The following is a 41,697-nucleotide window of genomic DNA, read 5'->3' on the forward strand; positions in this document are numbered from 1 at the left end:
TACCGTTGACCCATATTGACCAGTGCTCTTTCATGTCTCCTTTCAGGAGATGCAATTTATATGCAATTTATAGCCGGGCTGATCCAATTCTCGCGGCAAACAGGCAGCGTTGAGCGCAGCCAAGATGCGGCGGAGTTTGGCCGCGTGGGCTACTTGCACACCTCGCGGGGAATCCTCGCGAAACAAGGCTTCAAGCCCTTTGTGCCGAAAGCTGATTATCATGCAGCGAGTGTAGCATGATGCGCAACGCGCTACAAGAACTGCTAGTCCTACCGAGCCGTGCTTGAAAACGATCACTCTCTCAACACCGAGTTCAAGCGAGCGAATCGCGTTCCGCGGCGAGCCGATCATGTGCCAGATGGACGACCTGCGCCAATAGCCAAACCGTATCCCGGCCCGAACCATTTGCCCACTCGGTGCTGGCGCTCGGGTTAGTCGAACGGCACACCAGCGGTGTTGACAGTTCATGGGTCTTTCCCGGTGGAGGGGACGCGCGGCCGATGCACTCGGTCACCGCGCTGCGCGCCACCGAGGCCATCATGCGCGTCTGCGGCGTGGTTGACAGGCGGCAGGCGCGCACCAGTCCCCAAACGCTGTGAAACAGTTATATTGCGACGCTGTTTGAGGCCGGACAGACCACGCTGGCGGTCAGCGAGGTCCTCGGCGTGGAGTTAATCACCGCCGAGCGTCTCAAGAAGGCATGGCAGAAGTGGGCGCGAGAAAAATCGGCCATCCGGATTTGACGTTGGGCAACCATACGACAGCTAACGAACATTGTGCATGGCAATCTTGAGCTTGAACAACTCCCACAGAGCCGGGTCCATACGCCTATCTCCAGCTTCCCATTGCTGCCAATTTCGAGCTGTTCGATAGACCTTGAAGGCTGCTTCTGATTGACTCAATCCAGCAGCCACGCGAATCGCCTTAATGTCGGCAGGCATTGGGTGGGGGAAGTTGATGCGAACCGCCTTTGATCCGCTTGCCATCACATTTTGCGTTTAAACGCTTGCCACCATGAGTAAATCATGCAACCACAACCGAATATGAATATCAAGGTCCACGGCATCACGCCAAACGCCAAATGAGCTGCAACCCAGGGTGCCGAGTTGTCTGTTGCGGGAACGTTGACAAACAAGATATAGCCCGATACAGCAGCGGCGATAGCACCGATGAAGCACGACACAAATTGAAAACGCAACATCCAGAGGATAGTCTTCACTGTTGACCTCTGCAGCAGTTGTCGAAAGTGGCTCAATGTTACGAACAATGTTCATTCGCGTCAAGCTACAAAACACACTCAAATCCGGATACTCGAAAAATCATTTTTATTGTCATATTGTCAGCTAGATCTATAGCCGCCCTATTTTGCAGGTTCTTGTTCGCGCGGGTAGACACGACAATTGCGGCCCCACACTGTAGTCAGCACTGCAGCGAACCGAGCGGGCTGAAGCCGAAGTGGACGTTACACGGCGGATCGGCAACGGAGAAAAAGCCGCTCATTCCCTCTGGCACCGTGCGCACCAAGGGGGCGGCTTAGCGCACGCTTATAAAGTTACCCCATATTGCAGCCACGTAAGATAAGGGCCTTGAAAATCTTTTCTGTAAGATACTTTACATACATGCGCCGCCCCAGTGAGCGGCCGGGAGGTTCACCATGCAACTTTACGAGATAGGATGGGCTGTGGCGAAACGGCGGACAGAACTCGATCTCACTCAGGCGCAACTAGCGAGGCTGGCCGGCTTGTCGCGGTTCACCGTCAATCAGCTTGAGACAGGCAAGTTAAAGGATCTCGGCATCAACAAGCTGATTGCACTACTCAGCGTGCTCGGGATCGAATTGACGGTCAAGCGACGGTCGGAGCAGAAAGGCCTTCGCAAGACCGCCGTAAGTGCAAACGTCAGCTACAAAGGGCATCTGACTGAGCATCTGCTGGCGAACGCGCTGGCAACGGGACAGATCCCACAAGGCTGTGAATCGCAACTCTCAGTCATCCTTGATGAGGTGCCTGTGCCAGTTGTGGTCAAGGCGGTCGAAGAAGCCGCCAAGCACGCTGGTACGCAACCGCGGAAAATCTGGAAGAACCTCGCCACCTGGTCGAAAGACCTTCACCTTTATCGAAAAGTATGGGCATGAGGACGCCTTCGCCCCTGCCCGAGGGCCCGTGGCAAGGCCTCTTTCGCCATACGCTAACGCTGATCGACGAGATTCGAACACATGGCACGGCAAATCCGTTTTGGACGTTCGGCGGGGGCACGGTCCTCATGCTGCGATATGGTCACCGTATGAGCAAGGACGTGGATATCTTCGTCCCCAATCCGCAGTACCTCGGATACGTCAATCCTCGCATCAACGAGGCCGCATCCGACATCACGACCGATTACGAGGAACACGCCCAGTTTGTGAAGCTTATTTTGGCCGAGGGCGAAATCGACTTTGTCGTGTCACAGAACCTGACTGACCCTAGCTACGACGAGTGGGTACTGATGGACCAGCCTGTCAAGGTTGAGACCGCCGCAGAGATTGTCGCAAAAAAATGTGGCACCGCGGAGATCGTCCGACGGCACGGGACCTGTTCGATTTGAGCCTAATGATCGAACGGGAGCCGAACAGCTTGATGGACGCCGGCGAATACCTCATCCGGCATCGCGACACCTTTCTACGACTCTTGGGGGAGCATCGCGAGTTTCTGGCGTCGCGGTTCAACGATACTCAGACGCTCAGCTACACTCCATCGTTTGACTACTGTGCTGGTCTCGTAAGCGACTTCATACAGGAGATCCCCGGGAACATCGACGGTCACAAATTGCGCTCTCGACCTCGCCCTAGGCCGCGCTAGTTCTAGCCGGCACCACATTCACCTTTCGCGGGGGCCGTCGGAGTCAATCTGACCTAACCGGGTACTAATTTTTGGCGTCGGTCGTCACTTTGTCGATACAGGCTTGTGGTAGTGGGGAAAGCATGGCCCAGATTGTCGCGCAGCAGCTTCTGGTGCCGGTGTGTCAGGAAACTCTAAGCTCTAGGCCTGATGGAACGTGACGCGCCGCAGGCGCGTGCGTGACGTGCTGCGCCAGCAGCACGTCACCCTGCCCATTGCGGCGGGACGCGATCGAGGCTTTGCCTACGCTAGCGGGCACCGATTACTGTACTGCGCGCAAGACCGTTGCGCGCCCGCCCCGGCGCAATGCTGCACCTTCACGCGGCCAGCGCGTGGGCCTTTGCCTCGTCGGCTTCGACTTCCGGTGCATCGGTTTCGCCCTCCGCATCCGGTAAGCCTTGCGGCTCGGAACATGGCAGGCAACCAAATGATGCCCTCGGCTAGCCGTTCGGCTTCGCTAGCCATGTTGCTCTTCTTGAGCTTGGATAGTCGAGTGACGTGCGCCGGGGCGAACTGGTCCACGGCTTCTAAAATCGCGGTGTGGCGCGCAGCATCACCACGTTCACCGTGGCCGCGACGTACATAGCCAGCAGTCGCACCAGTTCGTCTTGCGGCTTTGCCAGTAGCACGGCGAACAATGCGGCGCTGTCCTGCGGCAACGCTTCGCTCGCGACCTGCTGCAACTCGCGCAGCGCCACGGCGGCAGGCGACTGCGGCCAGTCCGGGGCCATGCTTGAACAACGTAAGCGTTTGTACTAAACCGCTGACGCGATAGTGAGAGCTAGCCGGAGGTTGGGTCTGCCGCTTTCAGCGGCGCGGCGGTTTCGATGGCGATGACTTCGGTTTGGGCGAGGGCGTTCATGGTGACTACTCCTTGCGTTGAGGGATGCAACGGCGAAAGAAGCGGCAAGGGTTGTTGCCTGCCCCTGCCGCGTGGGAGTCAGGCTTTCAACTGGCGCAGGCCCTCGGCCAGCAGCCACAAGGCACGATTCAGGCGGATGTCGTTGTCGATGCTCGGCACCGGGCGCGTAGTCTGGCGGCGACCATTCGCGGCGCGAGTGGACAAGCCGCCTTTGATAAGGTTTTCTTGCGTGCGGTTGAACACGCTCCACAAGTCGTGGCGATTGTCATCCGTGCGGCGCGGCATCAGGATTTGCGACTCCGTGATGGGCGCGGGCTTGTCCTCGTCATACTTCAATGCCAGTGCGGCACGGGCGAACACCTCGGCTTCGCCGTTGTCCAGCGTGATGGACCGCATGGCATTGCGGGATGACTGCGCTCGCTCGAAGCCGTGCAAGACTTTGTAAGCGCTTTCGATGACCTGCGCGGCCACGTCGCCCTTATGGGGCACGCGCACGTCGGCTACCGTATCGCCGCAAACGAGACCGTTCTGGCACGCGAAGCGGAACATCCCGGCGAGCATCTGATAGCTGCTCGTTCCATCATGGGAGTTCAACAAAATGATCTCGTTAGCTTCGCGGCTACTGATTTGACTGGCATGGCGTAGCCGAATCATGTGCTTGGTGTAGGCGCGGCGGCCGTCTTGCCGCACGCGAGTCTGGCACACCATGAAAGGCTCGAAGCCTTCGCCGCGCAGTTCTTGCAGCACTGTGGCGGTGGGGATATAGCTGTACCGCGGCGAGCGGCTTTCGTGCGAGGCATCCGCGAAGATGGACGGGGCCACGGCGCGAATCTGGTCATCCGACAAAGCACGTTCCGAGCGCAGTACCGGCGAACGGTAAGCGAAGCGGGATACAAATTGCATAGTATGTTTTCCTAACCAATAAATGTTTGTTGTTCACCCCGCACACCGGATTCCTAGATTCGGAGCCCGCCTTTAGGTTGTTTTGTGCGGTCGGCACGAAGAACCCAGTTGGCCTCGTTGCCACCGTCTTTCCTGAGTTCATCGCCCGCGGCGCTCAGGAGCGCGCGGCCGGGTGTCGTCAAGGGAACAAGCGCAGGGTGGGTGCGGCCCGCAGGCGTAGCCGAGGACACGGCCCTGCGCGCCTTGACAACACCCGGCCGCGCGTTACAGTCGCGGACAAGGTGATGAAGTCAAGGCAGACGGCTGGACAGGCAACGGCCGTGTCTTTGTGCCGAGCGCATGCAAGCGAAGCGCGCAGGCCCGAAGCTGAACGCTGGGCCGTAGGGGTGAGCGATGAGCGCCCGTAGGGTCGAGGCTCGCGTAGCGAGGCTCGATGCACAGCACGACAGCGCGTCTGGACAGTACTGGACGGGGTACATGACCGAATGCATCGCCGTACCCTCCCGGCATGGAGGAGACCGCCAATGCGTCTGTAGTTTGAGGCGCTGACGCGGACGATGCAGCTGCTCTATGCCGCTAGCGATGCTGCATTCGAGAAGCGGCGCGTCGGCGAGCGATTGTCGCAGTGCCTAAACGTGTACTTTGTTGAGCGCTGCCATTGGCCGGCACCTGGCATAATATGTCAGTCAAACTTACAAGGACGATTGCTATGCCCACACGCAACGTTGTATTGACCGATCGTCAGGCTGCCTTAGTGGATCGCCTTGTTAAGTCGGGCTATTACCAAAATGCCAGTGAAGTGCTGCGTGAAGGACTTCGATTGATTGAGCGTGAACAAGCCCAAACTCAAGCTAAGATTGAGGCACTGCGCGAAGCGGCCCGAATTGGCATCGCCGATGTGGAGATGGAAAGAATTCGTACGTTCGCGTCAGCCGAGGCCTTGCGTGGCCACTTCGCAAGCCTGGCAGAAGACGCGTTCGCCTCAGGGCCCGAATCCCGAGACACTCAGTGAAAGCAGGTGCAACGATTTGGGCCGTCCGCGTCACGAATACCGCCCGGGATGATTTTCGATGCATCATCGGCTGGAGCGCCCTGCAGTTCGGTAAGCGGCAGGCACGCATTGATGCTGACACACTATCGGCGGCCGTACAGGAGTTGATGGCAGGTCCAACGCTTTGCGGCGTTCAAGCCCGAGATGACATCGCCGCCGGCATCTTGACGCTTCACGTAGCCCGCAACGGCCGCACAGGCCGTCATTTCGTCATGTTTCAGGTTGCGCAACAGCATCGCCACGTCATCGACGTATTGCGTATCCTGCATGAGGCGATGGACTTGCCACGCCATATGTCATCGTTCATGCGCGACGCGTAGCGATCTTTTATGCCGGCAGTGAAAAGGGGCGCTGTACCTTTCGTAAAGGGTGAGCCAAGATCATTGCCAGCACAAGCTGGCTCTTACGGTGCAAAAGCGATGCGCCCCGAGTAGATGATGCAGCGCGAAAAATAAGCATTTGAAAACCTACTGAAGGTCGCCCTGTCAGCAGCACGTTGAAAATGGCTCTTCCGCACTTTGTGTGAAGTTTGTGCCGCGGGTCAGCATCGATTCAACACGCGAGTACAAAGCAGCTAAGAGCCGGCGCGGCCATACATTTGTCGCTTGAGAAACTTGAGCCGATTGACATAGCCTTCGACGATAACGTTACTGTAGAGGGGACAGCAGTGCTGCGTCATAGTCGTGGCCGAGACCTGCCGCTAATCGCCACATTTCAGGCATGCCGCTGGCCTGCCGGTTCACACAAAGTGTGGAAGAGCCATTTTCAACGTGCTGCTGACAGAGCGCTTGAGCACCGCCGCCATTACCGGCAATCTTCACAATATCGGCTCGAATGTAGCCGCGCTCGTTAAGCGTCGGCCCGAGGTCAAGCACCGTATGCAGTGCCTATGCCCCACCGTTATTGCCCGCAATTTTAACGATATCGACTCGGCTGAAACCGCGCTCGCGAAGCGTCGGCTCAACGTCAAGCACTGAATACAGCGCCTGCGCTCCACCGTTGCACGCGATTTTCACGATGTCGGCTTGGCTGAAACCGCGCTTGCTTAGCATCGGCCCACAGTCGAGCACAGCTTGCAACGCGTGGACTGCGCAGTCATAGCTTGCGATTGCTAGGATCGCCAGCCCGGCTCAGTATTTGAGCGAGTTCATTCTGCTTATTTGAGATAAACTCCAAAGTGGTAGCACCACCATATTGTTTCTCAATCTTTTAGCGTTCGAGCGGGCTGAGATTAAGCCAGTTAGCCAATTGTTTATCTTCTTGATGCACAAGCGTCTTCGACATGGGTCACCACGGTGCTGAGTCATCCGCACACCGGCCCTCCCGCACGAGCGAGCGCGCACTGGTTTGCGTGACATTGTCCGCGGCAAAAGATTGAGTACGGCTGGTAAGCCGAGCCCGATCACTTGGCCACCTATCCATTTCAAGCACTCCGTGCCATTGACAGACATGTACTTTGAATGACAGGTGAAATGCGTTACGCTCGACAGCGAACGCTTCGCCTACTGGGCGAAGCAGAGCGAACGACCCGACCATGAGCGTGATGGCGCTCAACATGGCGAAGAGGGGCGCGTTATCTGAGCCACAACCGCCGAGTGTTTAGGCGTTGGATGGCGTGTGGGCCGTATTCGACAATCAGTTCGCCATTCTGTTCGGCGAGCGATTCACCGCCGCCATCAGCTGAGATTTTTAACCGACCTCAGCACACGAAATTTCCGACACCTCCCCATCTTGAAGAAGAGAGTACCCGCGAACATTTTGAACCTGCCCGACTACACCGTTCTGACAGTCGAGCACGACTACCACCTCTGCGTCGAGGTGAGGCAATCGCCTACACACTGCCCAAACTGCAACTCGAACCGATTTGTCGGCTTCGGACGCTGCGAATAGCTTGTCAAGGACCTGCCGATGCATGGCAAGCGCGTCGGTATGTACGTCAACACACGACGCATGCAGCGCCGAGCTTACGTTAAGTGTGCGATTCACACACATCAATGCTGGTAACCGCTGCCTCTATTGCCGCTCCAGCAAGAGTGCGACCATCTTTCGTATTCGACCGGCTCCTCCTCGGCGCGCGGCCACATGTACGATCTCCTCGTTGGAGCGTCCTGCCTGCATGAGCACCGGCCCATATTTGAGCACCGCTTTCAACGCCTGAGCGCCGCCATTGCTCGCAATCTCCACGATATCGATTAGACTCAAGTCGCGTTGCCGCAGCGTCGGCCCATGCTCAAGCACCGTCTTCAGCGCCTGAGCTCCACCAGTATTGCTCGCCATTTCGACGATATCGATCAGATTGAAGCCGCGCTGTCGCAGTGTTGGCCCATGCTCGAGCACTGCCTTCAGCGCCTGGGCGCCGCCGCCTTTGCCTGCCATTTCGACGATATCGGTTAGATTGAAGCCGCGCTGTTGCAGTGTTGGCCCATGCTCGATCACTGCTTTCAGCGCCTGGGCGCCGCCGCCATTGCCCGCGATTTTGACAATATTGGTCAGATTGAAGCCGCGCTCGTCCAGTGTTGGCCCATGCTTGAGCACCGCTTGTAGTGCTTGCGCCCCACCGCTATTGCCCGCGATTTTGACGATACTCGCTCGATTGAAGCCGCGCTGTCGCAGTCTCGGCCCATGCTCGATCACTGCCTTCAGCGCCTGGGTACTGCCATCGTTGCCCGCAATGTTGACAATGTCCGCCTGACGGAAGTCACTCTCGCGAAGCGTTGGCTCAAGCTCAAGCACCGCCTGCAGTGCCTGTGCCCCGCCGATATTACCTGCGATTTTGACAATATCGGATTGGCTGAAGCCGCGCTCACGAAACGCTGGCTCAAGCTCAAGCACCGCCTGCAGTGCCTGCGCCCCGCCGATATTGCCCGCCATTTCGACAATATCGGGTTGGCTGAAACCGCGCTCGCGAAGCGCTGGCTCAAGCTCAAGCACCGCCTGCAGTGCCTGCGCCCCGCCGATATTGCTCGCCATTTTCACGATATCGGGCTGGCCGAAGCCTCGCTCGCGAAACGCTGGCTCAAGCTCAAGCACCGCCTGTAGTGCCTGCGCGCCACCACTATTGCCTGCAATCTTGACAATATCGGTCGGATTGAAGCCGCGCTTGTGAAGCGTCGGCTCAAGTTCAAGCACCGTATGCAGTGCCTGCGCCCCGCCGATATTGCCTGCGATTTTGACAATCTCGGGTTGGCTGAAACCGCGCTCGCGAAGCGCTGGCTCAACGTCAAGCACCGAATATAACGCCTGCGCCCCACCGGCATTGCCCGCCATTTTCACGATGGTGGCTTGGTTGAAGCCGCGCTCGCGAAGCGCTGGTTCAAGCTCAAGCACCGCCTGCAGTGCCTGCGCTCCCCCCTTATTGCCTGCAATCTTGACAATATCGGTCGGATTGAAGCCGCGCTTACGAAGCGTCGGCTCAAGTTCAAACGCCGTATGCAGTGCCTGCGCGCCACCGCCCGCGATTTTTACGATATCAACCCGACTGAAACCACGTTTGTCAAGCGTCGGCTCAACGTCAAGCACCGAATACAGCGCCTGCGCCCCACCGCCATTGGCCGCTATTTTCACGATGGTGGCTTGGTTGAAGCCGCGCTCGCGAAGCGTCGGCTCAAGTTCAAACACTGCCTGCAGTGCCTGCGCCCCACCATTATTGCCTACAATCTTGACGATGTCAGCCTGACGGACGCCCCGCTCGCGAAACGCCAGCTCAAGGTCAAGCACCGTATGCAGTGCCTGCGCCCCGCCGATATTGCCCGCCATTTCGACAATCTCGGGTTGGCTGAAACCGCGCTCGCGAAACACTAGCTCAAGGTCAAGCACCGCCTGCAGTGCCTGCGCCCCACCACTATTGCCGGCCATTTTGACAATATTGGCTTGGCTGAAGCCGCGCTCGTGAAGCGCTGGCTCAAGCTCAAGCACCGCCTGCAGTGCCTGCGCTCCGCCAATATTGCTCGCCATTTTCACGATATCGGCCTGGCTGAAGCCGCGCTCGCGAAACGCCAACTCAAGGTCAAGCACTGCCTGCAGTGCCTGCGCCCCCCCACTATTGCCCGCCATTTTCACGATATCGGGCTGGCTGAAACCGCGCTCGCAAAGCGCTGGCTCAAGGTTAAGCACCGCCTGCAGTGCCTGCGCCCCGCCAATATTGCTCGCCATTTTCACGATATCGGCCTGGCTGAAGCCGCGCTCGCGAAGCATTAGCTCAAGGTCAAGCACCGCCTGCAGTGCCTGCGCCCCACCGTTATTGCCTGCAATTTTGATAATATCGGTCGGGTGGAAGCCACGCTTGCGAAGCGTCGGCTCAAGTCCAAGCACCGCCTGCAGTGCCTGCGCCCCACCGCCCGCGATTTTAGCGATATCAACCCGGCTGAAACCACGTTTGCCAAGCGCCGGCTCAACGTCAAGCACCGCCTGCAGCGCCTGCGCTCCACCGCCATTGCCCGCGATTTTAACGATGTCGGCTTGGTTGAAGCCGCGTTCGCGAAGCGTCGGCTCAAGCTCAAGCACCGCCTGCAACGCCTGCGCCCCGCCGTTATTGCCCGCAATCGTGACGATATCGCCCCGGCTGAAACCACGTTCGCCAAGCGTCGGGCCAATTTCAAGCACTGTATGCAGTGCCTGCGCGCCACCGCCCGCAATTTTAACGACATCAACCTGGCTGAAACCACGTTTGCCTAGCGTCGGCTCAACGTCAAGCACCGAATACAGCGCCTGTGCCCCACCGCCATTGCCCGCGATTCTGACGATATCCGCTCGGCTGAAGCCGCGCTTGCCAAGCATCGGCCCACAGTCGAGCACCGCTTGCAACGCCTGGGCTGCGCAGTCATAGCTTGCAATTTTTAAAATATCAGCCCGACTCAGTACTTGAGCGAGCTCATCGTGCTGATTTGAGATAAACGCCAGGGTGGCACCACCACCATAATGTTTCTCAATCTTTATGCGTTCGAGTGGGCTGAGGTTAAGCCCGTTAGCCGATTGCTTGTCTTCTTGATGCATAGACGTCGCCGGCATGGGTCAAACCGATGCCGAACTATCGGCACACCGGCCCTCTCGCACGAGCGAGCGCGCACTGGTTTGCGTGACCTCGTCCGCATCAAGATCGACAAAAGATTGGGTATGGCTGGTAAGCTGAGCCCAAACACCTGGCCACCTATCCATTTCAAGCACTCCGTGCCATTGACAGACACGTACTTTGAATGGCAGGGCAAACGCGTTGCGCTCGACAGCGAACGCTTCACCTACTGAGCGAAGCAAAGCGGACTACCCGACAATGAGCGTGAGCGCTCAACATGGCGAAGAGGGGCAAGTTATTTGAGCCGCAACCAACCAATGGCTGGCTCGAAGTCTTGACGACGTGGGCACGCTTAGCCGCTTCGAGCGTCTCGCTTTGTCAAATCGGAAGGACCGACCTGAGAAACGAAAAGTGGTTGACCTTGGTGCCTTCCTACTGCCTCGCTGAGGTTCGCCGATCTAGGAAATGGTAGGATGCCTACTGCCGCATCGGGTCGCTAATGCGGCCCGCCCGCCTCGGTAGGTTATCAGGTGACGACCGGTAACCATGCTGTGATCGCGGCGCTGTGACCGCATATCGGATTGTCGCGTGCCTTCAATGTTGGCTGAGCGCTGCACCTATTGCCGCCCCGACAATTGTGCAGCCATCTTTCGTATCTGGCCGGCCGCGCCTGTGCGCGCAGCCATATTCACAATATCCTCGTTCGAACGTCCTGCTTGCGTGAGCGCTGGTCCATGTTCGAACACCGCTTTGAGCGCCTGGGCACCGCCATTGTTATCGGCAATCTTTACAATATCGGTCCGGCTGTAGCCACGCTCGCAAAGCGTTGGCCCGTGCATGACAATCGCCTTGAGCGCCTGGGCACCGCCGCCATTACCGGCAATCTTTGCAATATCGGTCCGGCAGTAGCCACGCTCGCAAAGCGTTGACCCGTGCATGGCAACCGCCTCCAGCGCCTGAGCACCACCGCCATTGCTGGCAATCTTCACGATGTCGGCTCCACTGTAGCCACTCTCGCAAAGCGTTGGCCCGTGCATAACAACCGCCTTGAGCGCTCGAGCACCGCCGCCGTTGCCGGCAATCTTCACGATGTCAGCCCCACTGTAGTCGCGCTCGTTAAGCGTCGGCCCGTGCTCAAGCACCGCCTTCAGCGCCTGTGCCCCGCCGATATTGTCCGCGATTCTCACGATGTCAGCTTGACTGAAGCCGCACTCGTTAAGCGTCGGCCCGTGTACGACGACTGCCTTCAGCGCCTGGGCCCCACCGCCATTCCCTGTAATTTTTATAATATCGGCCCGAGCAAAACCACGCTGACGGAATACCTGTTCATAGTCGAGCACCGCCTGCAGCGCATGGGCTGCGCAGTCATGGCAGGCGATTTTCAGGATGTCAGCCCGACTCAGTACCTGAGTAAGCGCATCGTATTTATTTGAGATAAACTCCAGGGCGTCAGCACCACCAGAATGTTTCTCAATCTTTAAACATTCGAACGGGCTGAGATTAAGCCGGGCACCAAACGGTTTATCTTTCTGATACACAGACGTCACCGGCATAATCCCACTGACGTTGGGTCATTCGTACACTGACTCTCGCGCATAAGTGAATCCGCACCGGTTTGCGCAGTATTGCCCGCCTCAAGTTCGTTCAAATAGCAAATGGGGCTATCCCAAACCACTGGTGACATAGCGTATTGCGTGTGATCAAAAATCAGTACCTTGAACGATATTCGCTGCACGTTGTACGCGAGTGCGAACGCACCGCCGAGCCGGCGAAGCACGGCATACTAGATAAAGAGTGAGGCGGCCCAAACATGGTTGGTATGCGTACCGATTGGTGCTCCGATGCAGCCCGTGCGGGCTTTCAGTCGTCTAGGCAATGTCCTTGTGAGTGTTGAGGCGTTGAACGGCGTGTGGGTCGTATTCAACAATTTCGTTTGTCTTGCCGCACATGGATGCGCGCGGGCCGCTTAGCGTTTAGCGCTTGCAGCACGGCCAGATTAGCGCCGTCCTTTCCAGATACAAGATTACGTCTAGCGAGCAGCACAAGGCTTTGATACCGTGGCCACAGCCAGCGGGCAAGCCGTTTTTTCACTCACACAGTCGTGCATACCGCACCTTGGCGGCTCGCGATTCTAGCCTATTTTTTTAATGCGATAAAGCCATTGAAAACGACTTTGTGCATGCCTGATCAGCAATGGTTCTGAAAACCGTTCACCCATGCGTTATATAGTCGGCGCACTCCTATTCGCATCCGCCCGGGCGGCATTGCGACCTTAGGCTTTCTTTCATTCTCAATACGACCAGTATGGATTTCAATACCACGCCACCGCCGAACCCGCACAATGCCGCCATCTATGCGTCCGTCGAGTCGCACAAGAGCGGTCCTAGCAACTCGCCCCCAAGCGGTTTCTTCAGTGCCGGGAACCCTAATACGGCTCAGCGGCAGGCGCCAGCCAATTCTTCTGGCATAGCGCCTATGGAGCGCGTTCACAAGTTTCTAAAAAAAACGTTGCGTGAGAAGGACGGCCCAAGGGAGATTCGGATAGAACCGTTGCGTCAGCTTTTGGATGAGCTCAATAGAGACGTTGTGGATTCAAACATCCTATTAGCAGCACTAGACAGGCTGGCCATGTCCGGAATTAATGAATTTCCTCGCGCTGAGCAGACAGAAGCATTTACGCACATCTTTGCTGAGGTGCTGAAAATCCCGAATAGTAAGGCGCTGCAGGACAAAATGATTCATCATTTTGAATCTGACTATAATGTGGTAAGTACCACGGGGCTGGGCTCCTATCATGTTGTACCTGCTGAGTCGATGATCGCAGTGTTCGATGCAATCCTCAGCCGCACAATCGCTAGTCCATTGGAGGAGCGGCGCAAGATACTGCCGCTCCTGGCACTGCAACTGGACTCTTCTCATTGGACCGGGGAACAGAGTTGGGCAGCCGTTCACGGCAGACCCTATAATCCAAGGCCCGAGTTGACGGCGCGATTTGATCGGCTGCTGAGCGAAATGGCGCGGTTGGATGATATCGGACGGGCAAAATTGAGCGCAGAACTAGCCAACCAGTTATTTCTGCTTCATTGTTTGGATCGCACCCTTGTGTTGAACCGACATCAACGTTTGCTCAATTACGTCGAAGCGCTTCCCGAGAAGCTTCAATCCATACCCCGCAAGGCGCTGGGTCGTGCGATTCGATGGCTGCCTGAGCACACACGCCTTGCTACCTACGAATCCATGCTCGAAGCAGCCAAGCGGTTGTCAATAGGCAAAGGCGAGGCATTGGCCGGGTTACCCGAAGCACTGGCCGGTTTGACCGCTGCCGAGCAAAATCGAAGGCTGCAACAGTGGAAGTACGAAATCCTGCCCATGTTGGATTTATCGGATCAAGAGCCAATCGTTGCAGGATTGATCGCTGCCTTTGGCAACTTGGCTGAGGGGAACAATCCCGAATTTGCGCTGGCGCTGGCGCTTGATACCTTTGAGAGGACGTCCGGCGGCCAGAGTATGGATAAAGAACGGTTTAGCAAAATAATTTTAGAGATTCGCTGCAACTCGAAGCATACGTACTCTCCCGAGACGCTGGGACGTATCCTCGATCTGGGTAGCGGTATTCCACCGTCCACACGAGAAATACTTCTTCTCGACCTTGAAGAGTGGCTAGATTGGAAGTTTTTTAACAAGGCGTTGGGCACGCAGGAACAGCTCTTTTTGCCGATACAGGCGCGCATCCGCGACGAACGAGCCAAATTGGCACCTGAGCCGCTACTTAACCTTGACCCTGACCCATTACCGGTAACATGGTGGGAAGATCCCGACCGACGGAAGGTAGCTGGTCATGCAGACGGCGAGCGTCGTCGGCGACCCATCGTCGATTGGATCAAGGTACGGCTAGGCCGGCGATGAGATAACGCTCATCTAGCGATGGCGTATGGGAAAAACTGACGTAGTCTGACCATGCGACTCGCCAATTATTGATTTATATCACTATGCCAAATCGCGCTTCAGACTGTCAATTTTCTGTTCCGCGAATTGAGTTTTCGACTGGCCAAATTAGTGCCACCCTTTTCCAGACAACAAGATCACGTCTAGCGAGTAGCACAAGGCTTCGATGCCGGGGCAAGAACCAGCGGGCAAGCCGTTTCTGATCCAACACAGTCGCGCCTACCGGACCTTGGCAGCCCGTAATTCTATCCTATTGTGTTGATGCGACAAAGCCATTGAAAACGACTTTGTGCATGCCTGATCAGCAATGGCTCGGAAAACCGTTCATCCATGCGTTATATAGTCGGCGCACTCCTATTCGCATCCGCCCGGGTGGCATTGCGACCTTAGGCTTTTCTTTCATCCTCGATACGTCTAGCATGGATTTCAATACCACGCCACCGCCAAACGCTCACAATGCCGCCATCTATGCGTCCATCGACTCGCACAAGAGCGGTCCTAGCAACTCGCCCCCAAGCGGTTTTTTCAGCGTCGGGGATCCCCATACGGCTCAGCAGCAGGCGCCAGCCAATTCTTCTGGCATCGCGCCTATGGAGCGCGTTCACGTGTTTCTAAAAAAGACGTTGCGTGAGAAGAACGTCGAAAGTGAGGTCCGCATAGGAGCGTTGCGTGAGCTGTTGGATGGGCTCAATAGCGACGTTGCGGATCCGAACATCCTATTGGCAGTACTAGACAGGCTGGCCATGACTGGAATCAATGAATTTCCTCGCGCTGAGCAGCTAGAAGCATTTACGCACATCTTTGCTGAGGTGGTAAAAATCCCGAATAGCAAGGCGCTACAGGATAAGATGATTGATCATTTTGAACCTGCGTATCATGTGGTGAGCACCGCGGGGTTGGGCTCCTATCATGTTGTTCCCGCCGAGTCGATGATTGCAGTGTTCGATGCAATCTTTAGCCGCACGATCGCTGGTCCATTGGAGGAGCGACGCAAGATACTACCCCTCCTCGCACTGCAACTGGACTCTTCTCATTGGACCGGGGAGCAAAGTTGGGCGGCCGTTCACGGCAGACCCTACAAACCAAGGCCCGAGCTGATGACGCGATTCGATCGGCTGCTGAACGAAATGGCGCGGCTGGATGACCTCGGACAGGCGAAATTGAGCGCGAAACTCGCTAACCAGTTGTTCGTGCTTCATTGCCTGGATCGCACTCTTGTGCTGGAGCGGCATCGGCGCTTACTCAGTTACGTCGAAGCGCTTCCCGAGAATCTTCAAGCGACACCCCGCAAGGCGCTGGGTCGTGCGATTCGATGGCTGCCAGAGCACACACGCCTTGCTACCTACGAATCCATGCTCGAAGCAGCCAAGCGGTTGTCAATAGGCAAAGGCGACGCGCTGTCAGGGTTGCCCGAAGCGCTGGCCGGCTTGACCGCCGCTGAGCAAAATCGAAGGTTGCAACAGTGGAAGTACGAAATCCTGCCGATGTTGGATCTATCGGATCAGGAGCCGATCGTTGCAGGACTGATCGCTGCATTTGGTAACTTAGCCGAGGGGAACAATCCCGAATTTGCGCTGGCGCTGGCGCTTGATACCTTCGATAGGACGTCCGGCGGCCAGAACATGGATAAAGACCGTTTCGACGACATCATTCGAGGGATTCGCGGCAACTTAACCCACACGTACTCCCCCGAGACATTGGAACGTGTCCTCGATTTGAGTAGCGGTATTCCACCGTCCACACGAAGAAGGCTTCTCCTTGACCTTGAACGGTGGCTGGATGTGAAATTGTTAAAAGAGAAATTAAGCAAGCAAGAACAGCTGCTGTTACCGATACAGGCTCGCGCACGGGACGAACGAGCCAAATTGGCACCTAAACCGCGAATTAACCTCGACCCTGACCCATTACCGGTGACATGGTGGGAAGATCCTGACCGACGGAAGGCGGCTGCTCACACAGATGGCGAGCGTCGTCGGCGACCCATCGTCGATTGGATCAAGGCACGGCTGGTTCGGCGATAACATAACGACAGCCGATCACCTTTGAGAGGGCGAACGTACGCGAGGTTGACGCAGTCCTGTCAAGCCTCTATCTCTGCTTTCACGTCTAGCGAGCAGCACAAAACTTTGATACCGTGGCCACAGCCAGCGGACAAGCCGTCTTTGACCCAACACAGTCCCGCCTACCGGACCTTCGGCTTGCTATTCTATCCTATTGTGTTGATGCGACAAAGCCATTGAAAGCGACTTTGTGCATGCCTGATCAGCAATGATTCGAAAAACCGTTCACCCGTGCGTTATATAGTCGGCGCACTCCTATTCGCATCCGCCGAGGGGCAGTGCGAATTTAGGCTTTCTTCCACTCTTGATACGCTCAGCATGGATTTCAATACCACGCCACCGCCAAACGCTCACAATGCCGCCATCTATGCGTCCATCGACTCGCACAAGAGCGATCCTAGCGACTCGCCCCCAAGCGGTTTTCTCATCGCTGGGGATCCCCCTACGGCTCAGCAGCAGGCGCCAGTCAATTCTTCTAGCATCGCGCCTATGGAGCGCGTTCGCGCGTTTCTAAAAAAAACGTTGCGTGAGAAGGACGGCCCAAGGGAGACTCGGATAGAACCGTTGCGTCAGCTTTTGGATGAGCTCAATAGAGACGTTGCGGATTCAAACATCCTATTGGCAGCACTAGACAGGCTGGCCATGTCCGGAATTAATGAATTTCCTCGCGCTGAGCAGACAGAAGCATTTACGCACATCTTTGCTGAGGTGCTAAAAATCCCGAACAGTAAGGCGCTGCAGGACAAGATGATTCATCATTTTGAATCTGACTATCATGTGGTAAGTACCGCGGGGCTAGGCTCCTATCATGTTGTACCGGCTGAGTCGATGATTGCAGTGTTCGATGCAATTCTCAACCGCACGATCGATAGCCCATTGGAAGAGCGGCGCAAAATACTACCCCTACTCGCACTGCAGCTAGACTCTTCTCATTGGACTGGGGAGCAAAGTTGGGCGGCCGTTCACGGCAGACCCTACAAACCAAGGCCCGAGCTGATGACGCGATTCGATCGTCTGCTGAGCGAAATGACGCGACTGGACGACCTCGGACAGGCGAAATTGAGCACGAGACTCGCCAACCAATTGTTTTTGCTTCATTGCCTGGATCGAAACTTGGTGCTAGAGCGGCATCGGCGCTTGCTCAATTTTGTCGAAGCGCTTCCTGAGCATCTTCAATCGGCACCCCGCAAGGCGCTGGGTCGTGCGATTCGATGGCTGCCAGAGCACACACGCCTTGCTACCTACGAATCCATGCTCGAAGCAGCCAAGCGGTTGTCAATAGGCAAAGGCGACGCGCTGTCAGGGTTGCCCGAAGCGCTGGCCGGCTTGACCGCCGCTGAGCAAAATCGAAGGCTGCAACAGTGGAAGTACGAAATCCTGCCGATGTTGGATCTATCGGATCAGGAGCCGATCGTTGCAGGACTTTTGGAAGCCTTCGGCAAATTGGCCGAGGGGAACAATCCCGAATTTGCGCTGGCGCTGGCGCTTGATACCTTCGACCGAACGTCCGGTGGCCAAAGCATGGATAAAGACCGGTTCAACGACATCATTTTAGGGATTCGCTGCAACCGAAAGCACATGTACTCTCCGGAGACGCTGGAACGTATCCTCAATCTGAGTAGCGGTATTCCACCGTCCCCACGCGAAAGGCTTCTTGTTGACCTCGAAGCGTGGCTAGACTTCAAATTTTTTCATAAGGAGTTGGGCAAGCCGGAACAGTTATTTTTGCCGATACAGGCTCGCATCCGCGACGAACGCGCCAAATTAGCGCCCCAGCCACGACTTAACTTCGACCCTGACCCATTACCGGTGACATGGTGGGAAGATCCTGACCGACGGAAGGCGGCTGGTCACACAGATGGCGAGCGTCGTCGGCGACCCATCGTCGATTGGATCAAGGCACGGCTAGGCCGGCGATGAGATAACGCCCATTTGGCGAGGCGTATGGAAAAGACTGATGCAGCCTGACCATGCGACTCGCCGATTAATGATCCATGACATTACTAAGAAATTTTATACTTTATCTATCTCATCAAGTCTGCTTTTTGTCGATTTTAAATTAGACTGAATATCCTCCCCAATAGAATCAAAATGTTTTATTATTTTATCATACTGACTTTTAGATAATTTCGTTTTTCCCGATGTTGCCTTATGGTGGGGCAGCAAATTGTTTTCTTGCAGAATTCCCTGAATCTTGCCTCTCGTTAATTTAATGCTTTCCTTAATGTTGTCATGCAGTCTCTCCGCCTCATATTGTTGCTCTGCTCTCATACCTCGACTATGATTGTTCAATTTTCTGAGGGTGGCATTGACTGATCCATGAGCGACGTTCTCTACATCATCTAACCGCCTTAGAAAATCATTGGCTTTCTCTATAAGAGCGTCGCGCTTCTGGTCAGACACATTGCTAGGTTTCTGCCAAAAATTACTTACTATTTTCTTGTCGCCAAAATGGTTTTTCCGCTGTGCATCGGCACCATTTATTGACATCTGGCTGACACGAAAACCAGAATAATTCTCTTTTTTAGGATCACGCAGGTGCCGCAAACTTTGAAGTACGGGGTTTCGCAAACTCTGCGAGATAGCTTTGCTATTGATTTGCTTTGACAAATCTCTAACCGAGGATAATGCCGCTATAACCCTACTGTGGCCAAGTATCTTCATTTTTGACGAAATTTCAATTCGGTCATTCAAATTATAGTGACTACGACCAAGTAGCTTTGTCAAATCAGAAAGGCCGACCTGAAAAACGAAGCACGGTCGCCTTGGCGCCTTCTTACTGCCTCGCTGAGGTTCGCCGATCTAGGAAATGGTAAGATGCCTACTGTCGCATCGGGTCGCTAACGCTGCCCGCCCGCCTCGGTAGGTCATCAGGTGACGACCGGTAACCATGCCGTGATCGCGGCGCTGTGACCGCATATCGGATTGTCGCGTGCCTTCAATGTTGGCTGACCGCTGCACCTATTGCCGCCCCGACAACTGTGCAGCCAACTTTCGTATCTGGCCGGCCGCGCCTGTGCGCGCAGCCATATCCACAATATCCTCGTTCGAACGTCCTGCTTGCGTGAGCGCTGGTCCATGTTCGAACACCGCTTTGAGCGCCTGGGCACCGCCATTGTTATCGGCAATCTTTACAATATCGGTCCGGCTGTAGCCACGCTCGCAAAGCGTTGACCCGTGCATGACAACCGCCTCAAGCGCTTGAGCACCGCCGCCATTACCGGCAATCTTCGCGATGTCAGTCTCACTGAAGCTGCGCTCGCTAAGCGTCGGCCCATGCTCAAGCACGCCTTCAGCGCCTGTGCCCCGCCGCCATTCCCTGTAATTTTTATAATATCGACCCGAGCAAAACCACGCTGACGGAATACCTGTTCATAGTCGAGCCATAGTCCCACTGACGTTGGGTCATTCGTACACCGACTCTCGCGCATAAGTGGACCCGCACCGGTTTGCGCAGTATTGCCCGCCTCAAGTTCGTTCAAATAGCAAATGGGGCTATCCCAAACCACTGGTGACATAGCGTATTGCGTGTGATCGAAAATCAGTACCTTGAACGACATTCGCTGCGCGTTGTACGCGAGTGCGAACGCGCCGCCGATCCGGCGAAGCACGGCATACTAGATAAAGAGTGAGGCGGCCCCAAGCATGGTTGGTATGCGTGCCAATTGATGTTCCGATGCAGCCTGTGCGGGCTGACTGATGCAACGCTGCTTATGTTTGGCCACGGTAAAGCCTTCAACTAAGATGGGATGTCAACAAAAGTTGCGACTCGTTGTCACCAGTGAACCCAGTAAATGCGACAGATCCACCAGGCGCTGGGCGACTAAATGGGTCACCTCGCCTTGCCGTTGCCAGACGCCATAGACGGCAAGCAGCGACGCACCCAGCGCCTCCTTGCGCTGGCGCTCTAGTAGTGACGGCCAAATAATCACGTTCGTGTGGCCGCTCTCGTCTTCAAGCGTCACAAACAGCACGCCTTTTGCCGTGCCGGGGCGCTGGCGCACCGTCACCAGGCCGCACGCGCGCGCCAGTTGCCCGTCGCGATAGCGTTGCAAGACTACGGCCGGCAGCAAGCGACGCTGAAGTAATTGTGCGCGCAGCAGCGCCAGCGGATGCCGCTCGAGCGTCAGGCCCAGCGCGCGATAGTCGTGCGCAATGGCTTGCCCCGGCGTGAGCGGCGCAAACGCCGGTGTCACATCGTCATCGCTAGCTGCACGCAGCAGATCCTTGTCAGGCACCGCGGCGAGCGCGTGCCACAACGCCGCGCGGCGATTGCCCGCAAGGCTCGCCAGTGCGTTGGCGCTGGCTAAAGCCTGCAGATCGCGCCGCGTAAGCTGCGCGCGCCGCGCCAGATCCGTCACATCTGCAAAGGGCCGCACCGCACGGGCCAGTTCGATGCGCGCGGCCGCGTCCTCTGCCAAGCCGCGGATCAGCGACAGGCCCAGCCGCACCGGCGCCTCAAGACTGTGTCCTTGCAGCGTGCTGTCCCAGTCGCTTATGGTCACATCCACTGGCAGCACCTTAACGCCATGCCGGCGCGCATCCTGCACCAGTTGTGACGGCGTATAAAAGCCCATCGGTTGGCTGTTCAGCAGCGCGCATAGAAACGCGGCCGGCGCATGACATTTGAGCCACGCGCTCACGTACACAAGCAGCGCGAAGCTGGCCGCATGACTTTCCGGAAAGCCATACTCACCAAAACCTTGGATCTGCGCGAAGATTGATTCGGCGAACGCCCGATCGTAGCCGCGCGTGACCATGCCGTGCACGATGCGCTCGTAATACTGCTCAAGGCCGCCTTGGCTGCGCCAAGCGGCCATGGCACGGCGCAATTGATCTGCTTCCCCCGCAGTAAAGCCGGCGGCCAGCATCGCCACTTGCATCACTTGCTCTTGAAAAATCGGCACCCCGAGCGTGCGCGCTAGCGCCGTTCGCATCGCTTCACTCGGGTACGTGACGGGCTCCACGCCTTCGCGCCGACGCAGATACGGGTGCACCATGCCGCCTTGCACCGGACCGGGGCGCACGATCGCCACTTCGATAACCAAGTCGTAAAAGCAGCGCGGGCGCAGGCGGGGCAACATGCTCATCTGCGCACGCGATTCGATCTGGAATACGCCGACAGTATCGGCACGGCTGATCATCTCGTAGGTGGCCGCATCCTCGGCGGGGATATCGTGCAGCTCAAACGGCTCGCCGCGCTGGTGAGCAACGAGTGCCAGCGCGCGCCGGATCACCGACAGCATGCCCAGCGCCAGAATGTCGATTTTCAGCAGCCCCAGCGCGTCGATGTCGTTCTTATCCCATTGAATCACCGAACGATCAGGCATCGCCGCGGACTCAATTGGCACGAGCCGGCTGAGTTTGCCGCGGCTGATTACAAAGCCACCGCTGTGCTGCGACAAGTGCCGGGGAAATCCAAGCAACGTGGCCGCAAGCGTCGCCCATTGCTCAATGATCGGTGCGCACGTGTCCAGCCCCGCGTCTTCAAAGCGCTTGAGCAGCTGTGCGCTCGTGTCGAACCACTGGTGCGATTTCGCGACGCGATCGACAATCAGCGGATCGATGCCCAGCGCCTTGCCCGCGTCTCGTAGCGCGCTGCGCGGCCGATAGGTGGTCACCGCCGCCGTGAGCGCCGCGCGCTCGCGTCCATACTTGCGATACAGGTACTGGATGACTTCTTCGCGACGTTGGTGCTCAAAGTCGATGTCGATGTCCGGGGGCTCGTTGCGCTCACGACTCACGAAGCGCTCAAAGAGCAGATTTGAGCGCGCCGGATCCACTTCTGTGATACCGAGGCAGTAGCACACGGCGGAATTGGCCGCCGAGCCCCGGCCTTGACAAAGAATGCCTTGGCTGCGCGCAAAGTGCACGATGTCGTACACCGTTAAAAAGTACGGCTCGTAGCGCAACGTCGCAATCAGCGCCAGTTCGTGCTCAAGCTGCTGCTGCACCGTCATCGGTATTCCGTTTGGGAAGCGCCGGTGCGCGCCTAAATAGGCCTGCTCACGCAAATACGTCGTTGCCGAATGGCCGTTGGGAACAAGCTCTTCCGGGTATTCATAGCGCAGTTCATCCAACGAAAAGGTGCATTGGCGGGCCAGATGAACGGTGGCCTCCAGCGTGTCGCGCGGGTACACATTGGCCAGCCGCAGTCGTGCACGCAAGTGCTGCTGCGCATTGGGCGCCAAATGGTAGCCACATGCCGACACGCTCTGACCCAGCCGAATCGCGGTGACCACATCTTGCAGCGGCTTACGCGAGCGCACGTGCATGCGCACCGCCCCAGTGGCCACCACCCGCACACCATGTCGGGCCGCCACGCGTTGCACGACTCCGCGGTGCAGATCGTCCATCGCCTGCGCGTGCAACGTGAGCGCGACGGCTATGCGTGAGCCAAAGTGTGGCGCGGCCCACGTCAGCTGCGCTTCGTGCGCCGGATAGTCCGGATGGAGAATCACCAGACAATGCGACAACGCGCACCCATGCCGATCAACTGCGTCAGCGTGGGCGAGGTCATCGCAGGACAACCGATACGTGCCTTTGTCGCCGCGCATGCGGCCGAGCGTGATGAACTCGCACAGATTGCCATAGCCGTCGCGATTCATAGCCAGCGCGCTCAGGGCCATGGCAGGGGCAGCCTGGCCTTGGGCTAAGCGAAACTGCGCGCCTACGATCAGCGGCAGCCCCACCTTTTTCGCTTCCAAATGCGCGCGCACGACACCGGCCACCGAGCACTCGTCGGTGATGGCAAGCGCCGTGTAACCGAGTTGCGCGGCGCGGGCGACCAACTCCTCGGGATGCGATGCACCGTACAGGAACGAAAAATTCGACGCACATTGCAACTCCGCATACTCGGGCAGCGAAGCGTTTGCTGGCTTCTCCATCGGATTAGCCAAACAAGCCGTGCAAGAACCAGCGTAGCGTGCTGTGCTCGCGCGCGCCGATCCATTCACAATAGACCCAGTAGTACACCGACTCGGCAGACTGCGCGACGTAATAGTCGCGCACGACCCCTTGCTGATCATGCCAGCCCGCTTCAATGCGCTCGGCCGGTGACACCAGACGCAGCGGCGTGCCGTAAAATGGCCGGTGGTCTCGCACCATCAACTCAAGGGGCTCCTTTAGTAGCCACACGGGACGCGGCAACGCGGGCGGCTCGCCTGCCGCCTGGCGCAATGCATCCAGGGGCACCCAGCGGGCGGCCACCTCCGGGCGATGATCGGCAAGCGGCTGCGCATAAAGCACGTTCTCGCGGCCCAAACGCGCGGTCAGCAACTCAAGCAATCTCGCATGGTCGGTCGGTGTGCCGCCCGGCTCGGGAAAGAGCGTGTCACTGTGCGGCTGCGCAGCGCGCACCTCTTGGGTGAGCAGCCGCAACGCGATGACCGGCGCGACGAGCGGGGTACGCGCGAACCGCTCTTTGAGCAACCGCACCAGGTGCGCGTCGTGCCAAGTCGGCTCGGCCAGCGCGATGTCCAGCACGCTGGGCGTGAGCGGCGCTCGGCCACGCTCGTGCTCCAGCCTCACTGTCAGGCGCACCACCACCAGCTGTTGCGCGATCAGCCACCCGGTCATCTGCACAAGCAGTCGGCGCGCAGCAAACAGCAGCGCGTCAGTCTGTTCAATGCGCTCCGGCAGCTCAATACGCGCATCAAATTGGGGCGGCACCTGCAGCCACGCATACCCTTCGGGTGCCAAGCCGCGCGCGCGGTCAAGCGCTTCGAGCAGTGCCGTGCCGCACCGCTTGTTCAGGCCCGCACGCGGTAGACGGCACACGTCGGCAATCGTGCGGCAGCCTAAGCCGTCGAACCAATCAGCGTAGCGTCGCGCGGACGGCAGTACGTTCAACGGCCGGCGTCCGAGCACACGTTCCAACGATTCTAATGACAGCGCATAGCCGCCTCCGGAGCGCGCCAACAGCCACGCTGCATAGCCGGTGGGCGCCACCGCCCACTGAGCCGACACGCACAGCGCGTCAATGAGCGCGCGCGCATCGCGGCGCAGTGCCCGGATACCCCGAAAAAGCCGCAGGCTTGCGCTCACGTCCAGCAGCACGCACGCCTCGTCGGTCACCACGACATGAGGGGTAAAGCGCAGCATCGCCATCCCGACGCTGTGCTGTAGCGCCGCTTCGCGTAGGCGATCACGCTCGTGCACGCGCACGTGCGGTGCAAGCGCCAGCACGCCGCCGCGGCGCATGCCGGCGCGAATGCCCAGCATGCGTGCCCTTTCATCGCAATGCGCGACGCGGTCTTGCTCCAGCACCACGCACCCACGCGCGTCAGGCGGATACCCACGCGGGTGAAACACTTCGAGTAGCAGGTAAGGCAGATGCACGCCGATCCACACGGCCATGGCAACTTAATAAGATGGGAGAAGGAATGAGCGGGATATCGAGGGGCGTGTCATGCGTCGGACCACGACGCTTCAGTAGCGTCACCTGCACGCCTGCACTGGCGGGCGCGAGCGCCACACGCAGTGGCGCGGGCGAAGCACTGCGCGACGCGCACAGCGGCCGCAGCAAGAAAAAGAGCGCCGCGCCGCGCTGGGCGGCCAGGTGCAGCCGGCGCAGCACGTCGGCGGATACGCTAGTAAGCCAAAGCAGCACCGCGCCGCATGAGCCGGTGCGCAGCGCCTGTTCGGCCGCCCAGCACGCATCGGCCGTCTTCGGCGCACGCAGCACACACCAGTGGATACTGTCCAGGCCCCAATAGCGCAGCGCTAATGGTTGCACGGTGTGCGGCGGATTGATTAATACGATGGCACGCGGTTGCAGTGTGCGCAGCGCCGGCGCGAGCAAGCGTAACTCGCCAATACCGGGTTGCGAAATAAGCAGCTCAATTAGCGCACCTTGCGGCCAGCCGCCACCGGGCAACTCGGCATTGAGCGTGGTGTAGCCGGTATCGATGCGGCGCTCGCTCGCGCGCGCAAGTTCAGCGCCCCGCCACAGCGTCGGGTGCAGTGACTGGGGCGAAAAGGGCAAAGCTTGACCCATGGAAAACGAAATACTGTATGGATATACAGGTATACTATATCGATAGAAGACGCTTTTTATCTGGCACGAATTAATAAACCGACCGATATCGCACAACCTATGGCGTGAGGTGTTACGGGAAAGCGTCATGGGGGCGCAACGCATCAAAGGCGCTATAGTGTCGTGGTGGTTCGCCACGCATGTGAGCCGTGGACGCAGACCGCGCGGTGCCAACGCTGTCTACTTGCTAAACTAAAAAACAATGGTCGTGGTTTGCCAACGAGGACGAAGCTGACGAATGACTCAAGAACCGAGCATAACGCTCAATGGAACACACCTGACCACCGGGCAAGCGATGACGGTGCGCGTTGCGCTGCAAGCGTTCGGCGCGCTGCTGTCAGAGCCGTACCCACTGGGGCGAGACGAGCGCAACCTGGCACTGACCGAGCTATATCGAGATCGGCTTCGCGAAATTGTGCAGCTGCTGCAGACGTAAGCCACTGAAAAGCGGCTGTTGAGTCACCGATGAGCCAAAACGCGCAGTCAGTCGGTCGATGATGCTGGCTCTCGCCGGGCGGATTAGGCTTAGACGAGCGTCACGTTGAAGATCTGTAGCGCACTTGCGGCACCCGCAGTGAAAGGGGCGCGAACAACTACCCCGACACGCTCGGCTACGGCCCGCAGTTCGAAGCCATCGTGAAGGCATGGCGTCCCGAGCTTGTGAAAGAGTGGACATAGTCTGAGACTATCGACCAGAAGACCCAACCCGACTTGTGAAAGTCGGCGCGATTACGCCGCGACTTCTTATACCTTCAGAGTTGTTGAACAAGACGTTGAGCAAACAGGAACAGTTGTGATTACCAACACAGGCTCACGTCCGCGACGAACGCGCCAAACTGGCGCCTGAACCACGACTTAACCTTGACCCTGCCCTGCCACCGTTGATATGGTCGGAAGGATCCAACTGACCCAAAGCCGTTGATCGCGCCGGGTGGCAGTCGCTGTCACCGGTCAGTTGTCGATTGGATAAGGGCGCGAATGGGGCGGCAATAACATCACAACAGCCAATCATCTTTGAGAAGGCGAAGGTATGCGAGTTTGAAGCAACCCTGCCAAGCCGACTTCTCTACTCACGGTCCGCGGCATCGCAGAGAAGCATAACTTTGTAAGCTCTTTCATCTGGGATCTAGAGCGGAACGATTCTCTTTATCTTTTTTATTTTACTAATGATATCGCAACGCGATCTATTGGAAAGGGCTTGCTACGTGCACAGGTGTGTCCACGGGTACCCGCTTTCATGCGGCCTTTATGTAAAGATTGTGTAATAAATTTCTCTATCTTTACCAACGACCTATGCGAAATGGACAAGCTTCGCGCGCTCCAAGCTACGTGTGTACGGTGCGGTCCGGGATGGTGGAATGTAACTCAACCTGCACCATCACTTATTCGCTCCGCACGTTGTTTCGGCTGCGTGCTGCTTACCATTGCCAGCTTCACACGAGCTTCTTCAGCAGTGTGCGTTACCAACAGACGATGTAATAGCTGCTGCATATGGGCATAGCACTATCCGCCAAGAACATGGCGTTTACAGCCCATCGCTGTGCTCAGTTTCCCACTTTTAGCTAACCTGCCGTGCGGCTTCGCTTCGTACCGCGCCGTTTCTTGTTATCGATTGCCGAGCTTACCGATGGACTTTGATCTGAATGCCGCTTTGAACGACTACCAAGTCTACATGCGTGCGTTGGAGTCGTGCCCGCAAGCTGCTGCGTCGGCCCCCCCGCCGACATTGAGACCAGCAAGCGGTGGACTGGCGAGCCCGTCGGCCAGCCGGCCCACGACCTATCATGACCTGCCGTCCGAACTGATTCAGCAGATCGGTGACTACGTGCCCGTTCAAGACGTGGAGAATTTTTCAGCAGTCGATCGTCGTACGTATCATGCGATGCACAGTCGGCGCGTAGTCCACCGCTACTGGCAACGAGCCAACCAAGTCGTCAGTCTCGCGTCAGTCAACCAGCTGCTCAATGAGATGGAGGGCACGCTCGCCGATCCGGCGCAGCACGTCGAGCCGATTGAGGCGTTGCGCCAGCGGTTGGAAGCGTTGCCGTATCGCGAGCGCGGCGAAGCCTTCAAGCGCATGTACGCGGCGGCGCAGCGCATTCCGAAGGATGGCGTACAGATACAAAAAGCGCTGTTGTTGCACTCATTGCGCGATTTTCATTGGAGCCATCGGGATGAATTATTCGACTTCGCTTACGCGATGGCGCAGCGGCGTGCGCCCGAGGAGGACAATGTCTGGACGGAACTCGCTGACAGTTTGGAGTCGTTGTTGTTTGGCTCAGCTGAGTTTGTCGAGCGTTATCAGGCGCTCGTGGCTCGGCTTGGGTCCTTGAGGGTGTCCGAGCAAGCGGAGCTGATCCCGGTATTGTGTCTGCGAATGATTCACTTTGGGGGAGGCGACGACCGCCTCCCTGGGCTGTATGCGGTGTTACGCGAACACGCGTTGCAGCTGCCGCCCTCTCATCAAGGCGCATCGGTTGGCATGTTAGCAAGTTTCATATTGTTTTTGCCGCAAGCGGAGCAGCTCGCACAGTACACGCAGCTGCGTGATGTGGCGCTGTCGCTACCTGACGAGCAGTTGAGCGTTGCGCTAAGCTATCTTCCAGAGGGGTTGACGCATTTACCGCGCGAGCACCACGCACACGAACTCCAGTTACTGGAGCCGGCATTGCTGCGCGTATTGCCGGCGCAGCGCGCACAGGTCGCACTCGGCCTACTAATGTGCACCGACAATCTGGACGATGCACTGGTAAAGTGGATCTGGCAGCAGAGCTTGAGCCTACTGAATGGCGCGGGCGAAGCCGCCTTATGCGACGTGCTTAGCAGACTTCGGTTCGAGGGTTCGCTAAATAACTTAGACGATCGTCAATGGAATATAGCGAGGAGTGAAATCACCCGCTTTATGGAAACCAACCAGTTCTCTGAGCCGGCCCGGGCGCGAATCCAGGACAGTGTACCTTGGTTCAGAAGTGCGCCACATTAATCTGCGGCTGAACCCGCATGTGGATAGCGTCGAGCAGAATGGCCGGCGCATTGACTCAGGTTTTTTGCTATCGGGCGGAGCCTGTTGCCTCATGTAATGTGTTACCCGTCAGAATGCTAGCGGGGCGACTGATGGCGGGCAGGCTCAGCATGAGAACACGACGAGAATTGATAGAGGCGGTCGGCGAGCGGTACCGCCGTTCTGATCGGAGCGCGTGTTGAGTTCGGCGTCGGTGCCGCAGGCAACCAAACGCAGACTACGTGCTCAGTTTCGAGCGCTCGATCCACTGGAGCTTTTGAGTCGAATGCGCGAAGCGCAGCAGCACATCGCACAATGTAGGGAATCCGGCACGATGCCGACGCAGGCAACCACACCGGCTCGTGCTCCCCTTGCGGATTTCCTGGCGAGCCTTGGGACAGCGTGGCAGGAAGGCGAGGTAAGACCAACGCATCATCGAAAGGCGCGCGTGCCTCACACTTGGCGCAGCCGGGAAGATCCATTCGAGCATACGTGGCCGACGATACAGCAATGGCTGGAAACCGAGCCCGGCATCACGGCCAAGAAGCTACATGAGCGTCTCGTCACCATGGCACCGGCAATGTATTCCAGCACACAGCTACGTACCCTGCAGCGCCGTGTGAAGGCATGGCGATTAGACCGCGCCAGAGAACTGGTAGCCAGAATACTTGGCGATGCCGACGCGATGAAGGCTGGCGCTGCGTAGCAGCGCCAGCCTTCATCGAAAAATAATTGGAGAGTGACAATTACCCGGGAGTAACATCATCCCATGAGGCAATAGGCCGGCCAAGATGTTTGTCGCTGTCGACCGCATGCTTCGTTTATCCGGGGGATCTTTCGTGAGTCGGACAGGGCGATGCCAATTCACCGCCTACATTCGAGTGGTGAGCCACCACCCTAAATAGGAGTTACGATGGACCATCGGATACCCCTCTCTTCCATTAATGTAGGCGCTAGCACATCGTCCGCGCCACCCAGCATTTCGCAGCGCTCAACGGCTCCCTTGCAGGGAACCCCTCGATCTACTTCCTCGGCGCTCTCGGGGCTGTGTTGCCTAAGCCGAAGCTCAAGCACTGAAACCAATGGGTCTGTCTCAGCGGAAGAGACTCAAGGACAATCGATCGGTCAGTCAGTGCTCTCTGGGGTGCACAGTTGTATAACAAGTTGCTTGCCGAGTTTGGGACCGAATCTTTCCAACTTGACACCAGAACAGCGTAGCGAGTACTACTGCAATCTGGCAGCGGATTATGCCAGGCGTTCCGCAGAACGCGATTCGAATGGTGATCCACTGCATAAAAAAGAAAATGAAGCCTTGACGAGTAAAGGCAACGTATGCTGGGATGCGGTCAAGGACTGTGCGTTTAAAGCAGGGGTCATCCCTAAAAATCGGTATAAATCGGTGGATGCTAAGACAGATTTGGTCACATTGTCCGATACACGGATAAACAATGCCAATGAATTGAGAAACGTGCCACCCGGACACACTCTCGGCTTCTTCGCAGCTAAACAAACCAAAGAAGCCAAACCCCGCCACATAGAAGTAGAAAGCGAGCCTTTCCACGTGATGCTTACCACGGGTGACAATAAAGCCGCCGGACATAAAAATAAGTGCATTGAAATCGGCAATCCTAGCGGCTGGGAAGAGCTTGATTTGAGCCAATTGAAATGGCATGAAGGGTACTTTATCGCCAGCCCTAATGCGAAGGGTAAAGAGTTTGACCCGAACCAGCTAAAGCCATTTCATGGCATCTTTAAAATTAAGGACACTGACATCGTGTACCGGCCTTTTATCGTCACCCATAGGCCCATTAGCGAAGCCGGCAAGCAACCGAGCACCGAAGCCTCCACCTCGGCGCAAGTGTGATGATCGAGCGTGCGGATTTCGGTGATGGTGATCAGCCGTTTCGGCGAACGTGATCAGTTTGGAAGGTGGTGTTGCGCGGTCAATGAATTATAACGAAGGTGATCATGATCAGGATGCGGAGGATTGCTTGGCACTGGTCTTTCGCATCGATTCACCCTTCAATGGCAGCTTGTGGGCCTGATGGACGAGCCGATCGAGGATCGCGTCGGCAAGCGTCGGGTCCTGCAACCATGCGTGCCAGTGTTCCAGTGGTAGTTGGCTGGTAATGATCGTGGAGCGGGTGCCAACGCGATCGTCGAGTACTTCAAGTAGATCATTTCGGGCGGTCTGATCTAGATCCTGCAGCCCCCAGTCGTCGAGCAGCAAGACGTCCATCTTGGCGAGCTGCGCGAGCTGCCGCGTGAAGCTGCCGTCGCCATGGGCGATCTTCAATTCCTCGAACAGGCGGGCAACACGGACGTACGACACAGAGAATCCTTGTCGGCAGGCCTGTTGCCCGAACGCACAAGCGATCCACGTTTTCCCAGCGCCGGTTGGCCCCGTCAGGATGAGGTTCTGCGCATTGCGGATCCAGTCGCAGCTGGCGAGTGCAGCAACGACGCTCTTGTCGATACCGCGGCTCTGCCGGTACTCGATGTCCTCGATGCAGGCTTGGGAATTCTTGAGTTTGGCAGACTTCAGCAGCCGTTCGAGCCGCCGTGTATCGCGCCAGGCGAGTTCGTTCGACGACTATGCCGAAGCGCTCTTCGAACGACAGGCTGGCGCTGGCGGTCAACGCCGCCTGTTCCTCAAACGCGCGAGCCATGCCGTCGAGCTTCAGGGATTTGAGCTGGGTTAAGGTTTGCTGCATCAACATCGCGACCTCCTTCGGTCAGTGGTAATAGTCGGGTCCGCGCACGTTCTCGTGATCGGGCGCATGCCATTCGGTGAGAGAAATCGGGAGCATCGGCTGTCGGTCCAGATCGGATTCAAGGATCGACAGCATGGATCGACGGGTTGGCGAACCGATCACGAGTGCCCGCTGGCAGGCGGCTTCCAGCCGGTCCTTGCCGTACTTGCGCGAGAGCGACAGCAGTCCGAGGCACGCGCGGTACCCCATCTCGGGGTGCGGCCGGTTGGTCAGCAAGTGTTTGGCGATCGCCTCGGCACCGGGACCGATGCAGGCGCCCCAGTTCAGCAATCTCTTGGGCGTCCATTCCATGTGGGCGCGGTGCGCCGCCGGCATGTGTTCGGGCAACGTCGTATGCTTGTTCCGGAGTCTACTGCGGACGTGAGCGGCAACGCGTTTGCCACGGTGCAAGATCTCGACACCGTGGCGGGTGACGCGGGCGTAGACCTCTTGACGCACGAGGCTGTGCGCAACGCTGTAATAGTGGTGATCGACTTCGACGTGGTAGTCGATGTTGACGCGGCACTTCACGAAGTTCGCGATCTCGTATCGACGGGTCGGCAACGGGCGCAGCGCCGCTCTGTCGAGCCGCTCGAACCATTCGCGGCGGTTGCCGTCGAGCTTCTTGAACGGCCGTTGGTTCAGATCGGCGATCAGCTGGCCGATCGCCTTGTTCAGTTCGGCCAGGCTGTAGAACCGGTGATTGCGAAGCCGTGCGAGGATCCAGCGCTCTACGATCTGTACGCCGACCTCGACCTTCGCCTTGTCCTGCGGTTTGCACGGTCGCGCCGGCAACATGGCGCTCGCGTAGTGGTTCACGAAGTCCTGCGTGGTGTTGCCCAGCACCGGTTCGTAGCGATCGGCTTTGGCGATCAGCGCCTTGGGGTTGTCGGGCACCAGCAGCTCGGGAACGCCGCCGTAGAATTCCATCGCGTCGATCAGGCTGCCGATCCAGTCGGACATCGTCTCGGAACGCGTCGCACATGCGTACGTGTAGTTCGACGCGCCGAGCACGGCCACGAAGACGTGCGCTTTGAACGCGACACCGCCATCGCGACTGAGGACCAACACGGTTTGCCCAGCGAAGTCGGCGAACAGCTTCTCGCCGGCACGGTGCTGTTGGCGCATCGAGCGCTTCAGCACTGCGGCCCAGTCCTTGTATCGCTGGCAGAACTGCGTATAGCGGTAGGTGCGCTGGCCGGGGTGGGCCTCAACGTATTCTTCCCAGAGCAGTTGCAACGTCACGCCCTTACGGCGCAGGTCACGGTGCATCGCCGCGTAGTCCGGTTCAACCCTTCGGGTCGAGACCGCCGTCTGCGCAGGCAGCTCCAACCTGATCTCGAGCTCGTCGTCGGCGAGCGCTTCGACGGCAGCCCAGTCGAGGCCCGCCGCGCTGGCGCGTGCGGCGTATGCCGAGATGGCGCCGACACTGATGCCGATCGCCCGGCTGATCTGGCGGTGCGATAGGCATCACGCCCACTTCAGCCGCAGTACTTCCTTCAGTTTGCGCATGCTCATCCGATGTGCCGGCATCAACCTGTCCCCTAAAAAGAGACAAGGCTAACGCCCGTCGTTGATCATATGCGCAACACCACCGCCGAGCCGGAGCGGCCATCTCATTTCGTTCGCGTGATCAGCTGTTTCGGTTCGCTCCGGGAACGTGATCACCCGTTTCGGCAAGATGATCGCTCGTTTCGGGAACCGGTGATCAGCGATCACCATCGATCGGAACCACTGATCACTTTCAACCGAAATTGCTGATCACGTTCGCCGAAATACGCAATCGAGCGGCGCTGGCGGCCACTCACGGCAAGCTGCATGGCTTACCGTGCAACACGGTTGCATATCTTGGTGGAAGTGCTGATTGGGAAGTCCAGCTGATGCTCCAGATTTGTTCCGCAAAGCCGCAGATACCCCAGGCAGGATAAGGATTTATAGTCTGCGCCTCAAACTCGATTGCGGAACGGTTTTTTCGTAAACGGATGATATCTATAGAATTCTCGGGAACCTCAAGAACCGAGCTGGCAAGCGATGACAGTACGTGTTGCGCTGCAAGTGTTCGGCGCGCTGCTGTCAAAGCCGTCCCCCCTCGGGCGCAGTGAGCGCAAGCTAGCACTATACCGAACTCGGCTTCGTGAAATTGTGCAGCTGCTGCAGACGTAAGCCACTGAAAAGCGGCTGTCGAGTCACCGATGAGCCAAAACGCGCAGTCAGTCGGTCGATGATGCTGGCTCTCGCCGGGCGGATTAGGCTTTGACGAGCATCACGTTCGTTCGCCATGGGCCAAGTCTTGCCTTTTTGGCACCGTCACTGCAACCCACCCTGTTCACTATTTCGCAGCGTAATCGCCTTGGCTCACTCGCCGAGGCGATGGTGACTGATTCAAAGCTAGACACCATACTTATTTTTTACCATAATGATCATTATGGTCAATGTGGCAATGAAGGGTGCGATGATTACCGAAGTCAATGCCGTGAATTTCCGACAAAATTTGGGCGAAATGCTCAATCAGGTACAGTATCGCAACGACAGTATCGTTATTAATAAGGACGGCAAGCCGGTCGCAGCGCTCGTCGACGCCGAATTATTCGCCCGCATCCGGCGTATGCAGGACCGCTTCGATGCGCTTAGCAGCCGAATCGCCGAAGCCTATGCCGGCGTGCCGGTTCAGGAAGGTCAGGCGGAGATTGATGCCGCGGTGGCCGCTGAGCGGAAGCGGTGCTGATGGCTGGTTTACGTGTTGTGCTTGATACTAATGTGCTGGTATCGGGCTTGGCTTACCCGAGCAGCGTGCCTGGGCGCATCGTTGCGGCTTGGCGCCAAGGCGGGTTGGAGGTGGCACTGTCGCACTACATCTTAGACGAGATGGTCCGGGTTCTACCGCGGTTGCCTAGGGTAGGCATGACACCGGCGCAAATTCGCGACCTAGCCGATAGTTTTATGTTATTAGCCGATGTAGTCGAGCCAGAAGGCGCGCAAGACGCAAGTTTGCGCGATTCCGCTGATCAGCCCGTATTACTTACGCTGCTGGCAGCGAAAGTGCAGTATCTCATTACAGGGAACAAAGATTTGTTGGCGCTGGCGGATCGATATCCCATCGTCACGCCGGCGGATTTTTGGAGGCGCCATGGGACCTAATTGAAATCGGCTGGTAATGCAAATTCTAGAACGCACGACCTGTAGCTACCTTTTATGCCGACAGTCAAACGGAGCACCGTATCCTTCGTAAAAAAGGTATTCGTATTGAAATAGGGCAGATTTCGTCTCGCTCGCTCAGCCGCGCCAGCGTTGATATGTCAGCGCCGTAGTTTTTCGGCTCATGTATTGATTCGGCACGCTCGCGCGGTGCCTTCGGGGGGCCGCGACAAGTATGTTTTCCAGCTCAGCCCAGCGATGGCACTTCGCATAAGCTGTCGCCCCAAATTGTCCACGTCAATTCTTTAGTCATGTACCAGCCGCCAAATCGCCATAGTACATCCGACCACAGCGACCAGATAGCAAAAAACTTGCGCTGACACCGTCCCAGTAAGGCGCGCCTGAATGCCACTGATGCACAGCCCGAGACAGCTGACGACATAATTCACTATTTGAACCCATGCTGCAATCGTAACCCCGAGCGACGACATAAGCAGCAACACTAGGATCGGCATGATGCTCATACCTAACGGCCAAATCCATTGGCCATTTCTACTGAACCAAGATTCTGGTGCATTCGACATTTTCATAGTCCCTCCTCACTGTTCCCACAACGTATTCGCAGCATAGGCGTGTGAGTCCCGAGAAACTGTTTGCTGGAAGCACAAATGGTGGACGGCGCCCAAACTCCGATCCTTCTGTGGTTGCTTAAGCGTATAGGTTGCCACCCGACGACTCCGCCCCAGATAGCAACATGCCTTGCGTTGCGATAGCCTCCGCCGAGCCAGCACTTCCAGCGCTTCGCGCCGGCCAGCCGGCCCACGACATATCATGACCTGCCGCCCGAACTGATTGAGCAGATCGGTGACTACGTGCCCGTGCAAGAGGTGGGAAATTTTTCAGCAGTCGATCGTCGTACGTACCATGCGATGCACAGTCGGCGCGTAGTCTACCGCTACTGGCAACGAGCCAACCAGCCATGAACCTCGCGTCAGTCCTCAGGAGCCTCAAGAACCGAGCGGGCAAGCGATGCCAGTACGTGTTGCACTGTAAGTATTCGGCGCGCTGCTGTCAATACCTTCCCCCTCGGGCGAAGTGAGCGCAAGCTAGACTAGACCGAACTCGGCTTCGTGAATTGCACAGTTACTGCAGGCGTAAGCGACTAAAAATTGGTTGGCTCGCTCTCGCCGTGGCAGATTAGGTTTAGACGAACGTCACGTTCGCTCACCATGGGCTGGGCCTTACCTTTTCGGCGCCGTCACTGCAACCACCTTTCATTATTTCGCAGCGCGATCGCTTTGGCTCGCTGCCGAGGCGATGGTAACCGGTTCGGAGCTAGACACCATTATCAGTTAGCGCCGGTTCAACGCGCGAGTACGAAGCAACGAGCGGATGCCGCCCCAAAAGCTATCGGATAAAAACTGCCGGCACTATGCCAACGACATCAGTTCCGGTAGCGGCATAGGGCGGCGACTTAATCGTCGTCGGCTGACGCTAGATACCAGCCTCTGCGCCAAGCCGACGCAACGCACCAAAGGCCTACCGCGCCAGTTACAATTGGGAACCACGGATAGAGCGTGCCCGCGAGTGATTCGAAAGGCATATTAGCCGGTGTGTGTACATGCGATCGCCAGAAGCCGAACGCGCACACAAGCATGGCTATGCCAAAGAAAAAGCGAAGCCAGTAAAATTTTATGACGAAGATCAGTGTTTTCATGATAAAAGCCATTTTTCTAGAAAGAGCAAACTCTCGTAGAGCACCAGCCAGCAGCATGAGATTGCACAGTTGATGCTAATCTACATGAGGTCAGCAAGTGAGGCGGCACATATTTGCCGTACGCTGTTAATCACGGTGCCTGAGCGATGTTGACGTAAGCAGAAGAGCTGGGACCATGGTGTTGTATCTTCATCGGCTCCTGTTTAGCACTTGGTTCCAATCACTACTTAAACAGCTTCATAGGAAATGCCCAGCCTGTGCATGACATCCACATTGTCGGCTATACGACATGCTTATTAGCGAGGTCGTGTGATTGTTCATGCCGTGTCGTAGAATATCAACCATAAAACATAATTGTTTTACATTGAAATTGGTAAGTCAACCGGAAAATACGGTTTTTTATAAATATTGCCTCGTGTCCTCAAAGATGAGATGTGGATATCCCGTCAACGCCGAGCCAAGATCATCGCCAGCGCGCGGCGGTCCGAAAGGCAGCGCAGCAGCCTACAACCTCAAGAGCGGGCCGGCTTGTTGCAATGGATTGGGCGGTTGCCCATTTAGTACACGAGCCATATGCCCTCATTGATGTCTGATTAGCGGTCCATGTCACGCGCGTGCTCACGCGCCGGTTCTTTGCCCTGTTCATAAACTTGGCTTTTTTTACTGTCGTACTGGATGGCCACCTTTTCGTCGGCGCACACTTCACGGTCGAGATGAGCCTTCTCATAGCGCACGGCCACCATGTCGGATACCTGCACCAGGGCATGATGCGAGGATGTGGCAACCACCTGGCCTTTAAAGTCCTGCTTTATTTGGCCAGCATCTCGGACTATAAGGCCCCGTTGTCCTGCAGCCATATCAATCACACGGCGCGACTCGTCCAGGGCCACATTGCCTTTGGGCACCTGCCCGCGGTGAAGCTGCTCGGACAATTGTGCGCGGGCGTTGAGGTAGGACGTTTCAAGGTCGTTTTGCGATACCTGCGCGACCCGGCTCTGCTTGATATCGTGGAGCTGCTTGTAGGCGCCGTCTAGCTCAGGATGCCTGGCCAAGGCCTCGCGCTTGGTCAGCTGGTCGAAAGCCTGTGCACGCTGATATGTTTCGCTGCGCTCAAACCGCGCCAAGTCGGCACGCGCGGCCTCGAGCTTGGCGGCCAACTCGTCGCGGTCGGTCGGCACGGGGCGCAACGTGCGATCCTGCTCGGGCCGGCTTACTTGCGCATAAGTGCGACTTGGTGGATTTTCATTGCCGCCCATGGCCTTCCCGTCCGCGACCATGCGTAGGGTATCGGCCACGTTGTCGCGGTAGCGCCCGCGTTGACTAGCCAAGGCGTTGATTTGCTCCAGCACCGATACGTAATCGCAGCGCTCATCGTAGGTCCAGTCTCTCGCACGTTCCTGCTCCAACACCTGAACAGCCTCGGGCGCTTTCTGCCAGTCGCCGCGTTCTTGCAAATTTTCGTAAATGGGCCGCTGGTCGGCGTCATAGACACGCACGGCGTCCACTAGCTTCTCGTGCTCCAAGGCACGCACCGATTCAACGATACCAGTGTAGGCGTTATCGTGCTGCTCCTCGTTCACGAAGCGGCCAGTGCCGCGCTCGGCCACTTGTTCCTCAAAGCGCAACCGGGCTCGCGCAAGCGATGTTTTGGCATTGACGGCCATGACGCGAGCCTCGACCTTGTAGCCTGCATCTTTAAGTCGGTGCGTTAGATCACGGATGCTCTCCGGGCTACGCATGGTGCCGTCAATCACTAAGTTGCGCCGATTCTCAGCGGCCACGATGGTCAGCCGGGTTGCCCACTCGCCTGCTTCCTTGTGCGTGCGATCGGCTGCGTGCTGCGGATCTTCGCGAGAAAGCTGCTTATAGCGGGGGTTTTCCTCGCGCATCCGGTCAGCATCGATAATCACGGCACCGCCGCTGCTGCTTAGCTCGCGGATCGCTTCAGCGGCCAGCACAGACTTGCCAGAGCCCGGCTGGCCGCCCAACATGATCACCTTGGGTTGTTTCTGGGCCTGGGTTCTCACCAGAGCATCACGTTCTACGTCTTTGTAAGCGCTTTCCACCGTATACTTGGACGTTTCGCCGGGCATCGTTTCCCTCCGTCCTCAGTAGCCGTACAGTTCGCGGGCCTGCGGGGCGTACTGCTGGATAACGCGCTCGATAACCTCGGGTTCCCTTGGGTCAAGTTCGTCGCGCAGTGCGCGCAGCGCATCCTTGTCCTGCAGGGCGCGCTCAATAGCCGCCTCGTCGGGCACCGGCCTGTCGCGCTCGGCCGCAATGGCCTCAGAATGGTGGGCAATAATGGCGCCTAGCACGTCCAGCGCCACCTCGTAGCGAACGCCAGTACGGCTGAATAGTTGCTTGGTCATACTCGAGACTCCAGCGATAGTTTAAGATTGTTACTTGATATGCGTCAGCCACAGAGCACTGTGCAGCAAGCAGTAGGTTAGACAATGGCGCTTAAGTAAGCGAGCCTAGACTTGCCCACAAAACACCGTCACGCCCCAAGTTAACCTGCTCGGTGGTGGACGATGATCATGGCTTCCATGTGCAACATGAGCAAGAAATACCAAACACGCGCACGGCGACCAAAAGCCACAGCAGCGGCATTGGGACCTCAGCTCATCCGCTGCACCCTATTCCAGGCGCCGGCGACATACGGCGCCACCACTGCTCACGCCTGCGCGAGCAACGCGTCTACTGGCAGATTGCTCATGTGATTCTGCAGTCAATGAGTTGCGGGAGCGTAGTGATCGCAATGTCCAGGCCCCAGCGTCGGCGAGCGATTCCTTGGCGAATCCTAGGAGTATCCCTAGCGACATTCCTTGCTAGATTAAACCATATATTTTAATTTATACAGTAAGCGTCGTCTCAAGGCCGCATTGACGTTCAGAATTTGACTTCGAAAAGCCGTTGATTTGCGAGGTCGAGATCGAACGCATCGGGATCGAAGCTCCCGCCGCACCACTTGAGGAAGTGGTTATGTTCCTCATGCGAGGGATCGATGATTGCATCGAGGAAGTCGATGTATCCGGGGGCTCCGCCGACGTCCTCCGGCGGGCATGCGTTGCGTCCGTCTAGGCACAAAGGCGAGCGAAGTTGCGCATTGGCGGGCAACGCCTTTTCGACCTTGATGCGATGCTGCCAGTTGTCGCCGTAGTCGTAAATGTAGGTGAATGACTTCAGCTCGCCCAACGCTTTGACCAGTGTGACCCTGGCTTCATCCAGCATCGGCGGATCGCTCGGGTAGTCGAGGTCCGGTTCGCCGTAGTGGGTATCGCAGAACACAAATTCATGCGCATGGCCGCCTTCCCATCCCATCGCTAGTAGCAATACGACGTGAAGCTTTCGTAGCCTAATTGAACCCGGCACCACGATTCGCCGCCAGATTGCCGGTTTGATGTGCTGCAGCTCGATACGCAGCACATAGTCGGGGGCTGGCGAGGTGATGGAGCGTAAGGCGCTTTTGCGAGCTAGGGCCATTGGAGTCGCTCTCATGCGGCTTGCTGCTCGACGTGCTCCGTTGGCACCACGCGCCATGGAAGTAACTCGTCGATGCGGTTGATGGGATGATCGGCGACGCGCTCGAACACCGCGCGCAGGTAAGCAAATGGCTCGACACCATTCAGGCGTGCCGTTCCGATCAAGCTATAGATCACCGCCGCGCTGTGGCCTCCTGCGTCCGAGCCTGCGAACAGATAGTTGCGCCTGCCCAGCACGAGTGGCCGGATAGCTCGCTCAGCGGTGTTATTGTCTACTTCGATGCGTCCGTCTTCGCAGTACCGCGTGAGCGCTCGCCAATGCGTCAGCGAGTACTTGATCGCCTTGGCCAGACCAGACTTCACCGAGATTTGCGACAGTGTATGTTCAAGCCAGGCCTTCAGACTGAGGAGCAAAGACTTGCAGCGTTGCTGACGAACTGATAGACGGTCGTCGGGCGTCTGGCCGCGAATTTCGCGCTCAACGGCGTATAAGGCGCCGATTCGGCGCAGTGCTTCCTCGGCGATTGGAGAGCGGTCTAACTCGTACAGATCGTAGAATTTACGACGAGCGTGCGCCCAGCACGCAGCCTCGACGATCGTGCCGTCGCGATACAGCGCGTCATACCCGCTATAGGCATCTGCTTGCAGGATTCCGCTGTAGCCCACCAGATGTTCGCGTGGTCTCTCGCCCTTGCGGTCAGCAGAGTACCGATACCAAACGGCGGGCGGTGCGCGACTTCCGGCGGGACGCTCGTCCCTCACGTAGGTCCACAATCGTGCTGTGCGCGTTTTTCCACGCCCCGGCTCCAGTACAGGCACAGGTGTGTCATCGGTATGAATCTTTTCGCCTTCGCGCACGTAGCGTCCCAGTGCATCAGCCAACGGCTGTAGCAACTTAGCCGCCTCACGTACCCACGAGGCCAGTGTTGCACGATCCAGTTCAATGCCGGCACGTCGATAGATACCCGCTTGCCGATACAACGGAGTGTGATCAGCGTACTTGGCGACGACCACCTGGGCGAGTAGTCCAGCACCAGCCATGCCTCGTGTAATCGGCCTTGAAGGAGCAGCCTCCTGAACCACCGTCGCACAACGCGAGCAACTGAACTTGGGCCGTACGTGACGCAGGACTTTAAAGTAGCCCGGCACGTAGTCGAGCATTTCGGACACATCCTCGCCGAGCGCGCGCATCTTTGCACCGCACTGCGGGCAGCCGCAATTCGTCGGCGTATGCACGATCATCTCGCGCGGCAGATGGGCGGGCAATTGCCTTGGTTTGCGGCGCAGGGGAATAACCTTTGGTATGCCCGTCGCCTCAAGGCCTGCGTCTTTGTCAGGCAGCTTTGCCGTGGCAGGAACGTCAAAGTCTTGTTCGGGTATCGGCAGATCGCAAAGTGCGAGCTGCAACTGGCCCGTCAATCCCGCTACGCGCTTGGATGAACGCCCGTACTGCCAGCGTTTCAAGCGTGCGATCTCGGCCAGCAGTCGCGCAATGGTTTCGTCGCGCGAGGCGACGATGCGCTTTAGTGCGTCGATGTCATCGGGCAGATGGCTGGCTGGCATACTCGGCAGTGTAAAGCATGCTCGTGTACTTGTGAGTGCCGGAACACCACCTCATGCGGCGTGTGTGGGCTGCCACGTTCGTTCGGGGTGACGCCAATCGATGCCCTCCAGAAGCATGGAGAGTTGGGCCGGCGAGAGGTGGACGCTGCCCGAATTCGCTTGCGGCCATACAAAGCGTCCTCGCTCCAGACGCTTCGCATACAGGTTCATGCCGTCGCCGCTCCACCATAGGACTTTGACAAGGTCACCGAGCCACACGACATTCAACATACCGTTTGCAAGTGGCGATCATCGCGTATCC

General features: G+C 57.5%; 34 protein-coding genes and 5 pseudogenes. 16 read left to right on the top strand and 23 right to left on the bottom strand.

Features of this window, described 5'->3' with window-relative positions; translation table 11 throughout:
- Window positions 1-313 precede the first annotated feature (313 nt).
- The 3 genes from KPG66_RS13685 to KPG66_RS13695 all read right to left on the bottom strand — a co-directional run bounded on the left by KPG66_RS13685 (window position 314) and on the right by KPG66_RS13695 (window position 1,219).
- Window positions 314-541, bottom strand: a complete 228-nt coding sequence (locus KPG66_RS13685; protein ID WP_157864645.1) for a hypothetical protein — start codon at window positions 539-541, stop codon at window positions 314-316.
- 223 nt (window positions 542-764) lie between these two features.
- Window positions 765-941 carry a helix-turn-helix domain-containing protein gene (locus tag KPG66_RS13690; RefSeq protein ID WP_336886359.1) on the bottom strand — a complete coding sequence of 59 codons (177 nt, stop codon included), beginning with the start codon at window positions 939-941 and terminating at the stop codon, window positions 765-767.
- Between the two features lie 44 nt (window positions 942-985).
- Window positions 986-1,219: a hypothetical protein gene (locus KPG66_RS13695; RefSeq protein ID WP_157864644.1), complete on the bottom strand. Its 234-nt coding sequence runs from the start codon at window positions 1,217-1,219 to the stop codon at window positions 986-988.
- 435 nt (window positions 1,220-1,654) lie between these two features.
- Between KPG66_RS13695 and KPG66_RS13700 the strand changes: the two genes are divergently transcribed.
- Entirely contained in the window at window positions 1,655-2,134 is a 480-nt protein-coding gene (locus tag KPG66_RS13700; RefSeq protein WP_013436764.1) for a helix-turn-helix domain-containing protein, read from the top strand.
- A complete protein-coding gene (locus tag KPG66_RS13705) occupies window positions 2,131-2,583 on the top strand; it encodes a nucleotidyl transferase AbiEii/AbiGii toxin family protein (protein WP_237071180.1) in 453 nt (150 codons plus the stop codon). Before KPG66_RS13700 ends, KPG66_RS13705 begins: the two co-directional genes overlap by 4 nt.
- 610 nt (window positions 2,584-3,193) lie before the next feature.
- Here the strand turns inward: KPG66_RS13705 and KPG66_RS13710 are convergent.
- Window positions 3,194-3,619, bottom strand: a pseudogene (locus KPG66_RS13710) (chromosome partitioning protein ParB); the annotation flags it as partial.
- A 197-nt stretch (window positions 3,620-3,816) separates the two neighbouring features.
- Entirely contained in the window at window positions 3,817-4,641 is an 825-nt protein-coding gene (locus KPG66_RS13715; RefSeq protein ID WP_013436758.1) for a DUF932 domain-containing protein, read from the bottom strand.
- Between the two features lie 709 nt (window positions 4,642-5,350).
- On the opposite strand from KPG66_RS13715, the gene KPG66_RS13720 reads away from it, so the two are divergent.
- Together KPG66_RS13720 and KPG66_RS13725 are read left to right on the top strand one after the other, a co-directional pair.
- The gene (locus tag KPG66_RS13720; RefSeq protein WP_041755161.1) at window positions 5,351-5,653 is read left to right on the top strand and encodes a type II toxin-antitoxin system ParD family antitoxin; all 303 of its coding nucleotides are present in this window, start codon (window positions 5,351-5,353) and stop codon (window positions 5,651-5,653) included.
- Window positions 5,650-6,012, top strand: a complete 363-nt coding sequence (locus KPG66_RS13725) for a type II toxin-antitoxin system RelE/ParE family toxin (protein ID WP_013436755.1) — start codon at window positions 5,650-5,652, stop codon at window positions 6,010-6,012. Before KPG66_RS13720 ends, KPG66_RS13725 begins: the two co-directional genes overlap by 4 nt.
- Before the next feature lie 327 nt (window positions 6,013-6,339).
- Here the strand turns inward: KPG66_RS13725 and KPG66_RS13730 are convergent, their stop codons facing one another.
- From KPG66_RS13730 to KPG66_RS17785, 4 genes are all read right to left on the bottom strand, one after another.
- Window positions 6,340-6,567 carry a TAL effector repeat-containing protein gene (locus KPG66_RS13730; protein ID WP_013436754.1) on the bottom strand — a complete coding sequence of 76 codons (228 nt, stop codon included), beginning with the start codon at window positions 6,565-6,567 and terminating at the stop codon, window positions 6,340-6,342.
- A gap of 12 nt (window positions 6,568-6,579) precedes the next feature.
- Complete coding sequence (locus KPG66_RS13735; RefSeq protein WP_232509427.1) at window positions 6,580-6,744, bottom strand: TAL effector repeat-containing protein; 165 nt, start codon at window positions 6,742-6,744, stop codon at window positions 6,580-6,582.
- A gap of 961 nt (window positions 6,745-7,705) precedes the next feature.
- On the bottom strand, window positions 7,706-10,699 hold the full coding sequence (locus KPG66_RS13740; RefSeq protein ID WP_013436752.1) for a TAL effector repeat-containing protein: 2,994 nt from the start codon (window positions 10,697-10,699) through the stop codon (window positions 7,706-7,708).
- A 618-nt stretch (window positions 10,700-11,317) separates the two neighbouring features.
- Window positions 11,318-11,887 (bottom strand): TAL effector repeat-containing protein, encoded by a 570-nt coding sequence (locus KPG66_RS17785; protein WP_232509438.1) that lies wholly within the window; start codon window positions 11,885-11,887, stop codon window positions 11,318-11,320.
- A 9-nt stretch (window positions 11,888-11,896) separates the two neighbouring features.
- On the opposite strand from KPG66_RS17785, the gene KPG66_RS18060 reads away from it, so the two are divergent.
- From KPG66_RS18060 to KPG66_RS13765, 4 genes are all read left to right on the top strand, one after another.
- Complete coding sequence (locus KPG66_RS18060) at window positions 11,897-12,133, top strand: hypothetical protein (RefSeq protein WP_415878047.1); 237 nt, start codon at window positions 11,897-11,899, stop codon at window positions 12,131-12,133.
- Between the two features lie 871 nt (window positions 12,134-13,004).
- The gene (locus KPG66_RS13755) at window positions 13,005-14,606 is read left to right on the top strand and encodes a hypothetical protein (protein WP_013436746.1); all 1,602 of its coding nucleotides are present in this window, start codon (window positions 13,005-13,007) and stop codon (window positions 14,604-14,606) included.
- A gap of 662 nt (window positions 14,607-15,268) precedes the next feature.
- Entirely contained in the window at window positions 15,269-16,666 is a 1,398-nt protein-coding gene (locus tag KPG66_RS13760) for a hypothetical protein (protein WP_237071181.1), read from the top strand.
- Between the two features lie 270 nt (window positions 16,667-16,936).
- Window positions 16,937-18,625 (top strand): hypothetical protein, encoded by a 1,689-nt coding sequence (locus KPG66_RS13765; protein ID WP_013436744.1) that lies wholly within the window; start codon window positions 16,937-16,939, stop codon window positions 18,623-18,625.
- 93 nt (window positions 18,626-18,718) lie between these two features.
- On the opposite strand, the gene KPG66_RS13770 is transcribed toward KPG66_RS13765, so the two are convergent.
- The 5 genes from KPG66_RS13770 to imuA all read right to left on the bottom strand — a co-directional run bounded on the left by KPG66_RS13770 (window position 18,719) and on the right by imuA (window position 25,703).
- Window positions 18,719-19,369, bottom strand: coding sequence for a hypothetical protein (locus KPG66_RS13770; protein ID WP_157864643.1), 651 nt, complete (start codon window positions 19,367-19,369; stop codon window positions 18,719-18,721).
- Window positions 19,370-19,666: 297 nt separating this feature from the next.
- Window positions 19,667-19,993 carry a TAL effector repeat-containing protein gene (locus tag KPG66_RS13775; RefSeq protein WP_041755122.1) on the bottom strand — a complete coding sequence of 109 codons (327 nt, stop codon included), beginning with the start codon at window positions 19,991-19,993 and terminating at the stop codon, window positions 19,667-19,669.
- Window positions 19,994-20,457: 464 nt separating this feature from the next.
- Entirely contained in the window at window positions 20,458-23,592 is a 3,135-nt protein-coding gene (locus KPG66_RS13780) for an error-prone DNA polymerase (protein WP_041755121.1), read from the bottom strand.
- Window positions 23,593-23,596: 4 nt separating this feature from the next.
- Window positions 23,597-25,063, bottom strand: coding sequence for a Y-family DNA polymerase (locus tag KPG66_RS13785; protein WP_013436740.1), 1,467 nt, complete (start codon window positions 25,061-25,063; stop codon window positions 23,597-23,599).
- Window positions 24,990-25,703, bottom strand: coding sequence for a translesion DNA synthesis-associated protein ImuA (gene imuA / locus KPG66_RS13790; RefSeq protein WP_041755120.1), 714 nt, complete (start codon window positions 25,701-25,703; stop codon window positions 24,990-24,992). The genes KPG66_RS13785 and imuA overlap by 74 nt, the downstream gene beginning before the upstream one ends.
- A 277-nt stretch (window positions 25,704-25,980) precedes the next feature.
- Between imuA and KPG66_RS13795 the strand changes: the two genes are divergently transcribed.
- The 5 genes and pseudogenes from KPG66_RS13795 (at window position 25,981) to KPG66_RS13810 (ending at window position 30,607) form a co-directional block, all read left to right on the top strand.
- Entirely contained in the window at window positions 25,981-26,178 is a 198-nt protein-coding gene (locus KPG66_RS13795) for a hypothetical protein (RefSeq protein ID WP_157864642.1), read from the top strand.
- Between the two features lie 152 nt (window positions 26,179-26,330).
- Window positions 26,331-26,420, top strand: a pseudogene (locus KPG66_RS18065) (DUF7673 family protein); the annotation flags it as partial.
- 949 nt (window positions 26,421-27,369) lie between these two features.
- Complete coding sequence (locus tag KPG66_RS13800; RefSeq protein ID WP_237071182.1) at window positions 27,370-28,725, top strand: hypothetical protein; 1,356 nt, start codon at window positions 27,370-27,372, stop codon at window positions 28,723-28,725.
- Between the two features lie 217 nt (window positions 28,726-28,942).
- Window positions 28,943-29,449 (top strand): hypothetical protein, encoded by a 507-nt coding sequence (locus KPG66_RS13805; RefSeq protein WP_237071183.1) that lies wholly within the window; start codon window positions 28,943-28,945, stop codon window positions 29,447-29,449.
- 492 nt (window positions 29,450-29,941) lie between these two features.
- Window positions 29,942-30,607 (top strand): hypothetical protein, encoded by a 666-nt coding sequence (locus tag KPG66_RS13810; protein ID WP_237071184.1) that lies wholly within the window; start codon window positions 29,942-29,944, stop codon window positions 30,605-30,607.
- Between the two features lie 108 nt (window positions 30,608-30,715).
- Here the strand turns inward: KPG66_RS13810 and istB are convergent.
- Window positions 30,716-31,463, bottom strand: a pseudogene (gene istB, locus KPG66_RS13815) (IS21-like element ISBmu3 family helper ATPase IstB).
- A 15-nt stretch (window positions 31,464-31,478) separates the two neighbouring features.
- A pseudogene (gene istA / locus KPG66_RS13820) lies at window positions 31,479-33,029 on the bottom strand (IS21 family transposase).
- A 498-nt stretch (window positions 33,030-33,527) separates the two neighbouring features.
- Here istA and KPG66_RS17605 point away from each other — a divergent pair.
- From KPG66_RS17605 to KPG66_RS13830, 3 genes are all read left to right on the top strand, one after another.
- Window positions 33,528-33,659, top strand: coding sequence for a hypothetical protein (locus KPG66_RS17605; protein WP_013436729.1), 132 nt, complete (start codon window positions 33,528-33,530; stop codon window positions 33,657-33,659).
- Between the two features lie 337 nt (window positions 33,660-33,996).
- On the top strand, window positions 33,997-34,221 hold the full coding sequence (locus tag KPG66_RS13825; protein WP_237071191.1) for a type II toxin-antitoxin system prevent-host-death family antitoxin: 225 nt from the start codon (window positions 33,997-33,999) through the stop codon (window positions 34,219-34,221).
- Window positions 34,221-34,634: a putative toxin-antitoxin system toxin component, PIN family gene (locus KPG66_RS13830; protein ID WP_237071192.1), complete on the top strand. Its 414-nt coding sequence runs from the start codon at window positions 34,221-34,223 to the stop codon at window positions 34,632-34,634. The genes KPG66_RS13825 and KPG66_RS13830 overlap by 1 nt, the downstream gene beginning before the upstream one ends.
- A 302-nt stretch (window positions 34,635-34,936) precedes the next feature.
- On the opposite strand, the gene KPG66_RS13835 is transcribed toward KPG66_RS13830, so the two are convergent.
- The 7 genes and pseudogenes from KPG66_RS13835 to tnpB form a co-directional block, all read right to left on the bottom strand.
- Window positions 34,937-35,221, bottom strand: a complete 285-nt coding sequence (locus KPG66_RS13835; RefSeq protein ID WP_237071185.1) for a hypothetical protein — start codon at window positions 35,219-35,221, stop codon at window positions 34,937-34,939.
- A gap of 90 nt (window positions 35,222-35,311) precedes the next feature.
- Window positions 35,312-35,503, bottom strand: a pseudogene (locus KPG66_RS13840) (IS3-like element ISBcen23 family transposase); the annotation flags it as partial.
- A 1,438-nt stretch (window positions 35,504-36,941) separates the two neighbouring features.
- Window positions 36,942-38,441 carry a zeta toxin family protein gene (locus tag KPG66_RS13850; protein WP_237071186.1) on the bottom strand — a complete coding sequence of 500 codons (1,500 nt, stop codon included), beginning with the start codon at window positions 38,439-38,441 and terminating at the stop codon, window positions 36,942-36,944.
- A gap of 15 nt (window positions 38,442-38,456) precedes the next feature.
- Window positions 38,457-38,720 carry a hypothetical protein gene (locus KPG66_RS13855; protein ID WP_237071187.1) on the bottom strand — a complete coding sequence of 88 codons (264 nt, stop codon included), beginning with the start codon at window positions 38,718-38,720 and terminating at the stop codon, window positions 38,457-38,459.
- A gap of 520 nt (window positions 38,721-39,240) precedes the next feature.
- Window positions 39,241-39,834, bottom strand: coding sequence for a plasmid pRiA4b ORF-3 family protein (locus KPG66_RS13860; protein ID WP_237071188.1), 594 nt, complete (start codon window positions 39,832-39,834; stop codon window positions 39,241-39,243).
- Between the two features lie 11 nt (window positions 39,835-39,845).
- A complete protein-coding gene (tnpC, locus tag KPG66_RS13865; protein ID WP_237071189.1) occupies window positions 39,846-41,396 on the bottom strand; it encodes an IS66 family transposase in 1,551 nt (516 codons plus the stop codon).
- Window positions 41,397-41,447: 51 nt separating this feature from the next.
- Complete coding sequence (gene tnpB / locus KPG66_RS13870; protein ID WP_442929446.1) at window positions 41,448-41,666, bottom strand: IS66 family insertion sequence element accessory protein TnpB; 219 nt, start codon at window positions 41,664-41,666, stop codon at window positions 41,448-41,450.
- Between the last annotated feature and the right edge of the window lie 31 nt (window positions 41,667-41,697).

It is taken from the genome of Mycetohabitans sp. B2 (genome assembly GCF_021733735.1).
GTDB lineage: Bacteria > Pseudomonadota > Gammaproteobacteria > Burkholderiales > Burkholderiaceae > Mycetohabitans > Mycetohabitans rhizoxinica.

Bases quoted from the DNA above. Each gene is read 5' to 3' on its own strand.
- KPG66_RS13685 (WP_157864645.1), bottom strand. From the start codon at position 541: ATGATGGCCTCGGTGGCGCGCAGCGCGGTGACCGAGTGCATCGGCCGC.
- KPG66_RS13690 (WP_336886359.1), bottom strand. From the start codon at position 941: ATGCCTGCCGACATTAAGGCGATTCGCGTGGCTGCTGGATTGAGTCAA.
- KPG66_RS13700 (WP_013436764.1), top strand. From the start codon at position 1,655: ATGCAACTTTACGAGATAGGATGGGCTGTGGCGAAACGGCGGACAGAA.
- KPG66_RS13705 (WP_237071180.1), top strand. From the start codon at position 2,131: ATGAGGACGCCTTCGCCCCTGCCCGAGGGCCCGTGGCAAGGCCTCTTT.
- KPG66_RS13715 (WP_013436758.1), bottom strand. From the start codon at position 4,641: ATGCAATTTGTATCCCGCTTCGCTTACCGTTCGCCGGTACTGCGCTCG.
- KPG66_RS13720 (WP_041755161.1), top strand. From the start codon at position 5,351: ATGCCCACACGCAACGTTGTATTGACCGATCGTCAGGCTGCCTTAGTG.
- KPG66_RS13735 (WP_232509427.1), bottom strand. From the start codon at position 6,744: ATGCTAAGCAAGCGCGGTTTCAGCCAAGCCGACATCGTGAAAATCGCG.
- KPG66_RS13740 (WP_013436752.1), bottom strand. From the start codon at position 10,699: ATGCCGGCGACGTCTATGCATCAAGAAGACAAGCAATCGGCTAACGGG.
- KPG66_RS13755 (WP_013436746.1), top strand. From the start codon at position 13,005: ATGGATTTCAATACCACGCCACCGCCGAACCCGCACAATGCCGCCATC.
- KPG66_RS13770 (WP_157864643.1), bottom strand. From the start codon at position 19,369: ATGAAGATACTTGGCCACAGTAGGGTTATAGCGGCATTATCCTCGGTT.
- KPG66_RS13780 (WP_041755121.1), bottom strand. From the start codon at position 23,592: ATGGAGAAGCCAGCAAACGCTTCGCTGCCCGAGTATGCGGAGTTGCAA.
- KPG66_RS13785 (WP_013436740.1), bottom strand. From the start codon at position 25,063: ATGGCCGTGTGGATCGGCGTGCATCTGCCTTACCTGCTACTCGAAGTG.
- imuA (WP_041755120.1), bottom strand. From the start codon at position 25,703: ATGGGTCAAGCTTTGCCCTTTTCGCCCCAGTCACTGCACCCGACGCTG.
- KPG66_RS13795 (WP_157864642.1), top strand. From the start codon at position 25,981: ATGACTCAAGAACCGAGCATAACGCTCAATGGAACACACCTGACCACC.
- KPG66_RS13800 (WP_237071182.1), top strand. From the start codon at position 27,370: ATGGACTTTGATCTGAATGCCGCTTTGAACGACTACCAAGTCTACATG.
- KPG66_RS17605 (WP_013436729.1), top strand. From the start codon at position 33,528: ATGACAGTACGTGTTGCGCTGCAAGTGTTCGGCGCGCTGCTGTCAAAG.
- KPG66_RS13825 (WP_237071191.1), top strand. From the start codon at position 33,997: ATGCTCAATCAGGTACAGTATCGCAACGACAGTATCGTTATTAATAAG.
- KPG66_RS13830 (WP_237071192.1), top strand. From the start codon at position 34,221: ATGGCTGGTTTACGTGTTGTGCTTGATACTAATGTGCTGGTATCGGGC.
- KPG66_RS13835 (WP_237071185.1), bottom strand. From the start codon at position 35,221: ATGAAAATGTCGAATGCACCAGAATCTTGGTTCAGTAGAAATGGCCAA.
- KPG66_RS13850 (WP_237071186.1), bottom strand. From the start codon at position 38,441: ATGCCCGGCGAAACGTCCAAGTATACGGTGGAAAGCGCTTACAAAGAC.
- KPG66_RS13855 (WP_237071187.1), bottom strand. From the start codon at position 38,720: ATGACCAAGCAACTATTCAGCCGTACTGGCGTTCGCTACGAGGTGGCG.
- KPG66_RS13860 (WP_237071188.1), bottom strand. From the start codon at position 39,834: ATGGCCCTAGCTCGCAAAAGCGCCTTACGCTCCATCACCTCGCCAGCC.
- tnpC (WP_237071189.1), bottom strand. From the start codon at position 41,396: ATGCCAGCCAGCCATCTGCCCGATGACATCGACGCACTAAAGCGCATC.
- tnpB (WP_442929446.1), bottom strand. From the start codon at position 41,666: ATGTTGAATGTCGTGTGGCTCGGTGACCTTGTCAAAGTCCTATGGTGG.